Source organism: Bacillus sp. Root131 (genome assembly GCF_001429475.1).
Lineage (GTDB): Bacteria > Bacillota > Bacilli > Bacillales > Bacillaceae_G > Bacillus_A > Bacillus_A thuringiensis_S.
This window is the reverse complement of sequence record NZ_LMJQ01000013.1, coordinates 1-56,576: the sequence shown is the minus strand read 5'-3', so window position 1 is coordinate 56,576 and position 56,576 is coordinate 1. Positions and strand designations below refer to the sequence as shown.

Genomic DNA, 56,576 nt, shown 5'->3' with positions numbered 1-56,576 from the left:
CATATTCGGATTCAGTGCCTATTTTCAGGATTACAGTTATCAGAGGCACTTCAAAGTGCCAATCAAATAGATAATTGGATTGAGAAAGAAGTTGAATACGCTTTTGATGAATCACTTGGATATATTACGAGTTGTCCTACTAATGTTGGCACAGGGTTAAGAGCTTCTGTGATGATACATTTACCGGGACTGGTTTTAACAAAAAGAATTAGCCGTATTATACAAGTAATTCAAAAATTAGGGTTAGTAGTAAGAGGAATATACGGTGAAGGTAGCGAAGCGTTAGGTAATATATTTCAAGTTTCAAATCAAATGACGCTAGGAAAGTCTGAAGAAGATATTATTGCAGATTTAAAGAGTGTCATTCAACAAATTATACAGCAAGAAAAAATGGCTAGAGAATTAATTGTACAAAATTCAAGTATTGAACTTGAAGATAAGGTTTATCGTTCTTACGGCATACTAGCAAACAGTCGTTTAATTCAATCTGCAGAAGCAGCCAATTGCTTATCAGATGTACGACTTGGTATTGATCTAGGATATATAAAAGTTATATCGAGAAATATTTTGACTGAGCTAATGGTTCTTACGCAACCAGGTATTTTACAACAATACGCAGGTGGACCTTTAGGGCCAGAAGAAAGAGATTATCGAAGAGCAACCTTAATCCGTGAGCGATTACGTATTGAAAAAAACTAAGCGCAAGTAGGAGGCGATTTCTATGATGTTTGGAAGATTTACAGAAAGAGCACAGAAAGTGTTAGCTTTATCTCAAGAGGAAGCAATTCGTATTGGGCATAATAATATTGGAACAGAACATATTTTACTTGGGCTTGTACGCGAAGGTGAAGGAATTGCAGCAAAAGCATTAATTGCTCTTGGATTAAGTCCAGAGAAAGTTCAAAAAGAAGTAGAAGCGTTAATTGGGCGAGGAACAGAAGCTTCTCAAACTGTACATTATACACCTCGTGCTAAAAAGGTTATTGAATTATCTATGGATGAAGCGCGTAAGCTAGGCCATTCTTACGTTGGAACAGAACACATTTTACTCGGTTTAATCCGTGAAGGTGAAGGTGTAGCCGCACGTGTTTTAAATAATTTAGGTGTAAGTCTAAATAAAGCAAGACAACAAGTGTTACAACTTCTTGGAAGTAATGAAGCTAGTTCAGGTCATCAAGGTGGTTCAGCAACAAATGCAAATACACCGACACTGGACAGTTTAGCAAGGGACTTAACAGTTGTTGCACGTGAAAATCGCTTAGACCCTGTTATTGGACGCGGTAAAGAAATTCAACGTGTAATTGAGGTATTAAGCCGTAGAACGAAAAATAACCCAGTATTAATTGGTGAGCCTGGTGTAGGTAAAACGGCAATTGCAGAAGGATTAGCACAGCAAATTGTAAATAATGAAGTTCCTGAAACTTTAAGAGATAAGCGTGTTATGACACTAGATATGGGTACAGTGGTAGCTGGAACAAAATATCGCGGTGAATTTGAAGATCGTTTAAAGAAAGTGATGGATGAAATTCGCCAAGCAGGCAATATTATTCTATTTATTGATGAGCTTCATACATTAATTGGTGCAGGTGGAGCAGAAGGTGCAATCGATGCATCGAATATTTTAAAACCATCTTTAGCACGAGGAGAGCTACAATGTATTGGGGCAACAACTTTAGATGAGTATCGTAAATATATTGAAAAAGACGCGGCTTTAGAAAGACGTTTTCAACCAATTCATGTTGATGAGCCAAGTTTAGAAGAATCGATTCAAATCTTGAAAGGTTTACGTGATCGTTATGAGGCGCATCACCGTGTATCTATTACAGATGACGCTATTGATGCAGCTGTAAAACTTTCAGATCGTTATATTACAGATCGCTTTTTACCGGATAAAGCAATTGATTTAATTGATGAAGCTGCTTCAAAAGTTCGCTTACGTTCTTATACAACACCACCAAACTTAAAAGAGCTTGAAGTGAAGCTTGAGGAGATTCGAAAAGAAAAAGATGCAGCTGTACAAAGTCAAGAATTTGAAAAGGCTGCATCCTTACGTGATATGGAGCAACGCTTACGTGAGAAGTTAGAAGATACAAAACGTCAATGGAAAGAGCAACAAGGAAAAGAAAATTCAGAGGTTACGGTAGAAGATATTGCAAATGTCGTTTCTACATGGACGCGTATCCCAGTTTCTAAACTTGCACAAACAGAGACTGATAAATTATTAAATTTAGAATCCATTCTTCATGATCGTTTGATTGGTCAAGATGAAGCAGTAGTAGCAGTAGCAAAAGCTGTTCGTCGTGCAAGAGCAGGATTAAAAGATCCGAAGCGCCCGATTGGTTCATTTATTTTCTTAGGACCAACAGGTGTAGGTAAAACAGAACTTGCAAGAGCACTAGCAGAATCTATGTTCGGTGATGAAGATGCAATGATTCGCATCGATATGTCAGAGTATATGGAGAAGCATTCTACTTCCCGTTTAGTTGGTTCTCCTCCAGGATATGTTGGATATGAAGAAGGTGGACAATTAACAGAGAAAGTTCGTCGCAAGCCATATTCAGTTGTATTATTAGATGAGGTAGAGAAAGCTCATCCGGATGTATTTAATATTCTACTACAAGTATTAGAAGATGGTCGTTTAACAGATTCTAAAGGACGTACAGTTGATTTCCGTAATACAATTGTTATTATGACGTCTAACGTTGGTGCCGAGGCGTTAAAACGTAACAAACATCTTGGATTTAATGTCCAAGATGAAAGCCGTGATTATTCGGATATGAAAGGTAAAGTAATGGATGAGTTGAAAAAGGCATTTCGTCCAGAATTCTTAAACCGTATTGATGAAATTATCGTATTCCATATGCTTGAGAAAAAACATATTCAAGAGATTGTAACTCTTATGGTAAATCAGTTAGTAAATCGCTTAAAAGAACAAGAAATCGAATTGCACTTAACGGAAGAGGCAATTTCAGCTATTGCTGATAAAGGATTTGATCGTGAGTACGGTGCTCGTCCACTTCGTAGAGCAATTCAGAAACATGTAGAAGATAGACTATCAGAAGAACTTTTAAAAGGTGCTATTGAGAAAGGACAAAAAGTTATCTTTGATGTAGAAGGAGAATCATTTGTCATTCATAGTGCGGAAAAGGTAAAATAAGTATAGACAAACAAAGAGGGCTACGCGATAGCCCTCTTTCTTGTACGAGAAGGATAAACGTTTATAGACGAAAGTGAAGTGAACTATAAAAAGGTATGGCTAAAAAGAAAACGAAATTTATATGTCAAGAATGTGGTTATCAGTCACCAAAATATATGGGTAAATGTCCTGGATGTGGTCAATGGAATACACTTGTTGAAGAAATGGAGCCAGTTGTATCATCTAGGCGCCTTAATTACGCGAATGCAATTCAAACGGAAGTAACAAAACCAAGACGTCTTACCGAAGTAGAAACAAAGTCTGAGGCACGTATTGAAACGGAATTTCAAGAGTTTAATCGTGTGCTTGGTGGTGGAATTGTAGATGGGTCCTTAGTGCTTATTGGTGGAGACCCTGGGATTGGAAAATCAACATTACTATTACAGATTTCATCACAATTAGCAGATTCTTCATATGATGTATTATACATATCGGGTGAGGAGTCGGCAAAGCAGATTAAACTTCGTGCAGATCGTTTGCATGTAAAGGGTAGCAATCTATTTGTTGTAGCAGAGACAGACCTGCAGCGTATTGCAGCACATATTGAAGAGATGAATCCAGCTTTTGTTGTTATTGATTCTATTCAAACGATACATTTACCTGAAGTGACGTCAGCACCAGGAAGTGTGGCACAAGTACGTGAATGTACAGCGGAATTAATGAAACTTGCAAAAACAAAAGGAATCCCTATTTTCATTGTCGGGCATGTGACAAAAGAAGGAGCAATTGCAGGACCTCGTATGTTAGAACATATGGTCGATGCAGTTCTTTACTTTGAAGGAGATCGACACCATACGTATCGTATTTTACGGGCTGTGAAGAACCGTTTTGGTTCCACGAATGAAATGGGTATCTTTGAAATGAAAGAGCTTGGTCTTGCGGAAGTTTTAAATCCTTCTGAAATCTTCCTTGAGGAAAGGCCGGTTGGTGTTGCAGGATCAACAGTAGTTGCTTCAATGGAAGGAACAAGACCGGTTTTAGTAGAAATACAAGCTTTAATCTCCCCTACTAGTTTTGGAAATCCTCGAAGAATGGCGACGGGAATTGATCATAACCGTGTTTCGCTTATTATGGCAGTATTAGAAAAAAGAACAGGTTTACTATTGCAAAATCAAGATGCATATTTAAAAGTAGCTGGTGGTTTGAAATTAGACGAACCGGCAATTGATTTAGCAGTGGCTTTAAGTATAGCCTCAAGTTTTAGGGATAAATCTACGGCACCAACTGATGCAGTAATAGGAGAAGTAGGATTAACTGGAGAAATAAGAAGAGTATCAAGAATCGAACAACGTGTACAAGAAGCGGCTAAATTAGGATTTCAACGTGTTATTATTCCTAGAAAAAACTTAGGAGGATGGACAATTCCGGATGGGATTGAGGTTGTAGGTGTTTCTAATTTAGGAGAAGCGCTTCGTTTGACATTAGGAGGCTAGGCTATGGAAGAAAATAAGCAACGTGTCAAAAGTATGATTAATATTTTACAGCTCGTGGCCCCAGGAACACCACTGCGTGAAGGGATAGATAATGTACTTCGCGCACAAACAGGGGGGCTAATTGTTCTTGGATATAATGAGCAGATTAAAAGTATTGTGGATGGTGGTTTTCACATTAATTGTGCATTCTCTCCTGCTAGTTTATATGAATTAGCAAAAATGGACGGGGCACTTATTTTAAATGAAACGGGAAGTAAAATTTTAATAGCGAATGCACAGTTAGTTCCAGAGGCATCTATTGATTCTATTGAAACCGGTATGCGTCACCGAACAGCAGAACGTGTAGCGAAGCAGACGGGCAGCCTTGTTGTGGCCATTTCACAAAGACGTAACGTAATTACGCTATATCAAGGGAACTTACGTTATACACTAAAAGATATAGGGGTTATTTTAACAAAGGCAAACCAAGCTATTCAAACGTTAGAAAAATATAAGGCTGTATGGAATGATGGTATTACGAATTTGGGCATTCTAGAATTTGAAGAGGTCGTTACAATGTCTGAGGTAGTTCACGTTTTACATAGTGTTGAAATGGTACTGCGTATTAAAAATGAAATATTGAGCTATATTCATGAGCTAGGAACAGAAGGTAGGTTAATTCGTTTACAGCTTACAGAATTACTAGCTGATTTAGAAGCAGAGGCAGCATTGTTAATTAAAGATTACCATCAGGAGAAAACACAAGACCATCATCAAATTTTGAAAAAGTTACAGGACCTTGCAAATACACAACTTTTAGAGGATAGTGATTTAGTTAAATTACTTGGCTATCCAGGGCAAACTAGTTTAGAAGAAAGTGTGACGCCAAGGGGATATCGAATTACAAGCAAAATCTCTCGTGTTCCGCCACTTATCATTGAAAATTTAATTAATCGATTCAAAACGTTGCAAGGAGTTTGTCGCGCGACGATTCATGAATTGGATGATGTGGAAGGAATTGGGGAAGTAAGGGCGAAGAAAATACGAGAAGGCCTAAAAAGAATTCAAGAGCATCTCTATATGAGTAGACACAATTAAGAATATTACATTGATTCCATAATATAACGACACTAGAACATTTTTGGTATATGATATGATATATTGGTAAATAAAACTATTTATAAAAAAAAACACGTCCGCTTTTGCATTCGGCGTTTTGATTAGCGAAACAATGGTTAATAATGAGTAGGAGGTGGTTGGATGTTAAAACGGATCGTACAGCTCTTCTTTCTAGTAATCGGGGGAGCGTTAGGGATTTACTTAATCCCAAAAGTTATTAATGTATTAGACATCGGTGCTGTTCCTTTATTGGAAGGATCGTATGTTCGTGCGATTATTGGTGCAATTATTTTATTTTTAACAACATTTTGGCTTGTAGATTATATTGTTCAACTTATTAAGCATATTGAAGAGGCTCTTGTAAAGGCGCCTGTAGCAGATGTTTTATTTGGTACATTAGGATTGATCTCTGGTCTTATTGTTGCATATTTAATTTTAATACCGATTCGTGAATTTACAATTCCGGTTATTAGTACGGTGTTGCAAGTGTTCTTCACTCTTTTACTTGGATATTTAGGATTCCAAGTAGGATTTAAAAAGAGGAATGAATTGCTAGGATTATTTACATTACCCCAACGCGGAGGTAAGAAGAAAAATAATAGCGAGAACGAAGAGGTAGAAGCAGAAAAATCTACGACTCATTGGAAAATTCTCGATACGAGTGTAATTATCGATGGACGTATTGCTGATATTTGCCAAACGAAGTTTTTGGAAGGAACAATTGTGATTCCACAATTCGTATTAGAAGAGCTTCAGCATATTGCCGATTCTTCCGATGCTTTAAAGCGTAATCGTGGTCGCAGAGGACTAGACATTTTAAATCGTATTCAAAAAGAGATGCCGATTCCGGTAGAAATTTATGAAGGCGATTTCGAGGATATCCAAGAGGTGGATAGCAAACTTGTAAAGTTAGCAAAAATCACCGGTGGAACTGTAGTAACGAATGATTTCAACTTAAATAAAGTTTCTGAATTACAAGGAGTAACGGTGTTAAACATTAATGATTTAGCTAATGCAATTAAACCAGTTGTACTCCCTGGCGAAGAATTAAATGTTTATGTTGTGAAAGATGGTAAAGAGCAAAACCAAGGTGTTGCGTACTTAGATGATGGTACGATGATTGTAGTAGAAGATGGTAGAGAGTATGTAGGTTCGCAACTTAATGTACTGGTTACTAGCGTATTACAAACATCGGCTGGTCGTATGATTTTCGCAAAACGTAAATTATTAGAAAAAGCATTATAGGTAGAGGATTATTAATATGTATACATTAATTATTCCGGCAGCCGGCCAAGGAAAGCGGATGGGTGCTGGCAAAAATAAGTTGTTCTTACTTATAAACGAAGTACCGATTATCGTTCATACATTACGTGCTTTTGAAAGAGATAAAGAGTGCAAAAGTATTGTTATGGCAATTAACGAAGAGGAACGCCCGTATTTTGAGGAATTAATGCAGAAGTATCCGATTGAAAAACAGGTACAATTTATTCAGGGTGGAGCCGAAAGACAAGATAGTGTATATAACGCGATTCAGCATGCGAGTGATGTTGAATACGTTCTTGTACATGACGGAGCGCGCCCATTCGTAACGAATAAAGTGATTCAAGACGTATTAACAGCAGCAGAAAAATATGGAGCTTCCATTTGTGCAGTGCCAGTAAAGGATACAGTTAAGAAAGTAGAGCAAGGTGTTGTTGTCGAAACGGTAGAACGATCTCAGCTTAAGGCTGTACAAACACCGCAAGGGTTCTCTGTTTCTCTTTTGTTAGAAGCTCATAGAAGTGCAAAACAGAGTTGTTTTCTTGGTACAGATGATGCAAGTCTCGTGGAACGTATTGGTAAGCAAGTAGGTGTAGTAGAGGGGAGTTACTATAATATTAAAGTGACGACTCCAGAGGATTTACTAATTGCTGAAAGTTTCCTTCATGTTCAGAAAAAATAGCCGTGATGGTGTATAACAAAGGAAAGCTCGGCAATGGCCGGGCTTTTCTTTGTAGGGATATCAATATAATATAGAGTCATAAAGCTCAGTGGTTTAGCTCAAGGAGGATGTAAAGAATGTTTCGAATTGGACAAGGTTTTGATGTGCATGAATTTGCGGAAGGTAGACCGTTAATTATTGGCGGAATTACAATTCCACACGAGAAAGGATTAATCGGTCATTCAGATGCAGATGTATTGTTACATACGATTGCTGATGCATGTTTAGGTGCCATTGCAGCAGGAGATATCGGAAAGCATTTTCCTGATACAGACCCAGCTTTTAAAGATGCAGATTCAGCTGTATTGTTACAAAAAGTTTGGGAATTTGTGCGTGAACAAGGTTACGAGTTAGGGAACTTAGATTGTACAATTATTGCTCAAAAGCCAAAAATGGCACCGCATATTGAAAGTATGCGTAAACGTATTAGTGAACTGTTAGAAACGTCTATAGATAACATTAATGTAAAGGCAACAACAACAGAGAAATTAGGATTTACAGGTAGAGAAGAAGGAATTGCTTCTCAAGCAGTGGTATTATTACAGAAAAAATAATGGTTTTTAATTCGTAAGATGGATAATCACATTTTTTTGTTGTACAATTATAGAATGTGTAGACATTAAGAATGGAAGGTGTACCAATTATGGAAAAGCAAGTGAGAGTGCGCTATGCGCCAAGTCCAACAGGACACTTACATATCGGAAATGCGCGTACGGCATTATTTAATTATTTATTTGCTCGTCATTTAGATGGCAAGTTTATTATTCGTATTGAAGATACTGATGTAAAACGTAACGTGGCTGGTGGAGAAGAAAGCCAATTAAAATACTTGAAATGGCTCGGTATGGACTGGGATGAAGGTGTTGATGTTGGTGGTGAATTTGGACCATATCGTCAAACAGAGCGTTTAGATATTTATAAAAAATTATATCTAGATTTATTAGAGCGTGGTTTAGCTTACAAATGTTATATGACAGAAGAAGAGCTAGAAGCAGAGCGTGAAGGACAAATTTCTCGTGGTGAAACACCTCGTTATGCAGGTAACCACCGTGATTTAACTGAAGAACAAATGAAAGAATTTGAAGCTGAGGGACGTATTCCAAGTATTCGTTTCCGTGTACCAGCTGATCGTGATTACACATTTAAAGATATCGTAAAAGATGAAGTAGCATTCCATTCAAATGATTTCGGTGATTTCGTTATCGTGAAAAAAGATGGAATTCCAACTTATAACTTTGCGGTAGCAGTAGATGATCACTTAATGGAAATTACACATGTACTTCGTGGTGATGACCATATTTCAAATACGCCAAAACAAATGATGATTTATGAAGCTTTCGGTTGGGATATCCCGCAATTTGGCCATATGACTTTAATTGTAAATGAAAGCCGTAAAAAATTAAGTAAGCGTGATGAATCTATTATTCAATTTATTGAGCAATATAAAGAGCTTGGATATCTTCCAGAAGCAATCTTTAACTTTATTGCACTACTAGGTTGGTCGCCGGTAGGAGAAGAAGAAATCTTCTCTCAAGAAGAGTTTATCAAAATGTTCGATGCAGCTCGTTTATCAAAATCACCTGCATTATTTGATTCTCAAAAATTAAAATGGATGAACAACCAATATATGAAAAAGCAAGATTTAGATACGGTGGTAGAATTAAGCTTACCGCATCTAGTGAAAGCTGGACGTATAGGTGAAACTTTAAGTGAACAAGAGCAAGCTTGGATTCGTGATGTAATTGCGTTATATCATGAACAAATGAGTTTTGGAGCTGAAATTGTAGAGCTTTCTGAAATGTTCTTCAAAGATCATGTTGATCATGAAGAAGAAGGACAAGAAGTATTAAAAGGTGAACAAGTACCAGAAGTACTTCGTGCATTTGCTGGTCAAGTAGAAGCACTAGAGGCGATGGAACCAGCAGCAATTAAGGCGGCTATTAAAGCAGTTCAAAAGGAAACAGGTCATAAAGGTAAAAACTTATTTATGCCAATCCGTGTTGCAACTACTGGTCAAACACATGGCCCAGAGCTTCCTAATGCTATTGCACTTCTTGGAAAAGAAAAAGTTTTAAATCGTCTTCAAAAAGTAATTGGTTAACATTTTCTAGGTTTAGAAATATAATAAGTATACTTAAAACCTAATAAGGAAAAGCGACGAGAAGGAGAAGTAGAAAATCAGGCTTTTTACAGAGAGAACCACCTTTAGGCTGGAAGTGGTTTATAAGCGGGTTTTTGAAATGCCCCTTCGAGTCTTCTGCTGAACAGCAAAATGTTTTGTGAAACATCTTAAGGCGTTAAAGTAAGCAGAAGCGGTGTACACCGTTATCAGAGATGAGTTTGAGGCTTTTTTAGCCTAAACAGAGTGGAACCGCGCTTAAAAGGCGTCTCTGTCAATATGACAGAGGCGTCTTTTTTATACCGTAAAACTGGGTATGAGTATAAATTTTATCTACGTGTATAAAGATTTAGGGAGATAAGTAGGGAGTTAGTTCACTCGAAAAAGCAGCCCATAAAGGGGAGGGAACATCGATGTTTAAGAGGCTTCGGGAAGATATTGAAGTCGTTTTTGAACAGGATCCAGCGGCAAGAGGTTATTTCGAAGTCATTTTAACTTACTCTGGATTACATGCAGTTTGGGCTCATCGAATTGCACATGCTTTTTATAAAAGGGATTTTTTCTTTCTTGCACGTTTTGTTTCACAAGTTAGTCGTTTTTTTACTGGCATTGAGATTCATCCAGGAGCAACTATTGGTCGACGCTTTTTCATAGACCATGGAATGGGAGTTGTAATTGGAGAAACTTGTGAAATTGGTGATAATGTAACAATTTATCAAGGGGTTACATTAGGTGGTACAGGAAAAGAAAAAGGCAAGAGGCATCCAACAATTCAGGATAATGTATTAATTGCGACGGGTGCTAAAGTCCTTGGTTCTATTACTGTGGGAGAGAATTCTAAAATCGGGGCAGGGTCTGTCGTATTAAAAGAAGTTCCTGCACATTCTACAGTTGTAGGTATACCTGGCCGAGTCGTTATTCAAAATGGAGTAAAGATTGGTCAAGAATTAAATCACTCTGACCTTCCGGATCCAATTTTTGATAAATTAAAGGCTATGGAAGTAGAACTTGATAAATTGAAGAAACAACTGGAAGTAAAGGTAGAAAGGAAGGATAAAAATGACTATTCACATTTATAATACGTTAACACGTCAAAAAGAAGAGTTTGTTCCATTAGAAGAAAATAAGGTAAAGATGTATGTATGCGGACCTACAGTCTATAACTACATTCATATTGGCAATGCAAGACCTCCTATGGTATTCGATACAGTACGTCGCTATCTAGAATATAAAGGGTACGATGTGCAATACGTATCGAACTTTACGGACGTAGATGATAAATTAATTAAAGCGGCAAATGAATTAGGTGAAGATGTACCGACAATTGCTGATCGTTTTGTTGAAGCGTACTTTGAAGATGTAACAGCGCTAGGTTGCAAACACGCAACAGTCCATCCTCGTGTAACAGAAAATATGGATATCATTATTGAATTTATTCAAGAACTTGTGAATAAAGGGTATGCATACGAATCAGAGGGTGATGTGTACTTTAAAACGAAGGAATTCGAAGGTTACGGTAAATTATCACATCAACCAATCGCAGATTTACGTCACGGTGCTCGTATTGAGGTAGGGGAAAAGAAACAAGACCCTCTTGATTTTGCTTTATGGAAAGCTGCGAAAGAAGGAGAAATCTTCTGGGAAAGCCCTTGGGGGCAAGGGCGTCCAGGGTGGCATATTGAATGCTCAGCAATGGCACGTAAGTACTTAGGGGATACAATTGACATTCATGCTGGTGGTCAAGACTTGGCGTTCCCGCATCATGAAAATGAAATTGCGCAGTCGGAAGCATTGACTGGAAAAACGTTTGCACGTTACTGGATGCATAATGGATATATTAATATTAACAATGAGAAGATGTCTAAATCGCTTGGTAACTTTATTTTAGTTCACGATATTATTAAGCAATACGACCCACAGTTAATTAGATTCTTTATGTTATCAGTACACTATCGTCATCCGATTAACTTTAGTGAAGAGTTATTACAAAGTACGAATAATGGGCTGGAAAGAATTAAAACAGCTTATGGAAACTTAAAGCATCGTATGGAAAGCAGTACGGATTTAACAGACCATAATGAGAAATGGTTAGTTGAAATAGAGAAATTCCAGACTGCATTTGAAGAGGCAATGAATGATGACTTTAACACTGCGAATGCAATTACCGAATTATACAATGTAGCCAATCATGCAAATCAATATTTACTTGAAGAGCATACATCTAAAGTTGTGATCGAAGCATACGTAAAACAATTGGAAACGTTATTTGATATTTTAGGATTAGAATTAACGCAAGAAGAATTGCTGGATGAAGAAATTGAAGAACTTATCCAAAAGCGCATTGAGGCTCGTAAAAATCGCGATTTCGCATTGTCTGATCAAATTCGTGACGATTTAAAAGGACGTAATATTATTTTAGAAGATACCGCTCAAGGTACAAGATGGAAAAGAGGATAAGGATGATTGATGCAAAGCAATTAAACAGCTTGGCGTTAGCGTATATGGGTGATGCGGTATATGAACAATATATCCGCTATCACCTCCTTCAAAAAGGAAAGGTTCGCCCTAATCAATTACATCGCTTAGGGACGAGCTTTGTTTCAGCAAAAGCACAGGCGAAAGTTGTTTATCATTTATTAGAGACGTCGTTTTTGACAGAGGAAGAAGAGGCGGTATTAAGAAGAGGACGTAATGCAAATTCAGGTACGGTTCCGAAAAATACGGATGTACAAACATATCGACATAGTACAGCCTTTGAAGCGCTAATTGGTTATCATCATTTATTAAATAACCGTGAAAGATTAGACGAAATTGTATATAAGGCAATTGCAGTTTTAGAAGAAAAGGAAGGGGGCACATCATCATGAGTAGTGAATATATTATCGGACGTAACCCTGTAATTGAAGCGTTACGATCAGGGAGAGATATTAATAAAATTTGGATCGCAGAAGGTGCTGCCAAAGGACAAGTGCAGATTGTACTAGCGTTAGCGAAAGAAAATAAGGTTATTTTACAACATGCACCAAAGAAAAAGTTAGATCAATTAGTTGAGGGTAATCATCAAGGTGTAATCGCTCAAGTAGCTGCATATCAGTATGCGGAGTTAGAAGATTTATTCAAAGTGGCAGAAAAACGTAATGAAGATCCATTCTTCTTAATTTTAGATGAGATTGAAGATCCGCATAACTTAGGTTCTATTATGCGTACTGCTGATGCGACAGGAGCTCATGGGATTATTATTCCAAAGAGAAGGGCTGTGGGGCTTACAGCGTCAGTTGCGAAAGCATCAACAGGAGCAATTGAATACATTCCTGTTGCACGCGTAACGAACTTATCCCGTACAATTGATGAATTAAAAGAACGTGGACTTTGGATTGCTGGTACAGATGCCAAAGGAAAAACGGATTATCGTAATTTAGATGGTAAAATGCCGATTGGGTTAGTAATTGGTAGTGAAGGAAAAGGTATGAGCCGTATTATTGGTGAAAAGTGTGATTTCCTAATCACTCTACCGATGGTTGGTAAAGTTACATCCTTAAATGCTTCCGTAGCCGCAAGTTTGTTAATGTATGAGGTATATCGTAAACGTCACGAAATTGGTAAATAAAAGATGAACGATATTTTAATCGTTGACGGTTACAACATTATCGGAGCTTGGGGAGATTTGAAGAAACTGCGGGATGTAGATTTACAATCATCAAGAGATGCACTTATTGATAAGATGGCGGATTATCAAGGTTATACAGGCACAAAAGTGATGATAGTCTTTGATGCCTATACAGTACATGGTATTGAAAAAAAGATGAAACAATCTCGTGTGGAAGTAATATTCACACGAAAGAATCAAACTGCAGATGAAAAGATAGAGCAACTTGCGATAGAGCTTAGAAATATAAATACACGAATATATGTTGCGACTTCTGATTACACGGAACAATGGGTTATATTTGCGCAAGGTGCCCTTCGGAAATCTGCGCGTGAATTAGAGTTGGAAGTACAGGCAATGGAGCAACAAGTAAGAAGGCGTACAAAAGACACGAAAGAACAGCAACCCGCCATGCGAAAGATATTTAGTAAAGATATTACAGAAAAATTAGAAAAATTAAGAAGAGGAGAGCGTTGAAGCATTGACGCTCTTTGTCTTTTTACTGTATAATATTGCTAAATAAATAGCGGTCGGAGGGATCAAGGTGGAAGCAGGCTTCGTAAGTGTAGGCGACGTTACATTTCGTGATTTAGAGGATGAGGCAATCGTTGAGTTAGTTCGAAAAGGTAATACTGACGCTCTAGAATATTTAATTCACAAGTATAAGAACTTTGTTCGCGCGAAATCAAGATCTTACTTTTTAGTGGGTGCCGATCGAGAAGACATTGTTCAAGAAGGTATGATAGGGTTGTTTAAAGCAATTCGTGATTATAAAGAGGACAAGCTGTCTTCATTCAAAGCATTTGCTGAACTGTGTATCACTCGACAAATTATTACCGCTATTAAAACGGCAACAAGACAAAAACATATTCCCTTAAATTCATATGTGTCTTTAGATAAGCCGATTTACGATGAGGAATCTGATCGAACATTATTGGATGTTATTTCTGAAGCGAAGGTAACTGATCCTGAAGAGATGATTATTAGCCAAGAAGAATATACAGACATAGAATCAAAAATATCAGAATTATTAAGCGATTTAGAAAGAAAAGTACTTTCTTTATATCTAGATGGGCGTTCTTATCAAGAGATTTCAGAACAGTTAAACAGACATGTAAAATCTATTGATAACGCTTTACAGCGGGTGAAGAGGAAATTGGAACGATATATGGAAATGCGAGAAAGTACAACTTTAAATTCATAACAAATAACAAGTGCAACAGGTGTAAAATAAATCACCTGTTTTCTTTTGTAGAGCGTACAAAATGCATGTCATTGACATTGTCTTTTATTGTATGATACATTTTTAGGGACATAATGTTACAAGGTTGGTGTAACTAATGAGGAAAAAAGTTGTACTCTCATGTGAAGAGTGTAAAAATCGAAACTACTCTACTATGAAAGATACGAGCTCAATAGAGCGACTTGAAATAAAAAAGTTTTGTAAAACATGCAATCAGCATACAGTTCACAAGGAAACAAAATAAATAATTGAAATAATACACTGGAGGTCCCGCAGATGCGTTTAACGAACTTTTTCGGCGATGTAGGTCGCGAAATGAAAAAAGTAAGTTGGCCTAAAAAAGATGAATTACTCCGCTCAACAGCGACTGTTGTTGCTACAGTTGTGTTCTTTGCGATTTTCTTCGCAGTAGTTGATATGGGCATTTCTTCTTTAATTCGGTTAATTCTTGGTTAATTCTTGAATAAGAAGCACTTATCCATGATATAATGTTATTTATAAGAACTGTGTAAAAGCCCGGTGAACGGGTTTTTTCATTTGCGCAAAAAAATGTACGTCAGGGAGGGAAGGACGCTCGTCCTAAATGAATGGAAAAAAGTTGGTATGTTGTCCATACTTATTCTGGATATGAAAATAAAGTAAAAGCAAACCTAGAGAAGCGTGTAGAATCAATGGGTATGCAAGATAAAATTTTCCGTGTTGTTGTCCCGGAAGAAGTAGAAGTAGAAATGAAAAACGGAAAAGAAAAATTAATGAAAAGAAAAGTGTTCCCAGGTTATGTATTAGTAGAATTAATCATGACTGATGATTCTTGGTATGTTGTACGTAACACGCCGGGTGTAACTGGGTTCGTTGGTTCTTCTGGTTCTGGATCTAAGCCATCGCCTCTATTAGAAGAGGAAGTTGTTACCATTATGAAACATATGGGAATGGACAACGAAGTGGTTGATTTCGACTTTGAACTTCATGAGACAGTACGTGTAAATGAGGGGCCATTCGCAGATTATACAGGTGCTATTGAAGAAATTGATGTGGAGAAGAAAAAGGTTAGTGTACTTGTGGACATGTTTGGTCGCGAGACTCCAGTTGAACTTGACTTCCATCAAATTGAAAAATTATAAAATGAAACTTGAAATGAATTGTAAAAAGTGATAATATCTTTTAAGTCAGTACGTCTTCATTATCGGAGGCGTTTTTTGAAAGATTTTATCCTTACAGATAAAATATGACGTGGGAGGGCAAATCACTGTCCAATTGACCACATCACGGACTTAAGGAGGTGTGTCTCGTGGCTAAAAAGGTAATTAAAATGGTAAAGCTTCAAATTCCTGCAGGTAAAGCTAACCCAGCTCCACCAGTTGGTCCAGCATTAGGACAAGCAGGTGTTAACATCATGGGCTTCTGTAAAGAGTTTAACGCTCGTACAGCAGATCAAGCTGGTCTTATCATCCCTGTTGAAATTACGGTATTTGAGGACCGTTCATTCACTTTCATTACTAAAACTCCTCCTGCTGCTGTTCTTCTTAAGAAAGTAGCTGGTATTGAGTCTGGTTCTGGTGAACCAAATCGTAATAAAGTGGCAACTGTTAAGCGTGATAAAGTACGCGAAATCGCTGAAACTAAAATGCCTGACCTAAACGCTGCTAGCGTAGAAGCTGCAATGCGTATGGTTGAAGGTACTGCACGCAGTATGGGCATCGTTATCGAAGACTAATTCGATTTGTTTTTAAAAAAAGGTTGCGGGTCTGGAATTCCAATTCGCAACCTTTATTATCGTAAATGATTATCGTTTTTAAATAAATGGATGGCGCTCATCCTCAGGTTATACCTGAAAACAGGCGTAAACGTGGGAGGTTATTCCGCTAAAACCACATTCGAGGAGGAAATAAAAATGGCTAAAAGAGGTAAAAAGTACGTAGAAGCTGCAAAGCTTGTTGACCGTGCAGCTGCTTACTCTGCAACAGAAGCAGTAGAATTAGTAAAGAAAACAAACACAGCTAAATTTGATGCAACTGTAGAAGCTGCATTCCGTTTAGGTGTTGACCCTAAGAAAGCTGACCAACAAATCCGTGGTGCAGTTGTTCTTCCGCACGGTACTGGTAAAGTACAACGTGTATTAGTGTTCGCTAAAGGTGAAAAAGCTAAAGAAGCTGAAGCTGCTGGAGCTGACTTCGTAGGCGATACTGATTACATCGGTAAAATCCAACAAGGTTGGTTCGATTTCGATGTAGTAGTAGCAACTCCTGACATGATGGGTGAAGTTGGTAAACTTGGTCGCGTATTAGGACCTAAAGGTTTAATGCCAAACCCTAAAACTGGAACAGTTACTTTCGATGTAACTAAAGCTGTTAACGAAATCAAAGCTGGTAAAGTTGAATACCGCGTTGATAAAGCTGGTAACATCCACGTTCCAATCGGTAAAGTATCTTTCGAAGATGCTAAATTAGTAGAAAACTTCAAAACAATCGCTGATACTTTATTAAAAGTTAAGCCATCTGCTGCAAAAGGTACTTACATGAAGAACGTAACAGTTGCTTCTACAATGGGACCTGGCGTACGTGTAGACGTTTCTACATTAGCGTAAAAATTGGAAGTTGACTTCATAAAGAAGATTTAATATAATCATTTATGTTGTGAATTTAAATAGTGTACCGTAGACAGTAGGTGTCAATAGACTTAATTTCCTACCTAGGTGTTAATATACGAAACGGAATTTTTTTTCTGTGACTATATGCCTCCATGTCTACAAGTTGGGCATGGAGGTTTTTAGTGCACTTTCGGTACATCTTCTATATAATCTACAGGAGGTGTAATAACATGAGCAAAGTAATCGAAACTAAACAACAAGTTGTAACTGAAATCGCGGACAAACTTCGTGCTAGTAAATCTACGATCGTTGTTGACTACCGTGGTTTAACAGTTTCTGAAGCAACAGAATTACGTAAGCAATTACGTGAAGCTGGCGTTGAGTTCAAAGTTTACAAAAACTCTCTAACTCGTCGTGCTGCAGAATCTGCTGAAATGGCTGAGTTAAACGAATTCTTAACAGGACCAAACGCAATCGCGTTCAGTAACGAGGATGTAGTTGCTCCTGCGAAAGTATTAAACGACTTCGCTAAAAATCATGAAGCTTTAGAAATTAAAGCGGGCGTAATCGAAGGTAAACTTGTAACACTTGATGAGGTTAAAGCAATCGCTACTCTTCCATCACGTGAAGGCTTACTTTCTATGCTTCTTAGCGTTCTTCAAGCTCCAATCCGTAACCTTGCACTTGCTACTAAAGCAGTTGCAGAACAAAAGGAAGAGCAAGGCGCTTAATTTTTTAAAAGATAATTACGTATTATCGATAAAACAATACAAACCTATTTAAGGGAGGATATTTACAATGACTAAAGAACAAATCATTGAAGCAGTTAAATCTATGACTGTATTAGAACTTAACGACTTAGTAAAAGCTATCGAGGAAGAATTCGGCGTAACTGCTGCTGCTCCTGTAGCTGTTGCTGGTGGCGCTGGAGAAGCTGCTGCTGAGAAAACTGAATTTGATGTGGAACTAACTAGCGCTGGTGCACAAAAAATCAAAGTTATCAAAGTTGTTCGTGAAATCACTGGTCTTGGCTTAAAAGAAGCTAAAGAATTAGTTGACAACACTCCAAAAGTAATCAAAGAAGCTGCTGCTAAAGAAGAAGCTGAAGAAATCAAAGCTAAACTTGAAGAAGTTGGCGCTGCTGTAGAAGTTAAGTAATTAACTTTTGATGCTTTAAAAAAAGCTCGCTCTCATGCGAGCTTTTTTTTTAACTGTAAAGAAGAGAGGTGGCCATATGGCAGACCATTATTTTTCTAACGACCCTTCTAGTAAAAGTGATCGTAAGCGATGGGAATTTGCACTTCGTGGATCTCAATTTACTTTCTTATCCGACCATGGGGTGTTCTCGAAAAACGAAGTGGACTTTGGTTCCCGTCTTTTAATTGAAGCTTTTCAAATGCCAGATATTAAAGGTGATATATTAGATGTAGGTTGCGGATACGGTCCTATTGGTTTGTCGCTAGCGAAAGAGTTTCAAGGTCGTGAAGTTCACATGGTGGATGTGAATGAAAGGGCGCTTGGACTTGCGAAAGAAAACGCCGCTAATAACAAAATCGAGAATATACGTATTTTTCAAAGTAGCGTCTATGAAAATGTAGATGGCAAGTATGCTGCTATTCTATCTAACCCTCCAATTCGTGCGGGTAAAGATGTCGTACATGAAATTTTAGAAAAAGCTGTGGAGTATTTAGTTCCAGGTGGAGAACTTTGGATTGTTATTCAAAAGAAGCAAGGTGCACCATCTGCGCTGAAAAAACTAGAGGAAGTATTTTCTGAAGTTGAGGTTGTAGAAAAGAAAAAAGGATATTATATCATAAAATCAAAAAAACGTTGACGGTTATTTTTGGCTATGTTAACATTATACAATGCCAATATATGATTTTCTGCGTTGAGAAAGATGTATATTTTTGTTTCTCTTGGAAAAGATAGTAAAATCAGCAGATTATGAAACAGAATGATGGTTTTCTTATAGAAGCCATTTTTCTTTTTTGAGCAGGTAGAAAGACTCAACGTATTTATCTTTAAGAGAAAAAGACTACGCTAATAGCAGTAGTTGTATTTATTTGTGATTTTGCACAAATTTTTTTGTGCATTTATAATACTCATGATTTGAGGGGTGAAGCAGTTGACAGGTCAACTAGTTCAATACGGACGCCACCGCCAACGAAGAAGTTATGCCCGTATTAGTGAAGTATTAGAGTTACCAAATCTTATCGAAATTCAAACCTCTTCTTATCAGTGGTTTCTTGATGAGGGTTTGCGAGAAATGTTCCAAGACATTTCTCCGATTGAAGACTTTACGGGAAATCTATCGCTTGAATTTATCGACTACAGCTTAGGTGAACCTAAATACTCTGTAGACGAATGCAAAGAGCGTGATGTGACGTATGCAGCACCACTTCGTGTAAAAGTGCGTCTAATCAACAAGGAAACTGGTGAAGTAAAAGAACAAGATGTGTTCATGGGAGATTTCCCACTCATGACAGAGACTGGAACATTCGTAATTAACGGTGCAGAACGTGTTATCGTTTCCCAGTTAGTTCGCTCTCCAAGCGTATACTATAGTGGCAAAGTGGATAAAAACGGAAAACGTGGTTTTACTGCTACTGTAATTCCAAACCGCGGAGCTTGGTTAGAGTATGAGACAGATGCTAAGGATGTTGTATATGTGCGTATTGACCGTACGCGTAAACTTCCTGTAACTGTTTTGTTACGCGCATTAGGGTTTGGCTCTGATCAAGAAATCACCGAGCTTTTAGGTGATAACGAATACTTAAGCAACACATTAGAAAAAGACAACACAGATAGCACAGAAAAAGCATTGCTTGAAATTTATGAGCGTCTACGTCCTGGTGAACCACCAACAGTAGAAAATGCTAAGAGCTTACTTGTGTCTCGTTTCTTCGATCCAAAGCGCTACGATTTAGCAAATGTAGGTCGCTATAAGATCAACAAGAAGTTACACATTAAAAACAGATTGTTTAATCAACGTTTAGCTGAAACATTAGTGGATCCAGAAACTGGTGAAATTTTAGCGGCAGAAGGAACAATCTTAGATCGTCGTACACTTGATCGCATTTTACCTTACTTAGAGAAAAACATTGGATTCAAAACAGCGAAACCAATGGGTGGAGTGGTAGAAGGCGATGTTGAGCTGCAATCTATTAAGATTTATGCTCCTGAGTCGGAAGGCGAACGCGTAATTAATGTAATTGGTAATGCAAACATTACTCGTGATGTGAAACACATCACACCAGGTGATATCCTTGCTTCTATCAGTTACTTCTTCAACCTACTATACAAAGTAGGAGATACAGATGATATTGACCATTTAGGAAACCGTCGTCTGCGTTCTGTTGGAGAACTATTACAAAACCAATTCCGTATCGGCCTTTCTCGTATGGAACGTGTTGTTCGTGAGAGAATGTCGATCCAAGATACAAATGCAATTACACCACAGGCATTAATTAATATTCGTCCTGTTATTGCATCTATTAAAGAGTTCTTCGGAAGTTCTCAGTTATCTCAGTTCATGGACCAAACAAATCCATTAGCAGAGTTAACTCACAAACGAAGACTATCTGCATTAGGACCTGGTGGTTTAACGCGTGAGCGCGCAGGCTTTGAAGTACGTGACGTTCATTACTCCCACTATGGTCGTATGTGTCCGATTGAAACACCAGAGGGACCAAACATTGGTTTGATTAACTCATTATCTTCGTTCGCGAAAGTAAATGAGTTTGGTTTCATTGAAACACCATACCGTCGTGTTGACCCAGAAACTGGTCTTGTAACAGGGCATGTTGATTATTTAACAGCAGATGAAGAAGATAACTATGTTGTAGCCCAAGCGAATATGAAATTATCTGATGAAGGTGAATTCCTAAGTGAAGATATCGTAGCTCGTTTCCGTGGCGAAAATATTGTCACAAATAGAGAACGCATCGACTACATGGATGTATCTCCAAAACAAGTAGTGTCGGCAGCGACAGCTTGTATTCCGTTCTTAGAAAACGATGACTCTAACCGCGCACTTATGGGAGCGAACATGCAACGTCAGGCGGTTCCGTTAATGAATCCGGAATCTCCGATTGTAGGTACAGGTATGGAGTACGTATCAGCAAAAGACTCGGGTGCTGCAGTAATCTGTAAACATCCTGGTGTTGTTGAGCGCGTAGAAGCACGTGAAGTTTGGGTACGTCGCTATGTAGAAGTTGACGGTCAAACAGTAAAAGGCGACTTAGATCGCTACAAAATGCAAAAATTCATTCGTTCTAACCAAGGAACTTGTTACAACCAACGTCCAATCGTAAGTGTTGGAAATGAAGTTGTAAAAGGTGAAATCCTTGCGGATGGTCCTTCTATGGAATTAGGTGAACTAGCACTTGGACGTAACGTGCTTGTTGGCTTCATGACTTGGGACGGTTATAACTACGAGGATGCGATTATCATGAGTGAGCGCCTTGTAAAAGATGATGTGTACACTTCTATTCATATTGAAGAATATGAATCAGAAGCTCGTGATACGAAGCTTGGACCAGAAGAAATTACACGTGACATTCCAAACGTTGGGGAAGACGCATTACGTAACCTTGACGAGCGCGGTATCATTCGCGTTGGTGCTGAAGTAAAAGATGGAGATTTACTTGTTGGTAAAGTAACACCTAAAGGTGTAACAGAATTAACAGCTGAAGAACGTCTATTACATGCTATCTTTGGAGAAAAAGCGCGTGAAGTACGTGATACATCACTACGTGTACCACACGGTGGTGGCGGTATTATCTTAGACGTAAAAGTATTCAACCGTGAAGATGGCGATGAATTGCCACCAGGTGTGAATCAACTTGTACGTGCATATATCGTTCAAAAACGTAAAATTTCTGAAGGTGACAAGATGGCCGGACGTCACGGTAACAAAGGTGTTATTTCTCGTATTTTACCAGAAGAAGATATGCCTTACTTACCAGACGGTACGCCAATCGATATTATGTTAAACCCATTAGGGGTACCATCTCGTATGAATATCGGTCAGGTATTAGAGCTTCATCTTGGTATGGCAGCAAGATACCTGGGCATTCACATTGCAACACCAGTATTCGATGGTGCTCGTGAGGAAGATGTTTGGGGCACAATTGAAGAAGCTGGTATGGCAAATGACGCGAAAACAATCCTGTATGACGGACGTACTGGTGAACCATTCGATAACCGCGTATCTGTTGGTGTCATGTATATGATCAAACTTGCGCACATGGTTGACGATAAACTTCATGCTCGTTCTACTGGACCATACTCACTTGTAACGCAGCAACCTCTTGGAGGTAAAGCTCAGTTCGGTGGACAGCGTTTCGGTGAGATGGAGGTTTGGGCACTTGAAGCTTACGGTGCTGCTTATACTCTTCAAGAAATCTTAACAGTGAAGTCTGATGATGTTGTTGGACGTGTTAAGACTTATGAAGCAATTGTTAAAGGCGAAAATGTTCCAGAACCAGGCGTTCCTGAATCATTCAAAGTATTGATTAAAGAGCTGCAAAGTTTAGGTATGGACGTTAAAATGATGTCTAGCGACGATACAGAAATTGAAATGCGTGATACAGAAGATGATGATGATCATCAATCAGCAGATAAATTGAATGTTGAAGTTGAGACAACTAAGGAATAATTGGGATAACCTGTAGACTAAAAGGGAGGTAGGCCCCTTGATAGATGTAAATAACTTTGAATATATGAAGATTGGACTTGCTTCACCTGACAAGATTCGTTCTTGGTCATACGGTGAAGTTAAGAAACCAGAAACTATTAACTATCGTACGTTAAAGCCTGAAAAAGATGGCTTGTTCTGTGAGCGTATTTTCGGACCACAAAAGGACTGGGAATGTCATTGCGGAAAATACAAACGTGTACGTTATAAAGGTGTAGTTTGTGATCGATGTGGCGTTGAAGTAACGCGTGCAAAAGTACGTCGTGAACGTATGGGTCATATTGAATTAGCTGCTCCTGTATCTCATATTTGGTATTTCAAAGGTATCCCGAGCCGCATGGGACTTGTCTTAGACATGTCCCCTCGCGCGCTTGAAGAAGTAATTTATTTCGCTTCTTATGTTGTAACAGAAAGTGGAGATACACCACTTGATAAGAAGCAATTACTTTCTGAAAAAGAATACCGTGCATATCGTGATCGATATGGTAGCACATTCCAAGCTGCTATGGGTGCAGAAGCGATTAAAAAGCTACTACAAGACATCGATTTAGATAAAGAAGTAGACTTCTTAAAAGAAGAATTAAAAACAGCACAAGGACAACGCCGTACTCGTGCTATTAAACGTCTAGAAGTATTAGAAGCATTCCGCAACTCTGGAAATGAACCATCTTGGATGATCTTAGATGTTCTACCAGTAATCCCACCAGAACTACGCCCAATGGTACAGTTAGATGGTGGACGTTTTGCTACTTCTGACTTAAACGACTTATATCGTCGTGTAATTAACCGTAACAACCGTTTAAAACGTCTATTGGACCTAGGTGCTCCAAGCATCATCGTTCAAAACGAAAAACGTATGTTACAAGAAGCTGTAGACGCATTAATCGATAATGGCCGTCGTGGCCGTCCGGTTACTGGACCAGGTAACCGCCCATTAAAATCACTATCTCACATGCTTAAAGGTAAACAAGGACGTTTCCGTCAAAACTTATTAGGTAAACGTGTTGACTACTCTGGCCGTTCTGTAATCGTTGTAGGACCGAACTTAAAGATGTACCAGTGTGGATTACCGAAAGAAATGGCGCTTGAACTGTTCAAACCTTTCGTTATGAAAGAGTTAGTTGGAAAAGGCTTAGCACACAATATTAAGAGTGCGAAACGTAAAATTGAGCGTGTACACCCTGAAGTTTGGGACGTTTTAGAATCTGTGATTAAAGAGCATCCAGTACTTCTAAACCGCGCACCAACACTTCACCGTCTTGGTATCCAGGCGTTTGAACCTACATTAGTAGAAGGTCGCGCAATTCGTCTTCATCCACTTGTATGTACTGCATACAACGCGGACTTTGACGGTGACCAAATGGCGGTTCACGTTCCGTTATCATCAGAGGCACAAGCAGAAGCTCGTATTCTTATGTTAGCGGCACAAAACATCTTGAATCCAAAAGACGGAAAACCAGTTGTTACTCCATCTCAGGATATGGTATTAGGTAACTACTACTTAACACTTGAGCGTGAAGGCGCAATCGGTGAAGGTATGGTCTTCAAAGATGCAAACGAAGCAATACTTGCATACCAAAATGGATATGTACATCTGCACACACGTGTTGCAGTTGCTGCAAGTTCAGTAAATAACGTAACGTTTACTGAAGAGCAAAAGGGTAAGCTTCTATTAACAACAGTTGGTAAATTAATATTTAACGAAATCTTACCAGAGTCGTTCCCTTATATTAATGAACCGACAAACTCAAACCTTGAAAAAGAAACACCAGCGGAATATTTCGTTGAAAAAGGTGCGAACATTAAAGAAATTATTGCTAGTCGCGAAGAAGTGGCACCATTTAGCAAGAAGATCCTTGGTAACATCATTGCGGAAGTATTCAAACGTTTCCAAATTACGGAAACATCTCGCATGCTTGACCGTATGAAAAACTTAGGATTTAAGTACTCTACAAAGGCTGGTATTACAGTTGGGGTATCTGATATTCTTGTATTAGGTGAAAAAGATGAAATTCTCCATGAAGCACAAGCAAAAGTAGATAATGTAATTAAACAATTCCGTCGCGGTTTAATCACGGAAGAAGAACGTTACGATCGCGTTATCTCTATTTGGAGTAATGCAAAAGATGTTATCCAAGGAAAACTGATGAAATCCTTGAATAAACGCAACCCAATCTTCATGATGAGTGATTCCGGTGCCCGTGGTAACGCATCGAACTTTACTCAGCTTGCTGGTATGCGTGGTCTGATGGCCAATCCATCTGGTCGTATTATCGAACTTCCAATTAAATCAAGTTTCCGTGAAGGTTTAACAGTACTTGAGTACTTCATCTCTACGCATGGTGCGCGTAAAGGTCTTGCCGATACAGCACTTAAAACTGCCGATTCTGGTTACTTAACGCGTCGTCTTGTAGACGTTGCACAAGATGTAATTGTCCGTGAAGATGATTGTGGAACAGATCGTGGTCTATTAATTGGTGCGATTAAAGAGGGTAATGAAGTAATTGAGTCATTATATGATCGTCTTGTTGGACGTTTTGCAAGAAAAACTGTAAAACATCCTGAAACAGGTGAAGTATTAGTTAGTGAAAACCAATTAATTACTGAAGATATCGCTCATATCGTTGAAAATTCGGGTGTTGAAACTGTAAACATTCGTTCAGCGTTCACGTGTAACACTCGCCACGGTGTATGTAAGAAGTGTTACGGTCGTAACTTAGCAACTGGTACAGACGTAGAAGTAGGAGAAGCGGTAGGTATTATCGCAGCTCAATCTATCGGTGAGCCAGGTACACAGTTAACGATGCGTACATTCCATACAGGTGGGGTTGCCGGAGATGATATCACTCAAGGTTTACCTCGTATCCAAGAGATCTTCGAAGCTCGTAATCCGAAAGGTCAGGCAGTTATCAGTGAAATCGACGGTGTTATCGCAGCGATCAACGATGTTAAAGATCGCCAAGAAGTAGTTGTACAGGGTGAAGTTGAAGCTCGTACGTATGCTATTCCTTACGGTGCTCGTCTGAAAGTAACTCCAGGACAGCCAATTAGCCACGGTAAAGAGTTAACAGAAGGTTCTATTGATCCGAAAGAATTACTAAAAGTAACGGACATTACAGCAGTGCAAGAATACTTATTACGTGAAGTTCAAAAAGTATACCGTATGCAAGGGGTAGAAATTGGTGACAAACACGTAGAAGTAATGGTACGCCAAATGCTACGTAAAGTTCGTGTAAGTGATGCAGGTGAAACAGATGTATTACCAGGAACATTACTAGATATCCATCAGTTTACTGATGCGAATGCGAAGGTGTTACTGAAAGGTAAACAACCAGCGACAGCTAGACCTGTTCTACTTGGTATTACAAAAGCTTCACTTGAAACAGATTCGTTCTTATCTGCAGCTTCGTTCCAAGAAACAACTCGTGTTTTAACGGATGCAGCAATTAAAGGTAAACGCGATGAGCTTCTAGGATTGAAAGAGAATGTTATTATCGGTAAGCTTGTTCCTGCTGGAACAGGTATGAATCGTTATCGTAAAGTGGATCTTGTAAAAACAACACAAGATAACATGAATGTAGAAAACGATGAAGTTTATGTGGAACAGTAAAATTTTCCGTCGTAAATTTTGTATAAAAACAGCTAATCCTAGTTGACATTGTATGAGTCAAAATGTTACTATAATCAAGGTTGCTCCTGAACGATGCTTTGGAGGATATTTATATGTCTTATCAAAAAGTGTCAAATGCTGAAAATGTAGTCGTTGGTCATAAACGAACATTGGAAGCAATCAAAAATGGTATAGTTAAAGAAGTTGTTATTGCAGAAGATGCTGATGTGCGGTTAACCCATGTTATCATTCGCACTGCTTTGCAACATAACATACCCATAACAAAAGTTGAATCAGTTCGTAAGCTTGGAAAAGTTTCGGGGATTCAAGTGGGAGCTTCAGCAATAGGAATAATAAGTTAAAACTGTTTTTGTGAGGAGAGAGCATTTGCTCTTCCTTGCAAAAACTTTGTTTTCAACTAATAATGAACCACCTGGATATGTGGTCATACAAACATGCGAAGGGAGGATAATCAAATGCCTACTATTAACCAATTAGTGAGAAATGGTCGTACTGATAAAGTATGGAAATCTAAATCACCTGCGTTAAACAAAGGTTTTAACTCTTTAAAGAAAAAATCAACTGATATCTCTGCACCTCAAAAACGTGGTGTATGTACTCGTGTTGGTACAATGACTCCAAAGAAACCTAACTCAGCGTTACGTAAATACGCTCGTGTACGTTTAACAAACGGGATTGAAGTTACAGCTTACATCCCAGGTATCGGTCATAATTTACAAGAGCATAGCGTAGTATTAATTCGCGGTGGTCGAGTAAAAGATTTACCAGGGGTACGTTACCACATCGTTCGTGGAGCGCTTGATACAGCTGGTGTTGACAAACGTATGCAAGGACGTTCTAAATATGGTACTAAGCGACCAAAACCTGCTAAAAAATAATAAACTTATAATGAAAGGAGGAACTCAATATGCCTCGTAAAGGACCTGTTGCGAAACGTGATGTGTTACCAGATCCAATGTACAATTCTAAGCTAGTAACACGCCTTATCAACAAAATGATGGTTGACGGTAAAAAAGGTAAATCTCAAACAATTCTTTATAACGCTTTCGATATCGTTCGTGAACGTTCAGATAAAGAACCAATGGAAGTATTCGAGCAAGCTCTTAAGAACATCATGCCTGTTCTTGAAGTACGCGCTCGTCGTGTTGGTGGTGCTAACTACCAAGTTCCAGTTGAGGTTCGTCCAGAACGCCGTACAACTTTAGGTCTTCGCTGGTTAGTAAACTATGCTCGTCTTCGTGGTGAAAAAACTATGGAAGAGCGTCTAGCTTACGAAATCTTAGATGCAGCTAACAACGCTGGTGCATCTGTTAAGAAACGTGAAGACACTCATAAAATGGCAGAAGCTAACAAAGCATTTGCTCATTACCGTTGGTAGGATTCAACGTAAAATAAATGTAAGCATAAACCGCTTTATTTGTCGCTTATGGAAGTGTGGAGAGGGAGAATGCCTCTCCCTTTCGTTGGGCGCTCGTTTTACATAATGAGGGTACTGGACACTGGCATATGTAACAATATAAAGTGGCTTTTTTGCTACTTAAAATAAAAAATCCAATCCATATATGGAAGGAGCAAGACACCAAATGACAAGAGAGTTCTCTTTAGAAAACACTCGTAATATTGGTATCATGGCTCACATCGATGCTGGTAAAACAACAGCAACTGAGCGTATTCTGTATTACACAGGACGTATTCATAAAATCGGTGAAACTCATGAAGGTGCATCTCAGATGGACTGGATGGAGCAAGAGCAAGAGCGTGGTATCACAATTACTTCTGCTGCAACTACAGCTCAATGGAAAGGTCACCGTGTAAACATCATTGATACTCCAGGACACGTAGACTTCACAGTAGAAGTAGAACGTTCTTTACGCGTACTTGATGGTGCGGTAGCAGTACTTGATGCACAATCTGGTGTAGAACCACAAACAGAAACTGTTTGGCGTCAGGCTACTACTTACGGTGTACCTCGTATCGTATTCGTTAACAAAATGGATAAGATCGGTGCAGATTTCTTATACTCTGTAGGAACAATCCACGATCGTTTACAAGCAAACGCACATCCAATTCAGTTACCAATCGGTGCTGAAGATGAGTTCAATGGTATCATTGATCTTGTTGAAGAGTGTGCTTACATGTACGGTAACGATTTAGGAACAGACATCGAGCGTGTCGAAATTCCTGAAGAGCACAAAGAACTAGCTGAAGAATACCGTGGAAAGCTTATTGAAGCGGTAGCTGAGCTTGATGAAGAAATGATGATGAAGTACCTAGAAGGTGAAGAAATCACTGTAGAAGAGCTTAAAGCTGGTATCCGTAAGGCTACAACTTCTGTAGAATTCTTCCCAGTAATCTGTGGTTCTGCATTCAAAAACAAAGGTGTTCAAATCCTGTTAGACGCAGTTATCGACTACCTACCATCTCCATTAGATGTACCTGCTATTAAAGGTACTCTTCCGGATACAGATGAAGAAGTAGAACGTAAGTCTAGCGATGAAGAACCATTCGCAGCTCTAGCATTCAAAATCATGACTGACCCTTATGTTGGTAAGTTAACGTTCTTCCGTGTGTACTCTGGTGTGTTAAACTCTGGATCATACGTGAAAAACTCAACTAAAGGTAAGCGTGAGCGTGTAGGACGTATCCTACAAATGCACGCTAACAGCCGTGAAGAGATTTCAACAGTTTACGCTGGTGATATCGCTGCTGCTGTAGGTTTAAAAGATACTACTACTGGTGATACTCTTTGTGACGAGAAGAGTCTTGTTATCCTTGAGTCTATGGAATTCCCAGAGCCAGTTATCTCTGTAGCTATCGAACCAAAATCTAAAGCTGACCAAGATAAAATGGGTACAGCATTATCTAAGCTTTCTGAAGAAGATCCAACATTCCGTGCTCACACTGACCAAGAAACTGGCCAAACTATCATCGCTGGTATGGGTGAACTTCACCTTGATATCATCGTTGACCGTATGCGCCGTGAATTCAAAGTCGAAGCAAACGTTGGTGCTCCTCAGGTAGCATACCGTGAAACTTTCCGCGCTGCTGCGAAAGTTGAAGGTAAGTTTGCTCGTCAATCTGGTGGACGTGGACAATTCGGTCACGTTTGGATTGAGTTTGCACCTAACGAAGAAGGTAAAGGATTTGAATTCGAAAACAAAATCGTCGGCGGTGTAGTTCCACGTGAATACATCCCAGCTGTTGGAGCGGGTCTTGAAGACTCACTTAAAAATGGTGTACTAGCTGGTTACCCACTAGTTGACATTAAAGCAGCATTAGTTGACGGTTCTTACCATGATGTCGATTCATCTGAGATGGCGTTCAAAATCGCTGCATCTATGGCACTTAAAGCTGCGGTTTCTAAATGTAACCCAGTAATTCTTGAGCCAATGATGAAAGTTGAAGTTGTAATCCCTGAAGAATACATGGGAGACATCATGGGTGACGTAACATCTCGTCGTGGACGTGTAGAAGGTATGGAAGCTCGCGGTAACGCACAAGTTGTTCGCGCTATGGTTCCGCTTTCTGAAATGTTCGGTTATGCGACAGCATTACGTTCTAACACTCAAGGACGCGGAACATTCTCAATGACATTTGATCATTATGAAGAAGTACCGAAGTCTGTTTCAGAAGAAATTATTAAAAAAAATAAAGGCGAATAATTGATTTTTATCAATTGTTCGAGTATAACTACTTATGTAAGCTTAGAAAGTGGGACGTAAGTTTCGCTTTCTAGTCTAAATATAAAATAACCTATATAAACTAAGGAGGAATTTAGAATGGCTAAAGCTAAATTCGAACGTTCTAAACCCCATGTTAACATCGGTACAATCGGCCACGTTGACCATGGTAAAACTACATTAACTGCTGCGATCACTACAGTTCTTGCAAAAGCTGGTGGTGCTGAAGCACGCGGATACGATCAAATCGACGCTGCTCCAGAAGAAAGAGAGCGCGGAATCACAATCTCAACTGCACACGTTGAGTACGAAACTGAAACTCGTCACTATGCACACGTTGACTGCCCAGGTCACGCTGACTATGTTAAAAACATGATCACTGGTGCTGCTCAAATGGACGGCGGTATCTTAGTAGTATCTGCTGCTGATGGCCCAATGCCTCAAACACGTGAGCACATCCTTCTTTCTCGTCAAGTAGGTGTTCCTTACATCGTTGTATTCTTAAACAAATGCGACATGGTTGACGACGAAGAATTATTAGAATTAGTAGAAATGGAAGTTCGTGACCTATTATCTGAATACGGATTCCCAGGCGACGACATTCCTGTAATCAAAGGTTCTGCTCTTAAAGCTCTTCAAGGAGAAGCTGATTGGGAAGCAAAAATCATTGAATTAATGACTGAAGTTGATGCTTACATCCCAACTCCAGAACGTGAAACTGACAAACCATTCTTAATGCCTATCGAGGATGTATTCTCTATCACAGGTCGTGGTACAGTTGCAACTGGTCGTGTAGAGCGCGGAATCGTTAAAGTTGGTGACGTAGTAGAAATCATCGGTCTTGCTGAAGAGAATGCTTCTACAACTGTAACTGGTGTAGAAATGTTCCGTAAACTTCTTGACCAAGCTCAAGCTGGAGACAACATCGGTGCTCTTCTTCGTGGGGTTGCTCGTGAAGACATCCAACGTGGACAAGTTCTTGCTAAAACTGGCTCTGTAAAAGCACACGCTAAATTCAAAGCTGAAGTTTTCGTATTATCTAAAGAAGAAGGTGGACGTCACACTCCATTCTTCGCTAACTACCGTCCTCAGTTCTACTTCCGTACAACTGACGTAACTGGTATCATCCAATTACCAGAAGGTACTGAAATGGTAATGCCTGGTGACAACATCGAAATGACTATCGAACTTATCGCTCCAATCGCTATCGAAGAGGGAACTAAATTCTCTATTCGTGAAGGTGGACGTACAGTAGGTTACGGTGTAGTTGCTACTATCGTTGAGTAATCTTAACTGATATAAAAACCCCCCAAGGGATTTCCCCTTGGGGGGTTTTGTTTGTGTTTATATAATGAATTGGATGATATCTTTATGTTTTGACGAGTTTCTTCTATAGTATATAAAAACATTAAAACGAAACCCAAAAACTGTAAAATGAATTCTAGTAGATGAAAACTTGAAATTCTTTAAAGTGCCATGTATAATAGCAAAAGTAGAGAAAAGCAGATGCAAACAAAAAGATGCTTGCATCTAGACTAATAACATTGTATAATAGACAATGTTGGTCTTTGACTGCGATGAAGTGGAAGGTTGCTGACACACCCGGCCGCTTTGCCATGGCATGGTGTGGGGAAATTTCCATGGAGAAGGTCTATTTTAGAAATAGGCGAACGAAGGAGGGAAAATAATGGCAAAAGAAAAAATTCGTATCCGTTTAAAAGCTTATGATCACCGTATTCTTGATCAATCAGCTGAGAAAATTGTAGAAACAGCTAAGCGTTCTGGGGCAACAGTTTCTGGTCCGATCCCATTACCAACTGAGAAGACTATTTACACAATTCTTCGTGCTGTTCATAAGTACAAAGATTCTCGTGAGCAATTCGAAATGCGCACACACAAACGTTTAATCGATATCGTGAGTCCTACTCCACAAACAGTAGATTCATTAATGCGTTTAGACTTACCGTCTGGTGTAGATATCGAAATTAAACTATAAATTATATAACTTAAAAATGTAGGAGGTGTAACTCATGACCAAAGGAATCTTAGGAAGAAAGATCGGTATGACTCAAGTATTTGCTGAGAACGGTGAGTTAATCCCAGTAACAGTTATCGCTGCTAATCCAAACGTTGTTCTTCAAAAGAAAACAACTGAAACTGATGGCTACAATGCAATCCAGTTAGGATTTGAAGATAAACGTGAAAAGTTAACTAACAAACCTGAACAAGGCCACACTGCTAAAGCATCTACAACTCCTAAGCGCTTCATTCGCGAAATCCGCGATGCAGACGTGGACGGATTAGAGGTTGGTCAAGAGGTAAAAGTTGAAGTTTTCGCTGCAGGTGAAATCGTTGACGTAACAGGAATTTCTAAAGGTAAAGGTTTCCAAGGTGTTATCAAACGCCACGGACAATCTCGCGGACCTATGTCTCATGGTTCTCGCTATCACCGTCGTCCAGGTTCAATGGGCCCAGTTGCTCCGAACCGTGTATTCAAAGGCAAAAAACTTGCTGGACGTATGGGTGGAGACCAAGTTACTATCCAAAACTTAGAAATCGTTCAAGTTGACACTGAGCGCAACTTATTACTAGTAAAAGGTAACGTTCCAGGTGCTAAGAAATCTCTTGTAGTTGTTCAAGGCGCTGTGAAGGTTAGCAAATAATTCACAATAGGAAGGAGGAATTCCAATGCCAAAAGTTACTGTATATAACCAAACTGGTTCACAGGTTGGTGAAATCGAATTAGCTGAAGCTATTTTCGGTATCGAACCAAATGAAGCTGTACTTTTCGAAGCTGTAATGATGCAACGTGCATCTTTACGTCAAGGTACACACAAAGTAAAAACTCGTTCTGAAGTTCGCGGTGGTGGTCGTAAACCATGGCGTCAAAAAGGAACTGGACGTGCTCGTCAAGGGTCTATCCGTTCTCCTCAATGGCGTGGTGGTGGTACGGTATTCGGACCTACACCAAGAAGCTATGCGTACAAACTTCCTAAGAAGGTTCGTCGTTTAGCAATTAAATCTGCATTAGCTACTAAAGTAGTTGAGAACAACATTGTAGTTCTTGAAGACCTAGTATTAAATGCACCAAAAACAAAAGACATGCTAGCAGTACTTAAAGGATTAACTGTTGAGAAGAAAGCTCTTATCGTAACTGCTGATGCAAACGAATCTGTAGAGTTATCTGCTCGCAATATCCCTGGAGTAACAGTAATCACTGCTGATGGCGTAAACGTTTTAGACGTGCTTCATCATGATAAGCTAATCATGACAAAAGCGGCAGTGGAAAAAGTAGAGGAGGTGCTTGCATAATGAGAGATCCTCGTGATATCATTAAGCGCCCAGTTATCACTGAACGTTCTATGGAAATGATGGCTGAAAAAAAATACACGTTCGATGTGGACGTTAAATCTAATAAAACAGAAGTTAAAGATGCTCTTGAAGCGATCTTTGGTGTTAAAGTAGAAAAAGTGAACATCATGAACTACAAGCCGAAAGCAAAACGCGTTGGTCGTCACGCTGGTTTTACTAGCCGTCGTCGTAAAGCAATCGTTAAGCTAACTGCTGACAGCAAAGAAATCGAAATCTTCCAAGGCGTTTAATTCTTACTAAAGAAGGAGGGAAATTGAGATGGGAATTAAAAAGTATAATCCAACTACTAACGGTCGTCGTAATATGACTACGAATGATTTCGCTGAAATCACGACTGACAGACCCGAAAAGTCTTTACTTGCTCCTTTAAGCAAGAAGGCTGGTCGTAATAACCAAGGTAAAATTACTGTACGTCATCAAGGTGGCGGACATAAGCGTCAATACCGTATCATCGACTTTAAGCGTAACAAAGATGGAATTCCAGGACGCGTTGCTACGATCGAATACGATCCAAACCGCTCTGCGAATATCGCATTAATTAACTACGTTGACGGTGAAAAACGTTACATTCTTGCTCCTAAATCATTAGAAGTAGGTATGGAAGTTATGTCTGGCCCAGAAGCTGACATCAAAATCGGTAACGCATTACCATTAATCAACATTCCAGTAGGTACTGTTGTTCATAACATCGAGCTTAAGCCTGGTCGTGGCGGACAATTAGTTCGTTCTGCTGGTACATCTGCTCAAGTACTTGGTAAAGAAGGTAAATACGTACTTGTACGTTTAACTTCTGGTGAAGTACGTCTTGTATTATCTGCTTGTCGCGCTTCAATCGGTCAAGTAGGTAACGAACAACATGAACTTATCAAAATCGGTAAAGCAGGTCGCTCTCGCTGGTTAGGTAAACGCCCAACAGTTCGTGGTTCTGTAATGAACCCGGTTGATCACCCACACGGTGGTGGTGAAGGTCGTTCTCCAATCGGACGTAAGTCTCCAATGTCTCCATGGGGTAAACCAACTCTTGGATTCAAGACTCGTAAGAAAAACAAAGCGTCTGACAAATTTATCGTTCGTCGTCGTAAAAAATAATGGGATTGTAGTACGGTTCATTTCTAGAACCGTACGCCAATCACGAAGGGAGGCACCAAAATGGCTCGTAGCTTAAAAAAAGGACCATTTGTCGATGATCACTTAATGAGCAAAATGGAAAAATTAGTTGCATCTGAGCAAAAACAAGTTGTTAAAACTTGGTCTCGCCGTTCAACAATCTTCCCTCAGTTCATCGGACACACAATCGCTGTATATGATGGTCGTAAACACGTACCTGTGTACATCACTGAGGATATGGTTGGCCATAAGTTAGGTGAATTCGCACCAACTCGTACGTATAAAGGTCACCTTGCTGACGATAAGAAAACTAGAAGATAATGAGAGGAGGCACTTCAATGCAAGCTAAAGCAGTAGCGAGAACAGTTCGTATTGCTCCTCGTAAAGTTCGTTTAGTAGTAGACTTAATCCGAGGTAAGCAAGTGGGTGAAGCGATTGCTATCCTTAACCACACACCAAAAACTGCTTCTCCAGTTGTAGAAAAAGTTTTAAAATCTGCAATCGCAAATGCAGAGCACAATTATGAGATGGATATTAACAACCTAGTTGTTGAAAAAGTCTTCGTTGACGAAGGTCCAACGTTGAAACGTTTCCGTCCACGTGCAATGGGTCGTGCAAGCCAAATTAACAAACGCACAAGCCACATCACAGTTGTGGTATCAGAAAAGAAGGAGGGATAATCGATGGGTCAAAAGGTTAATCCAATTGGTCTTCGTGTCGGTGTTATCCGTGACTGGGAATCTCGTTGGTTCGCTGAGAAAGATTACGCTACATTATTACATGAAGACATCAAAATCCGTGAGTACATTAATGTACGCTTAAAAGATTCTGCTGTTGCTAAAGTAGAAATCGAACGTGCAGCAAATCGTGTAAATGTTACAATTCACACTGCAAAACCTGGTATGGTAATTGGTAAAGGTGGTACTGAAGTTGAAGCACTTCGTAAAGCTCTTAACCAATTAACAGGCAAGCGTGTACACATCAACATTTTAGAAGTTAAGAGAGCTGATCTTAACGCTAAATTAGTAGGCGAAAACATCGCTCGTCAATTAGAAAACCGTGTATCATTCCGTCGTGCACAAAAGCAAGTTATTCAACGTGCTATGCGTGCAGGTGCTAAAGGTATTAAAACACAGGTTTCTGGTCGTCTTGGCGGAGCTGATATCGCTCGTGCAGAATCTTACAGTGAAGGAACTGTTCCACTTCATACACTTCGCGCTGATATTGACTATGCAGCAGTTGAAGCTGATACAACATACGGTAAATTAGGCGTAAAAGTATGGATCTACCGTGGAGAAGTCCTTCCTACAAAAAAGAAAGCTTCTGAGGAAGGAGGAAAATAATATGTTAATGCCAAAACGCGTAAAATATCGTAGAGAGCATCGTGGTAAAATGCGTGGTCGTGCTAAAGGTGGAACTGAAATTGCTTTCGGTGAATTCGGTTTACAAGCACAAGCTGCTTCATGGATTACAAACCGTCAAATCGAAGCTGCTCGTCGTGCAATGACTCGTTACATGAAACGTGGCGGTAAAGTATGGATTAAAATTTTCCCTTCTAAACCTTACACTGCAAAACCTCTAGAAGTACGTATGGGTTCCGGTAAAGGGGCACCAGAAGGCTGGGTAGCAGTAGTAAAACCTGGGAAAATTATGTTCGAAATCGCGGGTGTATCTGAAGAGGTAGCACGCGAAGCATTACGTCTTGCAGCTCACAAGTTACCTGTGAAATGTAAATTCGTAAAACGTGAAGAAAATGGTGGTGAATCTAATGAAAACTAATGATATTCGTGAATTAACCACTGCCGAAATCGAAACAAAAGTTAAAGCTTTAAAGGAAGAGTTGTTTAATCTTCGCTTCCAACTTGCTACAGGACAATTAGAGAATCCAACTCGCATTCGTGAAGTGCGTAAAGCAATTGCTCGTATGAAAACTGTAGTTCGTGAAAGAGAGATCGGAATTAATCGATAAATTGAGGGGAGGTTTGCATAGTGAGCGAACGTAACCAACGCAAAGTTTATACTGGTCGTGTAGTGTCTGACAAAATGGACAAAACGATTACAGTTTTAGTTGAAACTTACAAAACTCATTCCTTGTACGGAAAACGTGTTAAGTATTCTAAGAAGTACAAAGCCCATGATGAGCAAAACCAAGCGAAACTTGGCGATATCGTTAAAATCATGGAAACTCGCCCGCTTTCTGCTACTAAGCGTTTCCGTTTAGTTGAAATCGTTGAAGAAGCGGTTATTATCTAAATAGACGAATCGGAATTTTTAGTCCGAAGGGAGGTTTCATAACATGATCCAACAAGAATCTCGTTTGAAAGTTGCTGACAACTCTGGTGCACGTGAACTTTTAACAATTAAAGTATTAGGCGGCTCTGGTCGTAAATATGCTAACATTGGTGACATTATCGTTGCTACGGTAAAACAAGCAACACCAGGTGGCGTTGTTAAAAAAGGTGACGTTGTTAAAGCAGTAGTAGTACGTACGAAGAGCGGAGCTCGTCGTCCGGACGGTTCTTACATCAAATTTGATGAAAACGCAGCGGTTATCATTAAAGACGATAAGAGCCCACGTGGTACTCGTATCTTCGGACCAGTAGCTCGTGAATTACGTGATAGCAACTTCATGAAGATCGTTTCTTTAGCTCCAGAAGTTCTATAATTTAAGGTATTGCCTTGCTAAGGAGGTGCAGAATTAAGATGCATGTAAAAAAAGGTGATAAAGTACAGGTAATCACTGGTAAAGACAAAGGAAAACAAGGCGTTATCCTTGTGGCTTTCCCAAAGCAAAACCGTGTTATCGTTGAGGGTGTTAACATCGTTAAAAAACACTCTAAGCCATCTCAATTAAATCCACAAGGTGGAATTATTACTAAAGAAGCACCTATTCACGTTTCTAACGTTATGATTTTAGATCCGAAAACAGGTGAACCTACTCGCGTAGGCTTCAAAGTAGAAGATGGTAAAAAAGTTCGTATTGCAAAAAAATCTGGTGAATTATTAGATAAATAATTTTCTTAAGAAAGGAGGTCACTTCATTGAATCGCCTTAAAGAGAAGTTCCAAAAGGAAATTACTCCTGCTCTAGTGAGCAAGTTTAACTATAAATCTGTGATGGAAGTACCGAAAATCGAAAAGATCGTAATCAACACTGGTGTTGGTGACGCGGTATCTAACTCAAAAGCTTTAGACAATGCAGTAGAAGAATTAACACAAATCGCAGGTCAAAAACCTGTTGTAACTCGTGCTAAAAAATCAATCGCTGGTTTCCGTCTTCGTGAAGGTATGCCAATCGGTGCGAAAGTAACTTTACGCGGCGAGCAAATGTATGAGTTCTTCGACAAATTAGTATCGGTTTCTTTACCACGTGTACGTGATTTCCGTGGTGTTTCTAAGAAATCATTCGATGGTCGTGGGAACTACACATTAGGTGTTAAAGAGCAACTTATCTTCCCTGAGATTGATTATGATAAAGTAAGCAAAGTGCGCGGTATGGACATCGTAATCGTTACTACAGCGAAAACTGATGAAGAAGCTCGTGAACTTTTAACACAATTCGGTATGCCATTCCAAAAATAATGGAAGCCAACGCTAAGTAGAGGAGGCGAAAACGTGGCTAAAAAATCTATGATAGCGAAACAAAAGCGTACTCCTAAGTTTAAAGTACAAGAGTATACACGTTGCGAACGCTGCGGTCGTCCGCATTCTGTATACCGCAAATTTAAACTTTGCCGTATTTGTTTCCGTGAACTTGCATATAAAGGTCAAATTCCTGGTGTTAAAAAAGCTAGTTGGTAAAACCCACAAATGGGAAGGAGGTAAAACACATGGTGATGACAGATCCAATTGCAGACATGCTTACTCGCATCCGTAATGCGAACATGGTACGTCATGAGAAATTAGAGGTTCCTGCTTCTAAAATCAAAAAAGAGATCGCTGAACTTTTAAAACGTGAAGGTTTCATTCGTGATGTAGAATACATCGAGGATAACAAACAAGGTATCCTTCGTATTTTCCTGAAATATGGTGCAAACAATGAACGTGTAATCACTGGATTAAAACGTATCAGTAAACCTGGCTTACGCGTTTACGCTAAAGCTGACGAAGTACCACGTGTACTTAACGGATTAGGTATCGCTCTTGTTTCTACATCTAAGGGAGTAATGACAGACAAAGACGCTCGTCAATTACAAACTGGTGGAGAAGTAGTAGCATACGTTTGGTAATATATATTTAAAACGAACGGAGGTGTGACCACATGTCTCGTATTGGTAAAAAGATTCTTGAAATCCCTGCAGGTGTTACTATTACAATTGCAGAAGACAATACTGTAACAGTAAAAGGCCCTAAAGGTGAATTAACTCGTAAATTCAATGCTGATATGTCTATCAAAATTGAAGAAAATACACTAACAGTTGAGCGTCCATCTGAACAGAAGGAACACCGTGCATTACACGGTACAACTCGTGCTTTAATCGGAAACATGGTTGAAGGTGTAACTGCAGGTTTCGCACGCGGACTTGAATTAGTCGGTGTTGGTTACCGTGCTCAAAAACAAGGAGATAAACTTGTTTTAAGCGTAGGTTATTCTCATCCAGTAGAAATGACTCCGGAAGCAGGTCTTGAAGTTGAAGTACCTGCACCAACTAAAATCGTAATTAAAGGTATCGACAAGCAACGTGTTGGCGAATTTGCTGCTAACATCCGTGCTGTACGTGCTCCTGAGCCTTACAAAGGTAAAGGTATTCGTTACGAAGGCGAAGTTGTTCGTCGTAAAGAAGGTAAAACTGCTAAGTAAACCCGTTAGGTGAGAGAAAGGAGTGACAAGAAAATGATCACTAAAGCTGATAAAAATGCGACTCGTAAGAAAAGACATGCACGTGTACGTGCTAAACTTACTGGTACTGCAGAGCGTCCACGTTTAAACGTGTTCCGTTCTAACCAACATATTTACGCTCAAGTTATTGATGATGTGAATGGTGTAACGTTAGTAAGTGCATCTACTCTTGATAAAGACCTTGCTCTTAACGGTACTAGCAATACTGAAGCTGCTACGAAAGTTGGAGAATCAGTTGCTAAGCGTGCTGTAGAGAAAGGCGTTAAAGAAGTAGTATTCGATCGCGGTGGTTACTTATACCATGGCCGTGTTAAAGCTCTAGCTGAAGCTGCTCGTGAGGCTGGATTACAATTTTAATGGTCAAAGGAGGGAAAATTGATGCATCGCATTGACCCAAGTAAATTAGAACTTGAAGAACGTGTAGTTACGATAAATCGTGTCGCGAAAGTTGTTAAGGGTGGTCGTCGTTTCCGCTTTGCTGCACTAGTTGTAGTTGGCGATAAAAACGGTCATGTTGGATTCGGTACTGGTAAAGCACAAGAGGTACCAGACGCAATTCGCAAAGCTATCGAAGACGCTAAGAAAAATTTAATCGCTGTACCATTAGTTGGTACAACAATTCCACACACAATCAACGGTCACTTTGGAGCTGGTGAAGTATTCTTAAAACCTGCTGCTGAGGGTACTGGTGTTATTGCTGGTGGACCTGTTCGTGCGGTTCTTGAATTAGCTGGTGTACAAGATATTCTTTCGAAATCTCTTGGTTCTAACACACCAATCAACATGATTCGCGCTACTGTGAACGGATTAAGCGAACTTAAGCGCGCTGAAGATGTTGCAAAATTACGCGGTAAATCTGTAGAAGAGCTACTAGGTTAAGGAGGGAAAACAAATGGCGAAAAAGTTAGAAATTACCCTCACTCGTAGTGTAATTGGTCGTCCACAAGATCAACGTGCGACGGTAGAAGCTTTAGGTCTTAAAAAGTTGAATTCAACTGTAGTTAAGGAAGAAACTCCTGCTATTCTTGGTATGATCAACAAAGTTTCTCACCTTTTAACTGTAAAAGAAGCTTAAGGATAACTCATTAATATAAGGAGGTGCCTGGGAATGAAACTTCATGAATTAAAACCTGCAGAAGGTTCTCGTAAAGTACGTAACCGTGTCGGTCGTGGTATCGGTTCTGGTAACGGTAAAACTGCTGGTAAAGGTCATAAAGGACAAAACGCACGTTCTGGTGGCGGTGTTCGTCTTGGCTTCGAAGGTGGTCAAACTCCATTATTCCGTCGTTTACCAAAACGCGGCTTCACAAACATTAACCGTAAAGAGTTTACTATTGTAAACTTATCAACGTTAAATCGTTTTGAAGATGGTACAGAAGTAACACCTGAATTATTGCTGGAAACTGGCGTTATCAGCAAGTTAAACGACGGTGTTAAAATTCTTGCAAGCGGAGCAGTAGAGAAAAAACTAACTGTTAAAGCGCACAAGTTCTCTTCAAGTGCTAAAGAAGCAATTGAAGCAGCTGGCGGATCAGTTGAGGTGATCTAATGTTTCGTACAATCTCCAACTTTATGCGCGTTGCTGAGATAAGACGTAAAATATTATTCACTTTAGCGATGTTAATCGTATTCAGGATTGGCACGTTTATCCCAGTGCCATTTACAAATGGAGACGTACTGAAAGCACAAGACCAATTAAATGCTTTAGGCATCCTAAATACATTTGGCGGTGGCGCCTTGAAAAACTTCTCCATCTTCGCGATGGGAATCATGCCGTATATTACAGCATCCATCATCGTGCAATTATTGCAGATGGATGTTGTTCCTAAATTTTCGGAATGGTCGAAGCAAGGTGAAATGGGCCGTCGTAAACTAACGCAATTCACGCGTTACTTTACAATTGTTCTTGCGTTTATTCAGGGGTTTGGTATGTCAATCGGTTTTAACGGTATGGTAGGTGGGCAATTAATTTTGAATCCTGGTTGGAGCACTTATTTATACATTGCTACGGTACTGACTGCTGGTACTGCATTTTTAATGTGGTTAGGCGAACAGATTACAGCTAAAGGTGTAGGTAATGGTATTTCCATCCTTATCTTTGGCGGTATTGCTGCAGCGATCCCAAGTGTTATATCTCAAGTGTATCAACAACAGTTTCAAAATATCGGAGATCAATTGTTCATGAGTATCGTTAAAGTTGCATTGATTTTACTAGCTGTGCTAGCAGTTATTGTTGGTGTTATTTTCATTCAACAAGCTGTTAGAAAGATCCCAATTCAATACGCGAAGCGTGTAACAGGAGGGAATGGGAATCATGCTGGAGCACAAAACACACATTTACCGCTTAAGGTAAATAGTGCGGGTGTTATTCCAGTCATTTTTGCTGTTTCATTCTTAATTACGCCTCCAACTATTGCACAGTTCTTCCCGAAACATGATGTATCGCAGTGGATTATTGCAAACTTTAACTATTCTCACCCAGTGGGAATGATCATATATGTTGCGCTCATTGTAGCCTTCACATATTTCTATGCATTTGTTCAGGTTAATCCAGAGCAAATGTCAGAGAATCTAAACAAGCAAGGTGGATATGTTCCAGGTATTCGTCCGGGTAAGAATACAGAACAATATCTAACAAAAATCTTGTATCGTTTGACCTTTGTAGGATCAATTTTCCTAGCAGCGATTGCAATCTTACCAGTTATTTTTACGAAATTGGGAAATCTTCCTCCATCTGCACAGATTGGTGGAACGAGTATGTTAATCGTTGTCGGCGTTGCTTTAGAAACAATGAAGCAGCTAGAAAGCCAACTGGTAAAACGCCATTACAAAGGGTTTATCAAGCAGTGAGTAAGTGGGAAGAACTATCTTCCCTACATGCTCATGTACTGAGGGGGAACAAGGATGAACTTAATTTTAATGGGGCTTCCTGGTGCTGGTAAAGGTACACAAGCCGAACAGATTGTAGCCAAGTATAACATCCCTCACATTTCAACAGGAGATATGTTCCGTGCAGCTATGAAGGCTGAAACTGAAATGGGTCTACAAGCAAAATCTTTTATTGATAAAGGTGCACTTGTTCCAGATGAAGTTACAATCGGAATTGTTCGTGAACGTTTAAGTCAAGAAGACTGCGTAAGAGGTTTCTTACTAGACGGTTTCCCACGAACTGTTGCACAAGCATCAGCTCTTGAAGAGATTATGAAAGATCTTGGCAAAAAAATCGACTATGTTTTAAACATTAATGTGGATTCAGGGTTGTTATTAAAACGCCTTACAGGCCGTCGCATTTGTAAAGAGTGCGGTGCGACTTACCACTTAGAATTCAATCCACCAGCAAAAGCTGATGTGTGCGATAAATGTGGTGGCGAATTATACCAACGCTCTGATGACAATGAAGAAACTGTAGCAAATCGTTTAGATGTAAATATTAAGCAAACAAAACCTTTGCTTGATTTCTACGACGAGCTTGGTTACTTAAAAAGCATTAATGGTGAGCAAGATATCAATAAAGTATTTGCTGATATCGATGTTCTCATCGGAGGCTTAGCGTAATGATCATCTGCAAAACTCCTCGCGAGATAGAAATCATGCGAGAAGCTGGCAGAATCGTTGCTTTAACTCATCAAGAGTTGAAACAGCACATTACTCCAGGAATTACAACGAAAGAGCTCGATCAAATAGCGGAAAAGACGATTCAAAAATATGGTGCTACGCCATCTTTTAAAGGATACAACGGATTTCCGGGGAGCATATGTGCTTCTGTAAATGAAGAGCTTGTACACGGAATTCCAGGAAAGCGCAAGCTCAAAGAGGGCGATATCATCAGTATCGATATTGGTGCGAAATACAATGGGTACCATGGAGATTCTGCATGGACGTATCCAGTTGGAAACATTTCTGAATCTGTTCAAAAGCTACTTGATGTCACAGAAAAATCGTTGTATCTTGGTCTAGAACAAGTAAAACCAGGCGAGAGATTATCAAATATCTCACATGCGGTTCAAACCCATGCTGAAGAGAATGGATTCTCGATCGTTAGGGAGTATGTTGGTCACGGAATCGGGCAAGACTTACATGAGGACCCTCAAATCCCGCACTATGGTCCACCAAATAGAGGCCCTAGATTAAAGCCGGGAATGGTCATCTGTGTTGAGCCGATGGTGAATCAAGGAAGACGATATGTAAAAACACTATCTGATGACTGGACAGTGGTAACGGTAGATGGTAAATGGTGTGCCCATTTTGAGCACACGATTGCTCTTACAGAAGCAGGATACGAAATCCTTACCACTTTATAAGTAGCTGGCTCTCCGGGATTTCAGAGCAGTGTAAAATGTTACTGATTTGAAGAAGGGAGAACTATTGAATGGCTAAAGATGATGTAATTGAAGTCGAAGGTACCGTTCTTGAAACGTTGCCAAATGCTATGTTCAAAGTAGAATTAGAGAATGGGCATGTCGTATTGGCTCACGTTTCTGGTAAAATCCGTATGAACTTCATTCGTATTTTACCAGGAGACAAAGTTACGGTAGAATTATCTCCGTACGATTTAAATCGTGGTCGTATTACGTACCGTTTTAAATAATATAGCACTCCGTAATCTTTAAGGAGGTTCGAGACATGAAAGTAAGACCGTCAGTTAAACCAATCTGCGAAAAATGTAAAGTTATTCGTAGACGTGGAAAAGTAATGGTTATTTGTGAAAACCCTAAACATAAACAAAAACAAGGTTAATCAGAAGGAGGTGCATTCAGAATGGCACGTATCGCAGGTGTAGATATTCCTCGAGACAAACGCGTTGTTATTTCTTTAACTTACGTATTCGGCATTGGTCGCACAACTGCTGAAAAAATTCTTACTGAAGCTGGTATTTCTTCAGAAACACGAGTTCGTGATTTAACGGAAGACGAATTAGGACGTATCCGTGATGTTATCGATCGTATTAAAGTTGAGGGAGACCTTCGTCGTGAAGTATCTCTTAACATTAAACGTCTAATGGAGATCGGTTCTTACCGTGGTCTTCGTCACCGTCGTGGTTTACCAGTTCGTGGTCAAAATTCTAAAAACAATGCTCGTACACGTAAAGGTCCACGTCGTACAGTAGCAAATAAAAAGAAATAATAAGTAAAGGAGGTTGAACTAACAATGGCACGTAAAACAAACACTCGTAAAAAACGTGTGAAAAAGAATATCGAAGCTGGTATAGCTCATATTCGTTCTACTTTCAACAACACAATCGTAACACTTACAGATACTCACGGTAACGCACTTTCTTGGTCTAGTGCTGGTGCACTTGGTTTCCGTGGATCTCGTAAATCTACTCCATTCGCTGCGCAAATGGCTGCTGAAGCTGCTGCTAAAGTTGCAATGGAGCACGGTTTAAAAACTTTAGAGGTTACTGTTAAAGGTCCTGGTGCTGGTCGTGAAGCTGCAATTCGTGCTCTTCAAGCTGCAGGTCTAGAAGTAACAGCAATTAGAGATGTTACTCCAGTTCCTCATAATGGATGTCGTCCGCCAAAACGTCGTCGTGTGTAATTTTTCTGTATAGAATTTTCCCTTTTGTCTATAATGGATATGATGCATTATCGAGAAATTTCGTACAGAAACATCGCTTGTTGTGCACAATCGGGAACTGCCTAAGGGGGACTTTCGGTTAGACAGGGGTTATACCTTTGTTTAACCGGGGTTTCGACGTTTTGAAGGAGGGTTTAGTTAATGATTGAAATCGAAAAGCCGAAAATCGAAACGGTTGAACTTAACGAAGATGCTAAATATGGTAAATTCGTAATTGAACCGCTTGAGCGTGGATATGGTACTACTTTGGGTAACTCCTTACGTCGTATTCTTTTATCCTCACTCCCTGGTGCCGCTGTTACTGCTATCCAAATCGATGGCGTATTACATGAATTTTCAACAGTTGAGGGCGTAGTAGAAGACGTTACGACGATCATCTTAAACTTGAAAAAGTTAGCTCTTAAAATCTACTCTGAAGAAGAGAAGACGTTGGAAATTGATGTGCAGGGCGAAGGTATTGTCACAGCTGCTGATATTACTCACGATAGTGATGTAGAAATCTTAAATCCAGATTTACACATTGCAACGTTAGCAAAAGATGCGCATTTCCGCGTGCGTTTAACTGCAAAGCGTGGCCGTGGGTATACGCCAGCTGATGCAAATAAAAGCGAAGATCAACCAATAGGAGTAATTCCTATTGATTCTATTTATACTCCAGTATCACGTGTGACTTACCAAGTGGAAAAGACACGTGTCGGACAAGTGGCTAATTATGATAAGCTTACGCTTGATGTATGGACGGATGGAAGCATCGGGCCAAAAGAAGCTATCTCTTTAGGTGCCAAAATCTTAACTGAGCATTTAAATATCTTTGTTGGTTTAACTGATGAAGCACAAAATGCTGAGATTATGGTCGAGAAGGAAGAAGATCAAAAAGAGAAAGTTCTTGAGATGACTATCGAAGAACTAGACCTTTCTGTTCGTTCTTATAATTGCCTAAAACGTGCAGGAATTAATACTGTACAAGAGCTTGCGAACAAAACAGAAGAAGATATGATGAAAGTTCGTAACTTAGGACGTAAATCCTTAGAAGAAGTTAAACATAAACTTGAGGAATTAGGTTTAGGTTTACGTAAAGACGACTGAGGATTTAAACCCATGAACAAAGGAGGGAACTACGAATGGCATACAGAAAATTAGGCCGTACAAGTGCGCAACGTAAAGCTATGTTACGTGACTTAGCTACTGATTTAATTATCAACGAGCGCATCCAAACGACAGAAACTCGTGCAAAAGAACTTCGTTCTGTAGTGGAAAAAATGATCACTTTAGGTAAACGCGGAGATCTTCATGCTCGTCGTCAAGCAGCAGCTTTCATTCGCAATGAAGTAGCTAACGCTGAGACTGGTCAAGATGCACTTCAAAAATTATTCGCTGATGTAGCTCCACGCTATGCTGAGCGCCAAGGCGGATACACTCGTATTGCAAAAATTGGTCCACGTCGCGGAGACGCAGCACCAATGGTAATTATCGAGTTAGTATAATGATAATTAAAAGGGCAGGACAGTTCTTTTCAAGAAACTGGTCATGGCCCTTTTTTTTAAATATAAAAATAGGCGAGCTTGGCGAAGGAAAGGGTGCCTTCTATTGAAAAAAGAGAAACTTCGGATAGGAAATATATCATTTCAATATCCTGGGGCAGCCACGTATGCATTAAAAGATGTTTCATTTTCCTTATATGAGGGAGAATGGGTATCTATTATTGGACAAAACGGTTCAGGAAAGTCTACACTTGCAAAATTATTGAATGGTTTGTTTTTGCCGGAAGCAGGGACTATTACAGTAAATGATTCAATGGTTTTATCAGAGGAAACGGTATGGGATGTTCGAAAACAAATTGGAATGGTATTTCAAAATCCAGATAATCAATTTGTTGGAACAACAGTGCAAGATGATGTTGTATTTGGTTTAGAGAATATCGGAATGCCAAGAGAACAAATGATTGAAAGATTAGAACAGGCCTTACGACTTGTCCGTATGGAAGATTTTCTTAATGATGAGCCTCATTCCTTATCTGGTGGGCAAAAACAGCGAGTGGCAATAGCGGGCGTTTTAGCACTTCAGCCATCTATTTTAATATTAGATGAAGCAACGTCAATGTTAGATCCTCAAGGAAGACGTGAAGTAGTAGAAACGGTTAGACAACTTGTTAATCAAAAAGGTATTACCGTGTTATCAATTACGCACGATTTAGAAGAAGCGGCGCAGTCAGATCGTGTCATTATTTTAAATAAGGGAGAAATATTAGAGGAAGGGACTCCAGAGAAAATTTTCAAGTCCTCTCATATGCTCCAAGAAATTGGCTTAGATGTACCGTTTTCGGTGAAAATAGCAGAATTATTAAAAAGAAATGAAATTCTTTTGCAAAATACGCATCTTACAATGGAAAGCTTGGTGAACGAACTTTGGAGATTACATTCCAAAAAGTAGAACATCGTTATCAATATAAAACTCCATTTGAAAGACGCGCACTTTATGATGTAGACGTGTCGTTTCCAAGTGGGGGCTATTATGCCATTATCGGTCATACTGGTTCAGGTAAGTCGACGATGATTCAACATTTAAATGGTTTATTGCAGCCGACAAATGGTACAGTTCAAATTGGTGAACATTTGATTTCGGCAGGAAAGAAAGAAAAAAAGCTAAAGCCACTACGTAAAAAAGTAGGGGTTGTCTTTCAATTCCCGGAACATCAGTTGTTTGAAGAAACTGTGGAGAAAGATATTTGCTTCGGACCTACTAATTTCGGGGTATCTGGAGACGAAGCGAAGCAAAAGGCTAGAGAGGCAATAGAACTTGTAGGGCTAGAACCGGAACTGTTAACACGTTCTCCGTTCGAATTAAGTGGTGGACAAATGAGACGTGTTGCTATAGCGGGTGTACTGGCAATGGAACCTGAAGTGCTTGTATTAGATGAACCTACAGCAGGTCTAGATCCAAAAGGGCAGAACGAACTTATGCAGATGTTTTATAAGTTGCATAAGGAGAAAGGGCTTACAGTTATCCTTGTAACGCATAATATGGAAGATGCTGCTCAGTATGCGGAACAAATTGTAGTTATGCATAAAGGAACGGTCTTTTTGCAAGGAAGTGCAGAGGAAGTATTTTCACATGCTAATGAACTAGAGAAAATTGGTGTGGATCTTCCTATGTCATTAAAGTATAAACGTGCAATTGAAGAGAAGTTTGGTATTTCAATTCCAAAGGCTACCTTATCTTTAGAGGATCTTACTCATGAAGTTGTGCAGGTGTTACGAAAAGGTGGTCATGAATCATGCAGCAGTTGATTATTGGGAGATATATCCCGGGGAATTCACTTATTCATCAACTTGATCCACGTACGAAGCTGCTGATTGTCTTTTTATATGTATTTGTTGTTTTCTTAGCAAATAATGCGATTTCATATGGATTTTTATTTTTATATGCACTCATTGCTTTATTTTTTGCAAAAGTGCCGATTCGTTATGTACTTTCGGGCTTAAAACCAATTTTATGGATTTTTCTTTTTACATTTTTCCTGCATATTTTTACAAATAAAGAGGGGGATGTACTACTCCAGCTTGGTTGGTTTTCGATACATGAAAAAGGATTAGAGCAAGGGATATACATTTCTGTACGGTTCTTCGTTATTATTTTAATGACGACATTATTAACGTTAACGACGACACCTATTGAAATTACAGATGGTTTGGAGACGTTATTAAAGCCATTGAAGCGTATAAAGGTTCCTGTTCATGAAATCGCATTAATGATGTCAATTTCTCTTCGTTTTATCCCGACATTAATGGATGAAACGAGTAAAATAATGAAAGCACAAGCATCACGTGGTATTGATTTCGCTGGTGGACCGATAAAAGATAGAATGAAAGCTATTATCTCACTGCTCGTTCCTCTGTTTATCAGTGCTTTTAAGCGTGCAGAGGACTTAGCTATTGCGATGGAAGCTCGTGGATATCAAAGTGGTGAAGGACGTACTAAATTTAGGCAACTACGCTGGAAAACAAGCGATACAGTAACGATTGTAAGCTTATTTTGTTTAGCTTGTATTTTGGCATGGGTGCGATCGTAATGGAGAATAGAGAAATGGATAGAATAAAATGTACGGTTGCATATGATGGTATGCATTTTTGTGGTTATCAAATTCAGCCGAAGCATCGTACTGTTCAACAGGAGATAGAAAAAGCATTACAGAAATTGCATAAGGGAGAACTTGTTCGTGTTCAGGCGTCTGGTAGAACAGATTCTACGGTTCATGCAAAAGGGCAAGTAATACACTTTGATACTCCTTTGTCTCTTGAGGAGTGGCAATGGAATAACGCTTTAAATACAATGTTGCCAGATGATATTGTTATTAGGCGAGTAGAGAAAAAAACAGAAGAATTTCATGCACGTTACGGTGTTGAGAAAAAAGAATATCGTTATCGTGTATTATTATCAAAGACTGCGGATGTATTCCGTAGAAATTACGTATATCAATATCCATATCCGCTCGAAATCAATTCTATAAGAAAAGCAATTCCTTATTTTATTGGAACGCATGATTTCACTTCTTTTTGCTCGGCAAAAACTGACAAAAAAGATAAAGTGCGAACAATTTATGAAATCGAGTTAATTGAGCAAGATGATGAATTAATTTTTCGTTTTGTAGGTAATGGATTTTTATATAATATGGTCAGAATTATTGTTGGTACGTTACTTAACGTAGGGCAAGGAAAGCTTGATCCTGATAGCATTCCAGAGATTTTAGCGAAACAAAATCGTCAGTTTGCTGGAAAGATGGCTCCAGGTCATGGGCTTTACCTATGGGAGGTAAACTATAACAACTAATCCTGGTGTAACATTTGCTTGACATTAGAAACTCAAAAGTATATCATAACATATGGTATTGTTTCTAAAACCACGATTAGCCCCGGAAGGAAATCGTGTTTAAGATAAACAATAGATTTTTTCTATGGAAAAGATAACGAGGAGGGAAACACATGCGTACGACTTTTATGGCAAAAGCTAACGAAGTTGAGCGTAAATGGTATGTGGTTGATGCTGAAGGTCAAACTTTAGGTCGCCTATCTACTGAAGTAGCATCCATTTTACGTGGTAAAAACAAACCTACATTTACACCACACGTTGACACGGGTGATCATGTAATTATTATTAACGCTGAGAAAATTCATTTAACAGGTAATAAATTAAACGATAAAATTTACTACCGTCACACTAACCACCCAGGTGGACTTAAGCAAAGAACAGCTCTTGAAATGCGTACAAACTACCCTGTACAAATGTTAGAGCTTGCAATTAAAGGCATGCTTCCAAAAGGACGCTTAGGCCGTCAAGTTTCTAAGAAACTTAACGTGTATGCTGGAGCAGAGCATCCACACCAAGCACAAAAACCAGAAGTTTACGAACTTCGCGGATAATTAATTAAAGGAGGGCTTACTTTGGCACAGGTTCAATACTATGGCACTGGACGTCGTAAGAGTTCAGTAGCGCGCGTACGCCTAGTTCCAGGCGAAGGACGCGTTATCATTAACGGTCGTGATTTTGAAAACTATATCCCATTTGCTGCATTACGTGAAGTAGTGAAACAACCTCTAGTTGCAACAGAAACTTTAGGTAACTACGATGTACTTGTAAACGTAAATGGTGGTGGATACACTGGTCAAGCTGGTGCTATTCGTCACGGTATTTCTCGCGCTTTATTAAAAGCTGATCCAGAATACCGTCTAACACTAAAACGTGCAGGTCTATTAACTCGTGACGCACGTATGAAAGAGCGTAAAAAATACGGTCTTAAAGGCGCACGTCGTGCACCTCAGTTCTCAAAACGTTAATTTTTGCGAACTACAAACCCCAACCATTTTGGTTGGGGTTTTTTTGTGTTTCATTCCTCTTTTACAATTTTTTTAGCTTGGAATATTTTAGTGCTACGGCCTCGCGTATGCTTCTTCTTTAGAAGTTTAGACTATACGTATTAGGGAGGTTTATAAGTACTATGAATGTCATTGTCAGCTTACAAGAAAAACAAAAAGAAAAGCAGTTAAAATACGAGCGGAAGATGCTGCGAGAATTATCATTAAAAACATTGCGCTCAAATATTCGTGATGCCTTTCAAATGCAAGAGCTTCATCGTCAGTATGAAGATTACTGTATTGAATTAGGGATAGAATCTTATTTATTAGGAGCGAGATATAGTAAATTTGGTTATTATGGTGAATCGTTTTTTGATGTGAAATATAGAGCTTTAGAAGAAGAACAACAATTAACTGAAACGCTATTTCAATTTTTAACGAGTATGACTATGCGAGAAATAAAGTTGAAAGATGAGGAATTACTTTTTGAATCTTGTCAGCAGTTTATAGGATTGTGGTGGCAAGAAGGGTATGAAAAAGGTGAAAGAAGATATCGATTAAAGCTTCATTAAGACAAGCATAAACTTTCCTCTTGTCCCATATAAGTAGTTATAGGGACTAGCTGGAGGAGGAAAGGTATGAAGAGAATTCGAATTATCTCTTTTGCACTCGCTGCGGTTGTTTTGTTTTTTTTAGTCAAACAAGAATTTCAAATCACAAAATCGTGGCGAGCTTGGAATTTACCCTTATCAGGGAAAGTAATCGTATTAGATGCTGGGCATGGTGGACCAGATGGAGGGGCTGTTGGTGGAAAGGATATTATAGAAAAGGATATTACGCTTGAAATTACAAAAAAGGTACAAGACTATTTACAAGAACAAGGTGCACTAGTTATTTTAACGCGTGAGGGAGATTATGATTTAGCTAACAAAGATACAAAGTCATATAGTAGACGTAAAGCGGAGGATTTAAAAAAACGTGTAGAAATCATCAATAAACCAGATATAGACTTTTTTGCAAGCATTCATTTAAATGCTTTAACTAGTAGTGGATCGAAAGGCGCACAAACATTCTACTATCGCTCTTCAATTGAAAATGAACGTGCTGCTAAATTTATACAGGCTGAATTGAGAACGAGTTTAGAAAATACGAATCGTTCTGCTAAAACAATCTCTCACGTATACTTATTGAAGTATGCGAAAACACCAGGTGCTTTAATTGAAGCCGGCTTTTTATCGAATGTGAACGAAAGGTATATGTTAAATTCGGAGAAATATCAACAGAAGGTAGCAGCTGCAATATACCGTGGTATATTGCGTTATTTCACGGAAAAAGGAAATCCTCCAGAATAAGGAGGATTTTTTTGAGTTTCTCTCGTTAACGAAGTTTTCGGAAAATATGTTATACTGGAAATGTAAACGCATTAATTTGAAGAATAAACAAAGATGAATTCAATTAACATTACGTTATTTTTCATACAGGGGGCTGGGTTAATTATGGTAACGAAAGAACAAGTGGTTGAAGCGTTAGAAGGGATTGTAGATCCGTTTTTACATAAAACATTAAAAGAAACAAGTGCAATTAAAGAGGTAACAGTCAAGCCTGAGAAGGAACATGTGAGTGTCAAAATTGCAATCGTAAAAACTGGTACAGCGGAACAAATGCAGTTGCAGTCTGGAATTGTAAAGTTAGTAAAAGAACTTGGAGCAGCAACAGTTGGACTTCGTTTTGCAGAATTTACAGAAGAGGAATTAGCTCAGTTTGCACCAGAACAAGAAGCAGAGCAAAGTGAATCTTTATTGTCACCAAATTCAAAAACGACATTCTTAGCAGTAGCGAGTGGAAAAGGTGGCGTGGGAAAATCAACCGTTTCCGTTAACCTTGCAGTTGCTTTAGCTCGTTTAGGAAAAAAAGTTGGTATTATTGATGCGGACATTTACGGTTTTAGTGTGCCAGACATGATGGGGATAGAAAAACGTCCCATCGTAAGAGGTGACAAGATAATTCCGGTGGAACGTTTAGGTGTAAAGGTAATCTCAATGGGCTTCTTTGTAGAGGATAATGCACCAGTTATTTGGAGAGGACCTATGCTTGGGAAAATGTTAAACCACTTCTTCACAGAAGTGGAATGGGGCGATTTAGATTATTTAGTACTAGATTTACCACCAGGAACAGGTGATGTTGCGTTAGATGTGCACTCAATGTTGCCATCTTGCAAAGAGATTATTGTAACGACGCCTCATCCAACAGCTGCGTTTGTAGCAGCGCGTGCTGGAGCGATGGCATTACGCACTGAACATAGTATTCTCGGTGTTGTTGAGAACATGGCATATTTTGAAAGTAAGGTAACTGGTGAGAAAGAATATGTATTTGGAAGAGGCGGGGGAGATAAGTTGGCTACCGAACTACAAACAAATGTTCTTGGTCGTATTCCGCTGCAACAACCTGATTGGAATAAAGAAGACTTTGCTCCTTCAGTATATGAAGATACACATACAACCGGCATTATTTATAGTAAAATAGCCGAAGTGGTAATTGATAAAACAGCTGTTACACAAAAATAAAGTGAAACTTTAATCAGTGGAGTTCATCTGTTACTGGCAACAATAAGGGTTTTGTTACTAGTAAACTTTTCGCTTAACTAGAGGGCCATTTTGTCTGTTAATAGCAAGATAAAGTAATAACGAGTGGACAATTTATACATTGTCCACTCGTTATTATAGTTATTATTTTCACTGTTCTTCCTTCTTCTCGCCTTGAGAACCACCGTCACCGCCTGCTTCTTTCTTATCAGATCCACCTTTTTCAGCCTTTTGTACACCTTTACTAATGATATCAATCATCTTGGATTGGAAGAGTGGACTTTCAGCAGTTTCTGTTAGTACTTGTTGTAGATATTGACGGTATTCTTTACTCTTCATTGTTTGTAACATCATTTTTTCTACTTCAGGATTTTTCATGATTTCTATAACGCCTGCTTGGTATTCAGGGTCTTTTAATAAGGTTTTCATTAATTGGGTTTGTTCTTTCCCCATACTTTTAGCGAACTTCGATGAGAACTCAGGATCTTTAAAGAGCTTTTCCCAGAATTGTTGCCCTTTATCGGATACCATTGCATCTTCAATCGTTTTCTTTACTACTGTTTCATCTAGTATGAGTGCTTGTTTCATTTTTTCATCAGTTAATACATCTTGAATAGCTTTCTTACCTTGATCTGTTTTTAAAATATCAACAATCATTTTCTTTGTTTGATCGTAATCTAGTTCGGATTTCGTTTCTTTTCCTTGTGCGCATGCTACAAGTGCGATAAGTAGAAAAGAAGAAACGAAAATGAATAGTATCCGTTTCATAAGTTGGAACTCCTTTCAGCACAGTTCTCTCTTTTTAATATAAATATCTTTAAGGAATTTATACATGAACATGGCTAGCTTTTTGAAATTGTCATTGATACAATTTAATTAGAAATATAAGGATAATGGGGGATGTGTTGTGAATAGCCGCAAGTGGGTACGACTATTTTTAACGACGTTGTTTCTTGGTGGGATTAGCACAGTTATTATTGGTTTTGTTTTGGAGTGGGACAGGTACAATGAATTTTTTAAAAATTTCGACGTTAAGGAGATTTTAGCGGTATCTTTCTGGTTGATGGGTGTAGGATTTATTTTTAGCGTTATAAGTCAAATGGGATTCTTTGCATATTTAACAATCCATCGTTTTGGACTAGGGATGTTTCGCTCATCGTCTTTATGGAATGCAGTCCAGCTCTTCTTTATTGCATTCGTATTATTTGATTTTGTGTATTTAAGGTCTGTACTTATTGCAAATGGGGAAGTCTCATTGGGGAATAACATACTTGTTGCTGGAATTTTATTTGTGTTTGGAGCAATTGTTGCTTATGTAAAAAGTAAAGAAACAAATAAAAAAGCATTTGTGCCAGCTCTGTTCTTTATGGTTGTTGTAACAATTCTTGAATGGGTACCGGCGCTTCGGATTAATGATACAGATTGGTTATATTTAATGGTTATACCGCTATTGTTATGTAATGCATATCAATTACTTGTATTACATCGTTTAATCGGAAAAACGAGTAAACCTGCTTAATAGAGAGAGGTTTTATACACCGGCAGTTATATTACTGGAAATGGTGTGATTAAAAAAGCTCTACCACCTTCTTGAAAGGTAGTAGAGCTTTTTATACGTGAAGAGTAGTAGGGACGAAGCTATTTCACATCTTCACTTTTCGTACTTGTGTTGGAAATAAGTTGTGATACGGATATTTGCTCATATCCATCACTTTTTAATTTTTGCAGGAGCAGCGGTAAAGCTCTATTTGTTTGAAGGGCAGAATCGGATGCGTGTAATAAGACAATATCTCCACCTTTCAAATTATTAGAGACGGTGGAAACGATGTGGTTTACACCTGGGTTTTTCCAATCGTTTGAATTATTACTCCAATGCACGACGGTGTATCCAAGTGATTCTGCAATTTTAAGGGTTGCCTTGTTAAATTCGCCACTAGGTGGACGTAACAGTTTGACTTGTTTTACACCAAGTTTTGTAAAAACATCTTGTGCTCGTAAAAGGTCTCGTCTTATTTCATTCGTCTCTAGAGAAGTATAAGATGTGTAATTGTAACCCATACTACCGATTTCGTGTCCATCTTTCATGATGCGCTCTACAATATCGGGGTGTCTTTCGGCCCATGCAGCAGAAAGGAAGAAGGTTGCATTCTTAATTTCTCTTTCTTTAAGAGTATCAAGGATTGGAATTGCTTTTTTGTCTCCCCAACTAATATCAAACGTAAATGCAACTTGCTTTTTAGCGGTATCTCCTTTGTAAATTACTTTAGGGCCTGTAGCAGTTGAAAAAGCAGATTCATGTGAATATGTTTTTAAAAAGAGTAGCCATGCTGTAAATAAGGAAAGTATCACTATTAAGCTAATGTGTTTAAAAGTTCTTTTACTCGTAATAAAAAAGAAAAACATAATATTACGCCCCTTTGTCCAATCCTTTTCAGTTACATATATGCTGGAAATATAAAAAAGAGAACAAAGGATTAATATCGTAAGTAGTGGATATAATGAATGATAGGATTGTAATAAGTGAAAATGAGCGGAACGTTTATTGTTACGTAAGGAATTATTGAGGTGATCATTTGCTTGGGCTGATGTTGACAAAAGAAGAGAGAAAAGAGATGGAATACATATTAAAGAGAGAGTTAGAGGAACTTTTATTTGATTTTGAAGATGAGCGTATTCATGAAGTTGTAAAAAAGGCGATGGAAGAAAGATATAAAATCATTTTTTGTTTGTTTCGGAGAGTTGCTAACGCAGAGGAATGTATTCGTTATGTAAGAAGAAGAACTTTTTATTAAAAAGTATTGACGTTAATAGTTTGTATATGGTAAATTAATAAACGTCGCTGATGCGGAAACGCAGAAAACGACAAAAAAGAAATTGAAAAACTTAGTTGACATCGAAAAACGAAGATGTTAACATAAGGAAGTCGCAAATGAGCGAC

72 protein-coding genes and 2 other annotated features (1 of these 74 running past the window's edge) are annotated in these 56,576 nt (G+C 39.0%); of the genes, 70 read left to right on the top strand and 2 right to left on the bottom strand.

From position 1 onward, the window contains the following. From ASE54_RS23205 to ASE54_RS22875, 68 genes are all read left to right on the top strand, one after another. On the top strand, positions 1-699 hold the 3' portion of the coding sequence (locus ASE54_RS23205) for a protein arginine kinase (protein ID WP_000050840.1). 366 nt of this gene lie to the left of the window's left edge; 699 of the gene's 1,065 nt are visible here — the last part of the coding sequence; its start codon lies off the left edge, out of view; it ends in the stop codon at positions 697-699. Between the two features lie 22 nt (positions 700-721). Beyond that, positions 722-3,157: an ATP-dependent protease ATP-binding subunit ClpC gene (gene clpC, locus ASE54_RS23200; protein ID WP_000971172.1), complete on the top strand. Its 2,436-nt coding sequence runs from the start codon at positions 722-724 to the stop codon at positions 3,155-3,157. A gap of 95 nt (positions 3,158-3,252) precedes the next feature. After that, positions 3,253-4,629 carry a DNA repair protein RadA gene (radA, locus tag ASE54_RS23195; protein WP_001085199.1) on the top strand — a complete coding sequence of 459 codons (1,377 nt, stop codon included), beginning with the start codon at positions 3,253-3,255 and terminating at the stop codon, positions 4,627-4,629. 3 nt (positions 4,630-4,632) lie between these two features. Continuing rightward, positions 4,633-5,706, top strand: coding sequence for a DNA integrity scanning diadenylate cyclase DisA (gene disA / locus ASE54_RS23190; protein WP_000392164.1), 1,074 nt, complete (start codon positions 4,633-4,635; stop codon positions 5,704-5,706). Between the two features lie 162 nt (positions 5,707-5,868). After that, positions 5,869-6,972 carry a PIN/TRAM domain-containing protein gene (locus tag ASE54_RS23185; RefSeq protein ID WP_000919681.1) on the top strand — a complete coding sequence of 368 codons (1,104 nt, stop codon included), beginning with the start codon at positions 5,869-5,871 and terminating at the stop codon, positions 6,970-6,972. A gap of 16 nt (positions 6,973-6,988) precedes the next feature. Then, positions 6,989-7,669, top strand: a complete 681-nt coding sequence (ispD, locus tag ASE54_RS23180) for a 2-C-methyl-D-erythritol 4-phosphate cytidylyltransferase (RefSeq protein ID WP_000288312.1) — start codon at positions 6,989-6,991, stop codon at positions 7,667-7,669. Positions 7,670-7,785: 116 nt separating this feature from the next. Beyond that, positions 7,786-8,262 carry a 2-C-methyl-D-erythritol 2,4-cyclodiphosphate synthase gene (gene ispF / locus ASE54_RS23175; protein ID WP_000488386.1) on the top strand — a complete coding sequence of 159 codons (477 nt, stop codon included), beginning with the start codon at positions 7,786-7,788 and terminating at the stop codon, positions 8,260-8,262. A gap of 89 nt (positions 8,263-8,351) precedes the next feature. Further along, positions 8,352-9,809, top strand: coding sequence for a glutamate--tRNA ligase (gene gltX / locus ASE54_RS23170; protein WP_000415149.1), 1,458 nt, complete (start codon positions 8,352-8,354; stop codon positions 9,807-9,809). 47 nt (positions 9,810-9,856) lie between these two features. Further along, positions 9,857-10,103, top strand: a binding site (T-box leader). A 137-nt stretch (positions 10,104-10,240) separates the two neighbouring features. Continuing rightward, positions 10,241-10,906 carry a serine O-acetyltransferase gene (cysE, locus tag ASE54_RS23165; RefSeq protein ID WP_000476495.1) on the top strand — a complete coding sequence of 222 codons (666 nt, stop codon included), beginning with the start codon at positions 10,241-10,243 and terminating at the stop codon, positions 10,904-10,906. After that, positions 10,887-12,284: a cysteine--tRNA ligase gene (gene cysS / locus ASE54_RS23160; RefSeq protein ID WP_000152279.1), complete on the top strand. Its 1,398-nt coding sequence runs from the start codon at positions 10,887-10,889 to the stop codon at positions 12,282-12,284. The genes cysE and cysS overlap by 20 nt, the downstream gene beginning before the upstream one ends. Positions 12,285-12,286: 2 nt before the next feature. After that, a complete protein-coding gene (locus tag ASE54_RS23155; RefSeq protein WP_000564265.1) occupies positions 12,287-12,694 on the top strand; it encodes a Mini-ribonuclease 3 in 408 nt (135 codons plus the stop codon). Next, complete coding sequence (gene rlmB, locus ASE54_RS23150; RefSeq protein WP_000093762.1) at positions 12,691-13,434, top strand: 23S rRNA (guanosine(2251)-2'-O)-methyltransferase RlmB; 744 nt, start codon at positions 12,691-12,693, stop codon at positions 13,432-13,434. The genes ASE54_RS23155 and rlmB overlap by 4 nt, the downstream gene beginning before the upstream one ends. 3 nt (positions 13,435-13,437) lie before the next feature. Further along, on the top strand, positions 13,438-13,950 hold the full coding sequence (locus ASE54_RS23145; RefSeq protein WP_000997887.1) for an NYN domain-containing protein: 513 nt from the start codon (positions 13,438-13,440) through the stop codon (positions 13,948-13,950). A 67-nt stretch (positions 13,951-14,017) separates the two neighbouring features. Then, entirely contained in the window at positions 14,018-14,677 is a 660-nt protein-coding gene (locus ASE54_RS23140; protein ID WP_000387198.1) for an RNA polymerase sporulation sigma factor SigH, read from the top strand. 136 nt (positions 14,678-14,813) lie between these two features. Continuing rightward, positions 14,814-14,960 (top strand): 50S ribosomal protein L33, encoded by a 147-nt coding sequence (gene rpmG, locus ASE54_RS35130; RefSeq protein ID WP_014481927.1) that lies wholly within the window; start codon positions 14,814-14,816, stop codon positions 14,958-14,960. 32 nt (positions 14,961-14,992) lie between these two features. Next, positions 14,993-15,172, top strand: coding sequence for a preprotein translocase subunit SecE (secE, locus tag ASE54_RS23135; protein WP_001241323.1), 180 nt, complete (start codon positions 14,993-14,995; stop codon positions 15,170-15,172). 131 nt (positions 15,173-15,303) lie between these two features. Beyond that, positions 15,304-15,837 (top strand): transcription termination/antitermination protein NusG, encoded by a 534-nt coding sequence (gene nusG, locus ASE54_RS23130; RefSeq protein WP_000415794.1) that lies wholly within the window; start codon positions 15,304-15,306, stop codon positions 15,835-15,837. Between the two features lie 167 nt (positions 15,838-16,004). Beyond that, positions 16,005-16,430, top strand: coding sequence for a 50S ribosomal protein L11 (gene rplK, locus ASE54_RS23125; RefSeq protein WP_001085872.1), 426 nt, complete (start codon positions 16,005-16,007; stop codon positions 16,428-16,430). Positions 16,431-16,607: 177 nt separating this feature from the next. Then, positions 16,608-17,300, top strand: a complete 693-nt coding sequence (gene rplA, locus ASE54_RS23120; RefSeq protein ID WP_002084079.1) for a 50S ribosomal protein L1 — start codon at positions 16,608-16,610, stop codon at positions 17,298-17,300. A gap of 49 nt (positions 17,301-17,349) precedes the next feature. Continuing rightward, positions 17,350-17,494, top strand: a sequence feature (ribosomal protein L10 leader region). A 39-nt stretch (positions 17,495-17,533) separates the two neighbouring features. After that, positions 17,534-18,034 carry a 50S ribosomal protein L10 gene (gene rplJ / locus ASE54_RS23115; RefSeq protein WP_000048717.1) on the top strand — a complete coding sequence of 167 codons (501 nt, stop codon included), beginning with the start codon at positions 17,534-17,536 and terminating at the stop codon, positions 18,032-18,034. A 67-nt stretch (positions 18,035-18,101) separates the two neighbouring features. Continuing rightward, positions 18,102-18,461: a 50S ribosomal protein L7/L12 gene (gene rplL, locus ASE54_RS23110; RefSeq protein ID WP_000159736.1), complete on the top strand. Its 360-nt coding sequence runs from the start codon at positions 18,102-18,104 to the stop codon at positions 18,459-18,461. Positions 18,462-18,537: 76 nt separating this feature from the next. After that, positions 18,538-19,137: a class I SAM-dependent methyltransferase gene (locus ASE54_RS23105; RefSeq protein ID WP_000763258.1), complete on the top strand. Its 600-nt coding sequence runs from the start codon at positions 18,538-18,540 to the stop codon at positions 19,135-19,137. Positions 19,138-19,428: 291 nt separating this feature from the next. Further along, positions 19,429-22,962 (top strand): DNA-directed RNA polymerase subunit beta, encoded by a 3,534-nt coding sequence (rpoB, locus tag ASE54_RS23100; protein WP_000147553.1) that lies wholly within the window; start codon positions 19,429-19,431, stop codon positions 22,960-22,962. Between the two features lie 37 nt (positions 22,963-22,999). Next, complete coding sequence (rpoC, locus tag ASE54_RS23095) at positions 23,000-26,611, top strand: DNA-directed RNA polymerase subunit beta' (RefSeq protein ID WP_000567944.1); 3,612 nt, start codon at positions 23,000-23,002, stop codon at positions 26,609-26,611. Positions 26,612-26,724: 113 nt separating this feature from the next. Further along, positions 26,725-26,973 (top strand): 50S ribosomal protein L7ae-like protein, encoded by a 249-nt coding sequence (locus tag ASE54_RS23090; protein WP_000121833.1) that lies wholly within the window; start codon positions 26,725-26,727, stop codon positions 26,971-26,973. 114 nt (positions 26,974-27,087) lie between these two features. Beyond that, entirely contained in the window at positions 27,088-27,510 is a 423-nt protein-coding gene (gene rpsL / locus ASE54_RS23085; protein WP_001142341.1) for a 30S ribosomal protein S12, read from the top strand. Between the two features lie 29 nt (positions 27,511-27,539). Next, positions 27,540-28,010 carry a 30S ribosomal protein S7 gene (gene rpsG, locus ASE54_RS23080; RefSeq protein WP_001137492.1) on the top strand — a complete coding sequence of 157 codons (471 nt, stop codon included), beginning with the start codon at positions 27,540-27,542 and terminating at the stop codon, positions 28,008-28,010. Positions 28,011-28,215: 205 nt separating this feature from the next. Continuing rightward, complete coding sequence (gene fusA, locus ASE54_RS23075) at positions 28,216-30,294, top strand: elongation factor G (RefSeq protein ID WP_000196384.1); 2,079 nt, start codon at positions 28,216-28,218, stop codon at positions 30,292-30,294. Between the two features lie 117 nt (positions 30,295-30,411). Further along, positions 30,412-31,599, top strand: coding sequence for an elongation factor Tu (gene tuf, locus ASE54_RS23070; RefSeq protein ID WP_001029617.1), 1,188 nt, complete (start codon positions 30,412-30,414; stop codon positions 31,597-31,599). A 400-nt stretch (positions 31,600-31,999) separates the two neighbouring features. Continuing rightward, a complete protein-coding gene (gene rpsJ, locus ASE54_RS23065; protein WP_001040595.1) occupies positions 32,000-32,308 on the top strand; it encodes a 30S ribosomal protein S10 in 309 nt (102 codons plus the stop codon). Positions 32,309-32,342: 34 nt separating this feature from the next. After that, entirely contained in the window at positions 32,343-32,975 is a 633-nt protein-coding gene (gene rplC, locus ASE54_RS23060; protein ID WP_000160209.1) for a 50S ribosomal protein L3, read from the top strand. A 25-nt stretch (positions 32,976-33,000) separates the two neighbouring features. After that, positions 33,001-33,624, top strand: coding sequence for a 50S ribosomal protein L4 (gene rplD / locus ASE54_RS23055; RefSeq protein WP_001127258.1), 624 nt, complete (start codon positions 33,001-33,003; stop codon positions 33,622-33,624). Then, complete coding sequence (gene rplW / locus ASE54_RS23050; protein WP_001205558.1) at positions 33,624-33,914, top strand: 50S ribosomal protein L23; 291 nt, start codon at positions 33,624-33,626, stop codon at positions 33,912-33,914. Before rplD ends, rplW begins: the two co-directional genes overlap by 1 nt. Positions 33,915-33,942: 28 nt before the next feature. After that, complete coding sequence (gene rplB, locus ASE54_RS23045; protein WP_000511583.1) at positions 33,943-34,773, top strand: 50S ribosomal protein L2; 831 nt, start codon at positions 33,943-33,945, stop codon at positions 34,771-34,773. Between the two features lie 60 nt (positions 34,774-34,833). Next, a complete protein-coding gene (gene rpsS / locus ASE54_RS23040; RefSeq protein ID WP_000124454.1) occupies positions 34,834-35,112 on the top strand; it encodes a 30S ribosomal protein S19 in 279 nt (92 codons plus the stop codon). 17 nt (positions 35,113-35,129) lie between these two features. Beyond that, on the top strand, positions 35,130-35,471 hold the full coding sequence (gene rplV, locus ASE54_RS23035) for a 50S ribosomal protein L22 (RefSeq protein ID WP_001148024.1): 342 nt from the start codon (positions 35,130-35,132) through the stop codon (positions 35,469-35,471). A gap of 3 nt (positions 35,472-35,474) precedes the next feature. Next, positions 35,475-36,134 carry a 30S ribosomal protein S3 gene (gene rpsC, locus ASE54_RS23030; protein WP_000529956.1) on the top strand — a complete coding sequence of 220 codons (660 nt, stop codon included), beginning with the start codon at positions 35,475-35,477 and terminating at the stop codon, positions 36,132-36,134. Position 36,135: 1 nt separating this feature from the next. Next, positions 36,136-36,570 (top strand): 50S ribosomal protein L16, encoded by a 435-nt coding sequence (rplP, locus tag ASE54_RS23025; RefSeq protein WP_000928969.1) that lies wholly within the window; start codon positions 36,136-36,138, stop codon positions 36,568-36,570. Then, positions 36,560-36,760 carry a 50S ribosomal protein L29 gene (gene rpmC, locus ASE54_RS23020; RefSeq protein ID WP_000855718.1) on the top strand — a complete coding sequence of 67 codons (201 nt, stop codon included), beginning with the start codon at positions 36,560-36,562 and terminating at the stop codon, positions 36,758-36,760. The genes rplP and rpmC overlap by 11 nt, the downstream gene beginning before the upstream one ends. A gap of 20 nt (positions 36,761-36,780) precedes the next feature. Continuing rightward, positions 36,781-37,044, top strand: coding sequence for a 30S ribosomal protein S17 (rpsQ, locus tag ASE54_RS23015; protein ID WP_000004106.1), 264 nt, complete (start codon positions 36,781-36,783; stop codon positions 37,042-37,044). Between the two features lie 43 nt (positions 37,045-37,087). Beyond that, positions 37,088-37,456, top strand: coding sequence for a 50S ribosomal protein L14 (gene rplN, locus ASE54_RS23010; RefSeq protein WP_000615912.1), 369 nt, complete (start codon positions 37,088-37,090; stop codon positions 37,454-37,456). Between the two features lie 38 nt (positions 37,457-37,494). Next, positions 37,495-37,806, top strand: a complete 312-nt coding sequence (gene rplX, locus ASE54_RS23005) for a 50S ribosomal protein L24 (protein WP_000558200.1) — start codon at positions 37,495-37,497, stop codon at positions 37,804-37,806. 26 nt (positions 37,807-37,832) lie between these two features. Further along, a complete protein-coding gene (gene rplE / locus ASE54_RS23000) occupies positions 37,833-38,372 on the top strand; it encodes a 50S ribosomal protein L5 (protein WP_001080829.1) in 540 nt (179 codons plus the stop codon). A gap of 33 nt (positions 38,373-38,405) precedes the next feature. Beyond that, entirely contained in the window at positions 38,406-38,591 is a 186-nt protein-coding gene (gene rpsN, locus ASE54_RS22995; protein WP_001085700.1) for a 30S ribosomal protein S14, read from the top strand. 29 nt (positions 38,592-38,620) lie between these two features. Continuing rightward, a complete protein-coding gene (gene rpsH, locus ASE54_RS22990; protein ID WP_000245511.1) occupies positions 38,621-39,019 on the top strand; it encodes a 30S ribosomal protein S8 in 399 nt (132 codons plus the stop codon). A 32-nt stretch (positions 39,020-39,051) separates the two neighbouring features. Further along, positions 39,052-39,591, top strand: coding sequence for a 50S ribosomal protein L6 (gene rplF / locus ASE54_RS22985; protein WP_000086551.1), 540 nt, complete (start codon positions 39,052-39,054; stop codon positions 39,589-39,591). A gap of 33 nt (positions 39,592-39,624) precedes the next feature. Beyond that, entirely contained in the window at positions 39,625-39,987 is a 363-nt protein-coding gene (gene rplR / locus ASE54_RS22980; RefSeq protein WP_000628818.1) for a 50S ribosomal protein L18, read from the top strand. Positions 39,988-40,008: 21 nt separating this feature from the next. Then, entirely contained in the window at positions 40,009-40,509 is a 501-nt protein-coding gene (gene rpsE / locus ASE54_RS22975) for a 30S ribosomal protein S5 (protein WP_000554646.1), read from the top strand. A 13-nt stretch (positions 40,510-40,522) separates the two neighbouring features. Then, on the top strand, positions 40,523-40,705 hold the full coding sequence (rpmD, locus tag ASE54_RS22970) for a 50S ribosomal protein L30 (RefSeq protein WP_001085233.1): 183 nt from the start codon (positions 40,523-40,525) through the stop codon (positions 40,703-40,705). A gap of 33 nt (positions 40,706-40,738) precedes the next feature. Further along, positions 40,739-41,179: a 50S ribosomal protein L15 gene (gene rplO, locus ASE54_RS22965; RefSeq protein WP_000766083.1), complete on the top strand. Its 441-nt coding sequence runs from the start codon at positions 40,739-40,741 to the stop codon at positions 41,177-41,179. Next, on the top strand, positions 41,179-42,480 hold the full coding sequence (gene secY / locus ASE54_RS22960) for a preprotein translocase subunit SecY (RefSeq protein ID WP_000490118.1): 1,302 nt from the start codon (positions 41,179-41,181) through the stop codon (positions 42,478-42,480). The genes rplO and secY overlap by 1 nt, the downstream gene beginning before the upstream one ends. A gap of 54 nt (positions 42,481-42,534) precedes the next feature. Further along, positions 42,535-43,185 carry an adenylate kinase gene (locus ASE54_RS22955; protein ID WP_001048995.1) on the top strand — a complete coding sequence of 217 codons (651 nt, stop codon included), beginning with the start codon at positions 42,535-42,537 and terminating at the stop codon, positions 43,183-43,185. Further along, complete coding sequence (gene map / locus ASE54_RS22950; protein ID WP_000582539.1) at positions 43,185-43,931, top strand: type I methionyl aminopeptidase; 747 nt, start codon at positions 43,185-43,187, stop codon at positions 43,929-43,931. Before ASE54_RS22955 ends, map begins: the two co-directional genes overlap by 1 nt. Before the next feature lie 68 nt (positions 43,932-43,999). Next, complete coding sequence (gene infA / locus ASE54_RS22945) at positions 44,000-44,218, top strand: translation initiation factor IF-1 (protein ID WP_001029884.1); 219 nt, start codon at positions 44,000-44,002, stop codon at positions 44,216-44,218. A gap of 35 nt (positions 44,219-44,253) precedes the next feature. After that, positions 44,254-44,367: a 50S ribosomal protein L36 gene (rpmJ, locus tag ASE54_RS22940; RefSeq protein ID WP_000868344.1), complete on the top strand. Its 114-nt coding sequence runs from the start codon at positions 44,254-44,256 to the stop codon at positions 44,365-44,367. 21 nt (positions 44,368-44,388) lie between these two features. After that, the gene (gene rpsM, locus ASE54_RS22935; protein WP_000090792.1) at positions 44,389-44,754 is read left to right on the top strand and encodes a 30S ribosomal protein S13; all 366 of its coding nucleotides are present in this window, start codon (positions 44,389-44,391) and stop codon (positions 44,752-44,754) included. A 24-nt stretch (positions 44,755-44,778) separates the two neighbouring features. After that, positions 44,779-45,168: a 30S ribosomal protein S11 gene (gene rpsK / locus ASE54_RS22930; RefSeq protein WP_000101797.1), complete on the top strand. Its 390-nt coding sequence runs from the start codon at positions 44,779-44,781 to the stop codon at positions 45,166-45,168. A gap of 180 nt (positions 45,169-45,348) precedes the next feature. Further along, positions 45,349-46,293: a DNA-directed RNA polymerase subunit alpha gene (locus ASE54_RS22925; RefSeq protein ID WP_000569643.1), complete on the top strand. Its 945-nt coding sequence runs from the start codon at positions 45,349-45,351 to the stop codon at positions 46,291-46,293. Positions 46,294-46,328: 35 nt separating this feature from the next. After that, positions 46,329-46,691 (top strand): 50S ribosomal protein L17, encoded by a 363-nt coding sequence (rplQ, locus tag ASE54_RS22920; protein ID WP_000331490.1) that lies wholly within the window; start codon positions 46,329-46,331, stop codon positions 46,689-46,691. Positions 46,692-46,794: 103 nt separating this feature from the next. Further along, a complete protein-coding gene (locus ASE54_RS22915) occupies positions 46,795-47,637 on the top strand; it encodes an energy-coupling factor ABC transporter ATP-binding protein (RefSeq protein WP_000711763.1) in 843 nt (280 codons plus the stop codon). Beyond that, positions 47,613-48,494, top strand: coding sequence for an energy-coupling factor ABC transporter ATP-binding protein (locus tag ASE54_RS22910; protein WP_000406530.1), 882 nt, complete (start codon positions 47,613-47,615; stop codon positions 48,492-48,494). The genes ASE54_RS22915 and ASE54_RS22910 overlap by 25 nt, the downstream gene beginning before the upstream one ends. Then, the gene (locus tag ASE54_RS22905) at positions 48,482-49,276 is read left to right on the top strand and encodes an energy-coupling factor transporter transmembrane protein EcfT (protein WP_001186530.1); all 795 of its coding nucleotides are present in this window, start codon (positions 48,482-48,484) and stop codon (positions 49,274-49,276) included. Before ASE54_RS22910 ends, ASE54_RS22905 begins: the two co-directional genes overlap by 13 nt. A gap of 14 nt (positions 49,277-49,290) precedes the next feature. Beyond that, positions 49,291-50,034, top strand: coding sequence for a tRNA pseudouridine(38-40) synthase TruA (gene truA, locus ASE54_RS22900; RefSeq protein WP_002084072.1), 744 nt, complete (start codon positions 49,291-49,293; stop codon positions 50,032-50,034). Between the two features lie 152 nt (positions 50,035-50,186). After that, a complete protein-coding gene (gene rplM / locus ASE54_RS22895) occupies positions 50,187-50,624 on the top strand; it encodes a 50S ribosomal protein L13 (RefSeq protein ID WP_001260795.1) in 438 nt (145 codons plus the stop codon). 21 nt (positions 50,625-50,645) lie between these two features. Next, positions 50,646-51,038: a 30S ribosomal protein S9 gene (gene rpsI / locus ASE54_RS22890; protein WP_000079986.1), complete on the top strand. Its 393-nt coding sequence runs from the start codon at positions 50,646-50,648 to the stop codon at positions 51,036-51,038. Between the two features lie 161 nt (positions 51,039-51,199). Next, the gene (locus ASE54_RS22885; RefSeq protein ID WP_001101005.1) at positions 51,200-51,628 is read left to right on the top strand and encodes a DUF2521 family protein; all 429 of its coding nucleotides are present in this window, start codon (positions 51,200-51,202) and stop codon (positions 51,626-51,628) included. 66 nt (positions 51,629-51,694) lie between these two features. After that, positions 51,695-52,408 (top strand): N-acetylmuramoyl-L-alanine amidase CwlD, encoded by a 714-nt coding sequence (gene cwlD / locus ASE54_RS22880; protein ID WP_000822437.1) that lies wholly within the window; start codon positions 51,695-51,697, stop codon positions 52,406-52,408. Between the two features lie 144 nt (positions 52,409-52,552). Beyond that, complete coding sequence (locus ASE54_RS22875) at positions 52,553-53,620, top strand: Mrp/NBP35 family ATP-binding protein (RefSeq protein ID WP_000256626.1); 1,068 nt, start codon at positions 52,553-52,555, stop codon at positions 53,618-53,620. A 168-nt stretch (positions 53,621-53,788) separates the two neighbouring features. Here ASE54_RS22875 and gerD read toward each other — a convergent pair whose 3' ends face one another. Next, positions 53,789-54,406, bottom strand: a complete 618-nt coding sequence (gene gerD, locus ASE54_RS22870) for a spore germination lipoprotein GerD (RefSeq protein WP_000821601.1) — start codon at positions 54,404-54,406, stop codon at positions 53,789-53,791. Positions 54,407-54,545: 139 nt separating this feature from the next. Between gerD and kbaA the strand changes: the two genes are divergently transcribed. After that, positions 54,546-55,157 carry a KinB signaling pathway activation protein KbaA gene (gene kbaA / locus ASE54_RS22865; RefSeq protein WP_001088529.1) on the top strand — a complete coding sequence of 204 codons (612 nt, stop codon included), beginning with the start codon at positions 54,546-54,548 and terminating at the stop codon, positions 55,155-55,157. A gap of 119 nt (positions 55,158-55,276) precedes the next feature. Here kbaA and pdaB read toward each other — a convergent pair whose 3' ends face one another. Then, positions 55,277-56,041, bottom strand: coding sequence for a polysaccharide deacetylase family sporulation protein PdaB (gene pdaB, locus ASE54_RS22860; RefSeq protein WP_000464716.1), 765 nt, complete (start codon positions 56,039-56,041; stop codon positions 55,277-55,279). 170 nt (positions 56,042-56,211) lie between these two features. Between pdaB and ASE54_RS22855 the strand changes: the two genes are divergently transcribed. Continuing rightward, positions 56,212-56,430 carry a hypothetical protein gene (locus ASE54_RS22855; RefSeq protein WP_000901146.1) on the top strand — a complete coding sequence of 73 codons (219 nt, stop codon included), beginning with the start codon at positions 56,212-56,214 and terminating at the stop codon, positions 56,428-56,430. Positions 56,431-56,576 lie beyond the last annotated feature (146 nt).

Coding starts and splice junctions, on each gene's coding strand:
- clpC (WP_000971172.1), top strand. CDS start 722: ATGATGTTTGGAAGATTTACAGAAAGAGCACAGAAAGTGTTAGCTTTA.
- radA (WP_001085199.1), top strand. CDS start 3,253: ATGGCTAAAAAGAAAACGAAATTTATATGTCAAGAATGTGGTTATCAG.
- disA (WP_000392164.1), top strand. CDS start 4,633: ATGGAAGAAAATAAGCAACGTGTCAAAAGTATGATTAATATTTTACAG.
- ASE54_RS23185 (WP_000919681.1), top strand. CDS start 5,869: ATGTTAAAACGGATCGTACAGCTCTTCTTTCTAGTAATCGGGGGAGCG.
- ispD (WP_000288312.1), top strand. CDS start 6,989: ATGTATACATTAATTATTCCGGCAGCCGGCCAAGGAAAGCGGATGGGT.
- ispF (WP_000488386.1), top strand. CDS start 7,786: ATGTTTCGAATTGGACAAGGTTTTGATGTGCATGAATTTGCGGAAGGT.
- gltX (WP_000415149.1), top strand. CDS start 8,352: ATGGAAAAGCAAGTGAGAGTGCGCTATGCGCCAAGTCCAACAGGACAC.
- cysE (WP_000476495.1), top strand. CDS start 10,241: ATGTTTAAGAGGCTTCGGGAAGATATTGAAGTCGTTTTTGAACAGGAT.
- cysS (WP_000152279.1), top strand. CDS start 10,887: ATGACTATTCACATTTATAATACGTTAACACGTCAAAAAGAAGAGTTT.
- ASE54_RS23155 (WP_000564265.1), top strand. CDS start 12,287: ATGATTGATGCAAAGCAATTAAACAGCTTGGCGTTAGCGTATATGGGT.
- rlmB (WP_000093762.1), top strand. CDS start 12,691: ATGAGTAGTGAATATATTATCGGACGTAACCCTGTAATTGAAGCGTTA.
- ASE54_RS23145 (WP_000997887.1), top strand. CDS start 13,438: ATGAACGATATTTTAATCGTTGACGGTTACAACATTATCGGAGCTTGG.
- rpmG (WP_014481927.1), top strand. CDS start 14,814: ATGAGGAAAAAAGTTGTACTCTCATGTGAAGAGTGTAAAAATCGAAAC.
- secE (WP_001241323.1), top strand. CDS start 14,993: ATGCGTTTAACGAACTTTTTCGGCGATGTAGGTCGCGAAATGAAAAAA.
- nusG (WP_000415794.1), top strand. CDS start 15,304: ATGGAAAAAAGTTGGTATGTTGTCCATACTTATTCTGGATATGAAAAT.
- rplA (WP_002084079.1), top strand. CDS start 16,608: ATGGCTAAAAGAGGTAAAAAGTACGTAGAAGCTGCAAAGCTTGTTGAC.
- rplJ (WP_000048717.1), top strand. CDS start 17,534: ATGAGCAAAGTAATCGAAACTAAACAACAAGTTGTAACTGAAATCGCG.
- rplL (WP_000159736.1), top strand. CDS start 18,102: ATGACTAAAGAACAAATCATTGAAGCAGTTAAATCTATGACTGTATTA.
- ASE54_RS23105 (WP_000763258.1), top strand. CDS start 18,538: ATGGCAGACCATTATTTTTCTAACGACCCTTCTAGTAAAAGTGATCGT.
- ASE54_RS23090 (WP_000121833.1), top strand. CDS start 26,725: ATGTCTTATCAAAAAGTGTCAAATGCTGAAAATGTAGTCGTTGGTCAT.
- rpsL (WP_001142341.1), top strand. CDS start 27,088: ATGCCTACTATTAACCAATTAGTGAGAAATGGTCGTACTGATAAAGTA.
- rpsG (WP_001137492.1), top strand. CDS start 27,540: ATGCCTCGTAAAGGACCTGTTGCGAAACGTGATGTGTTACCAGATCCA.
- fusA (WP_000196384.1), top strand. CDS start 28,216: ATGACAAGAGAGTTCTCTTTAGAAAACACTCGTAATATTGGTATCATG.
- tuf (WP_001029617.1), top strand. CDS start 30,412: ATGGCTAAAGCTAAATTCGAACGTTCTAAACCCCATGTTAACATCGGT.
- rpsJ (WP_001040595.1), top strand. CDS start 32,000: ATGGCAAAAGAAAAAATTCGTATCCGTTTAAAAGCTTATGATCACCGT.
- rplC (WP_000160209.1), top strand. CDS start 32,343: ATGACCAAAGGAATCTTAGGAAGAAAGATCGGTATGACTCAAGTATTT.
- rplD (WP_001127258.1), top strand. CDS start 33,001: ATGCCAAAAGTTACTGTATATAACCAAACTGGTTCACAGGTTGGTGAA.
- rplW (WP_001205558.1), top strand. CDS start 33,624: ATGAGAGATCCTCGTGATATCATTAAGCGCCCAGTTATCACTGAACGT.
- rplB (WP_000511583.1), top strand. CDS start 33,943: ATGGGAATTAAAAAGTATAATCCAACTACTAACGGTCGTCGTAATATG.
- rpsS (WP_000124454.1), top strand. CDS start 34,834: ATGGCTCGTAGCTTAAAAAAAGGACCATTTGTCGATGATCACTTAATG.
- rplV (WP_001148024.1), top strand. CDS start 35,130: ATGCAAGCTAAAGCAGTAGCGAGAACAGTTCGTATTGCTCCTCGTAAA.
- rpsC (WP_000529956.1), top strand. CDS start 35,475: ATGGGTCAAAAGGTTAATCCAATTGGTCTTCGTGTCGGTGTTATCCGT.
- rplP (WP_000928969.1), top strand. CDS start 36,136: ATGTTAATGCCAAAACGCGTAAAATATCGTAGAGAGCATCGTGGTAAA.
- rpmC (WP_000855718.1), top strand. CDS start 36,560: ATGAAAACTAATGATATTCGTGAATTAACCACTGCCGAAATCGAAACA.
- rplN (WP_000615912.1), top strand. CDS start 37,088: ATGATCCAACAAGAATCTCGTTTGAAAGTTGCTGACAACTCTGGTGCA.
- rplX (WP_000558200.1), top strand. CDS start 37,495: ATGCATGTAAAAAAAGGTGATAAAGTACAGGTAATCACTGGTAAAGAC.
- rpsH (WP_000245511.1), top strand. CDS start 38,621: ATGGTGATGACAGATCCAATTGCAGACATGCTTACTCGCATCCGTAAT.
- rplF (WP_000086551.1), top strand. CDS start 39,052: ATGTCTCGTATTGGTAAAAAGATTCTTGAAATCCCTGCAGGTGTTACT.
- rplR (WP_000628818.1), top strand. CDS start 39,625: ATGATCACTAAAGCTGATAAAAATGCGACTCGTAAGAAAAGACATGCA.
- rpsE (WP_000554646.1), top strand. CDS start 40,009: ATGCATCGCATTGACCCAAGTAAATTAGAACTTGAAGAACGTGTAGTT.
- rpmD (WP_001085233.1), top strand. CDS start 40,523: ATGGCGAAAAAGTTAGAAATTACCCTCACTCGTAGTGTAATTGGTCGT.
- rplO (WP_000766083.1), top strand. CDS start 40,739: ATGAAACTTCATGAATTAAAACCTGCAGAAGGTTCTCGTAAAGTACGT.
- secY (WP_000490118.1), top strand. CDS start 41,179: ATGTTTCGTACAATCTCCAACTTTATGCGCGTTGCTGAGATAAGACGT.
- ASE54_RS22955 (WP_001048995.1), top strand. CDS start 42,535: ATGAACTTAATTTTAATGGGGCTTCCTGGTGCTGGTAAAGGTACACAA.
- map (WP_000582539.1), top strand. CDS start 43,185: ATGATCATCTGCAAAACTCCTCGCGAGATAGAAATCATGCGAGAAGCT.
- infA (WP_001029884.1), top strand. CDS start 44,000: ATGGCTAAAGATGATGTAATTGAAGTCGAAGGTACCGTTCTTGAAACG.
- rpmJ (WP_000868344.1), top strand. CDS start 44,254: ATGAAAGTAAGACCGTCAGTTAAACCAATCTGCGAAAAATGTAAAGTT.
- rpsM (WP_000090792.1), top strand. CDS start 44,389: ATGGCACGTATCGCAGGTGTAGATATTCCTCGAGACAAACGCGTTGTT.
- rpsK (WP_000101797.1), top strand. CDS start 44,779: ATGGCACGTAAAACAAACACTCGTAAAAAACGTGTGAAAAAGAATATC.
- ASE54_RS22925 (WP_000569643.1), top strand. CDS start 45,349: ATGATTGAAATCGAAAAGCCGAAAATCGAAACGGTTGAACTTAACGAA.
- rplQ (WP_000331490.1), top strand. CDS start 46,329: ATGGCATACAGAAAATTAGGCCGTACAAGTGCGCAACGTAAAGCTATG.
- ASE54_RS22905 (WP_001186530.1), top strand. CDS start 48,482: ATGCAGCAGTTGATTATTGGGAGATATATCCCGGGGAATTCACTTATT.
- truA (WP_002084072.1), top strand. CDS start 49,291: ATGGATAGAATAAAATGTACGGTTGCATATGATGGTATGCATTTTTGT.
- rplM (WP_001260795.1), top strand. CDS start 50,187: ATGCGTACGACTTTTATGGCAAAAGCTAACGAAGTTGAGCGTAAATGG.
- ASE54_RS22885 (WP_001101005.1), top strand. CDS start 51,200: ATGAATGTCATTGTCAGCTTACAAGAAAAACAAAAAGAAAAGCAGTTA.
- cwlD (WP_000822437.1), top strand. CDS start 51,695: ATGAAGAGAATTCGAATTATCTCTTTTGCACTCGCTGCGGTTGTTTTG.
- ASE54_RS22875 (WP_000256626.1), top strand. CDS start 52,553: ATGGTAACGAAAGAACAAGTGGTTGAAGCGTTAGAAGGGATTGTAGAT.
- gerD (WP_000821601.1), bottom strand. CDS start 54,406: ATGAAACGGATACTATTCATTTTCGTTTCTTCTTTTCTACTTATCGCA.
- pdaB (WP_000464716.1), bottom strand. CDS start 56,041: ATGTTTTTCTTTTTTATTACGAGTAAAAGAACTTTTAAACACATTAGC.